The following is a 57,671-nucleotide window of genomic DNA, read 5'->3' as shown; positions in this document are numbered from 1 at the left end:
GGGATTTCATACCCACTAAACGGTTTTCCACAATATCGATACGACCCACACCGTGTTTTGCGCCCAGCGTATTGAGTGTTTCTAAACAACCCAATGGAGACAATGTATTGCCATTCACCGAAACCACTTCGCCGTGTTTCACGCCAACAGTCACCAGCTCAGCTTCATCTGGTGCGTCTTTCGGATCAACGGTCCATACCCAGCAATCTTGGTTAGCCGCATTCCATGTGCTTTCCAATACGCCACCTTCAGTAGAGATATGCCATGCGTTTTCATCACGGCTGTAGATTTTTTCTAAGCTTGCAGTCGTTGGAATATTACGTTCTTTCAGGTAATCCAATAACGCTTCACGAGAACGCAGATCCCATTCACGCCAAGGTGCAATAACTTTCAGTTGTGGTGCTAATGCTGTATAGGTACTTTCGAAACGAACTTGGTCGTTACCTTTACCTGTTGCGCCATGGGCAACTGCATCCGCCCCCACTTTTAGCGCAATTTCAACTTGAGCTTTGGCGATAATCGGACGTGCCATTGATGTCCCCAGCAAATAGCTACCTTCATACAGTGCACCGGTTTTCAATACTGGGTAGATATACTCTTTGATGAATTCTTCACGCAGGTCAACCACGTAGCATTCAGAAGCGCCGGATTGCAGTGCTTTTTTCTCAACGCCCACTAAATCTTCTCTGTCTTGACCCACATCGGCGACGAATGCCACGACTTCACAGTCATCGTAATTCTCTTTTAACCACGGAATGATCGCCGATGTATCTAGTCCACCAGAGTACGCTAATACAATTTTCTTAATGCCCTTTTTCATAACTTACCTATCCCATTAAATGCGTTATTTGTCTGTTTGCTTATTCAGTCCATGACTCAAGAAGCGAGAATTCGTGTACCGATTGCGGTGCCATTAAATAACGATGGCAATTGTTCTGCATGGCGCCAGCTAGCAATATCGACAGGGCGCTGTAAGGTAGAAGCCGCTTCCAGTGCCGCATTCACTTTGACAATCATGCCATCTGTAATAATGCCTTGTTCAATCAGCTTCTGTGCTTTGGTGGTGGTCATTTCATCAATTTTTTGACCTTTACCATCCAAAATGCCGCTGACATCAGAAAGCAGTACTAGATCCGCATTCAATGCCTGAGCAATCGCTGTTGCAGCTTGGTCAGCGTTAACATTCATTAATTGCCCATCATTCGTGATCCCAATAGAGCTAATAATTGGCAAGTAACCCGAAGACAGTAAAAGCTTGAGTAATTTCGCATCACCCGCTTTTGCACTACCAACATGACCCAGTTCATCATTAATTTGCGTTACCACTGCGCTGTGACCATCCCCAAGAGACAATCCTACTGCTTGTAGTTGATGTTTAATCGCCCACGCTAATAATGTTTTATTCGCCGTACCGGCTAAAGCACCTACAATAATGTCGATTTGATCAGCTGGAGTCACACGCAGCCCTTGTTTCTTCACGACAGGTAATTGCAGCTTTTGCATCAATTCATCCACTAAACAACCACCACCGTGCACAATGACCAACTCACGTTGATGAGCCTGACGATAGGTTTGGATTGCCGTAAATAATCTTTCTAGCGCTTCTTCGCTATCGAGTAACACACCGCCCAGTTTAATGACTAAAGGTTGCATGGAGATTTATCCTTAATAAATTGCCATAAGAGCATTAAAGTAATGATTGCGTTTCGTTGAAACCAAACCGAATATTCATGCATTGAACCGCTTGTGCGGCGGCACCTTTTAATAGGTTATCTTCTGTCCCGACTAAAATCAGGTGTTCACCTTTCAATACAAATCCGATATCACAAAATGGCGTGCCAACGACCGATTTCAGTGCAGGTACACCTTTGTCATATAAACGAACTAACGGTTTATCGTGATACGCGCCTTTAAATGTTTGGCTAATTTGCTCCGTTGTTACGCCGGCTTTCACTTTACAAGTGATGGTCGCCAGTATACCCCGTGCAAAGTTGCCTAAATGTGGCGTGAAGATGACCTCTCTACCTAGATGTGTGGCTATTTCAGGTTGATGACGGTGGGTAAAAATACCGTATGGCTGCAAGCTCACTTCGCAGAAGCTATTGGTCATTGATGCTTTACGCCCTGCCCCTGAAACACCGCTCGTCGCATTGATCACTGGCCACATGTTTTCATCGAGTAAATCCGCTTCAATCAACGGCTTTAATGAAAGCTGAGAAACAGTTGGGTAACACCCCGGTACAGCAATCAGCTGAGCTTGGCGGATTTTATCTGCCTGCCATTCCGCTAAACCGTAAACTGCTTGCATTAACCACTCGGTGTTTGTATGTTCGAAACCGTAGTATTGCGGATAAAACGCCGCATCTTGAACACGATAAGCACCAGAAAGGTCAAAGACCACACAACCCGCTTCAAGAAACTGAGGCGCGATGTCATGACTCACTTCATGGGCGGTTGCGAGGAAAACAACATCGATACCTTTTGCCGCCTCAGCCACATCTGTGAGGGGTTGGACCGGAAGATCAATGATGCCTTTATACTGGGGATGTAAATCAGAAAAGCATTTACCCGCATCTGCACTTTGTGCAGAAACCATCAATCCAGAAAGATGAATTTCAGGATGACGTTGTAAGTAAGCGGCTAATTCTGCTCCAGTATAACCACTGGCCCCGACAATGAGTGTGTTCAACATGTGTTTTCTACCTTGTACTCGTGACCCAAACAGTTTAATGTGTATTTTTATTCAAATAAAGTGCATGAATATTGATACTATTATGGATAAAGGCTGTCAACAGTGAATATTAAATTACCTGCATTTATTGAGATTTATCGTCAATTAATCGCCACTCCGTCGATCAGTGCGACCGATTCGCAACTCGATCAGAGTAACCGAGCACTCGTGGAGCTATTAGGTGGATGGTTAGAAACCTTAGGCTTTACGGTGAATATTCAACCGGTCCCTGATACACGAGATAAATATAACCTGTTAGCATCGATTGGTGAGGGCAATGGCGGATTGATGCTCTGCGGTCATACGGATACTGTTCCATTTGATGACGGACGCTGGAGTAAAGATCCTTTCAAGCTCACCGAGCATGACGGCAAGCTATACGGGCTTGGTACCGCCGATATGAAAGGTTTTTTTGCTTTCATTATTGATGCGCTGCGCGATGTTGACCTCAGCACCTTAAAACGCCCATTACATATTCTCGCGACCGCCGATGAAGAAACCTCCATGGCAGGAGCGCGCTTTTTTGCTGCTAGCACGGAATTACGCCCTGATTTCGCCATTATCGGCGAGCCAACATCCTTGCAGCCTATCCGCGCGCATAAAGGTCATCTTTCTAATGCTATCCGCATTACGGGCCAATCAGGGCACTCCAGTGATCCAGATAGAGGCGTGAATGCGATTGAATTAATGCATGAATCCATCTCTCACCTGATGACCCTAAGAAATACATTGAAAGAACGCTATAACAACCCCGCGTTTGTTATTCCTTATCCAACAATGAACTTTGGTTATATCCATGGTGGTGATGCGGCAAACCGAATTTGTGGATGCTGTGAATTGCATATGGATATTCGCCCACTGCCGGGTTTAACCTTGCAAGATCTCGACGAACTTCTCAATGAAACCCTTGAGCCAGTTCGTGCAAAATGGCCGGGTCGTTTAGCGATTGAAGAGATGCATCCCCCAATCCCTGGCTATGAGTGCCCAACGGACCATAAAATGGTCGCTGTGATTGAGCAGCTATTAAATAAAAAAGCAGAGACCGTTAACTACTGTACAGAAGCACCGTTTATCCAAGAACTTTGCCCAACGCTGGTACTCGGTCCTGGCTCTATTGAACAAGCCCACCAGCCTGATGAGTTCATCGATATGAGCTTTATTGAACCAACCCGCCAACTCATCAGCCAAATGGTCGAGCACTTCTGTTTTACTGAATAGTGTTTTACTGAATAATTTTGCACTTCATGCGGAGCCGACCAAGCTCCGCATTTTCTTCATCATGAATTTTTCTCTTGTTGTGCCTGAAAAAACATCAATTCAAGATTTGATTTAAGGGTTGACTCTCGCTCAATATCAAGTAATCTCTATTTAGACGTCTAAACGTATAGAAGTTTACATGGATGTATATAATCGGATAGTGAAACTAATAATTAAATAATAAGTCTGTTAAGGCGAGGTCACGGGTATGAGTTTCTTTCACGCAAATCAGCGCGAAGCGTTGAACCAAAATTTAGCTGAATTAGATGGGCAGATTAATGTCTCATTTGAATTTTTCCCACCTCGCTCAACAGAAATGGAACAAACTCTGTGGAAATCCATCGATAGGCTCAAAGTCTTAAAGCCGAATTTTGTCTCTGTCACCTACGGAGCCAATTCCGGTGAGCGAGACAGAACCCATAGCATCATTAAAGACATTAAAGATAAAACTGGGCTGGTGGCAGCACCTCACTTAACCTGCATTGATGCCAGTCGTGATGAGTTAAGAGCTATCGCACGGGATTATTGGGATAACGGTATTCGCCATATTGTTGCGTTACGCGGCGATCTCCCCGATAACAGCCAAAAGCCTGAGCTGTATGCTGAGCATCTAGTCGAGTTACTGAAAACAGAAGCTGACTTTGATATTTCAGTGGCAGCTTACCCAGAGGTACACCCAGAAGCTAAAAGCGCCCAAGCAGATTTAATTAATTTAAAGAAAAAAATTGAGGCTGGTGCCAACCGCGCAATTACTCAGTTTTTCTTCGATGTGGAAAGCTATCTACGCTTTCGTGATCGCTGCGTTGCAACCGGCATTGATGTGGAAATTGTTCCAGGAATTTTGCCTGTCTCTAACTTCCGCCAGCTCGAACGTTTTGCCAAGCTCACCAACGTGCGTATTCCAAGTTGGATGAACAGAATGTATGAAGGGTTAGATGATGACCCTGAAAGCCGTAATCTTGTTGGTGCATCGATTGCGATGGATATGGTGAAAATTTTAAGTCGTGAAGGGGTAAAGGATTTCCATTTTTATACCTTAAACCGCTCTGAGTTAACGTATGCTATTTGCCATACCTTAGGTGTCAGACCGCAATAACGCTTCTATTCCATATAACTTATCGGGCTATTTCATCAGAAATGAATTAGCTCGATAATATTTCCTATTTATCACGTCACTTGTAAATTACACTCAAAATTAGAGTAAATATAACACATCATTATTAGACTGGTTTAGGAAGAATATTACAGAAATAATTTCAAAAACACACCTAAATAGAATTAAATTCTTTAAGCTTTTAATTTAAAATATGAAGATAGATCAATCCAAAACAAATAGTCTTTTAATGATGAATTATACAATGTCATTAAAACCCTAGAAAAACGCTACGTTATCTTTAATAATGACAATACCTCACATCATAGAAATATTAATTTTCAATAACTTACCCCTCTCACCAAAAATCACATCCTATTGATACAGCTCACTTTTTCACATTAAATGACTTAGTGAAATTTCAAATTAACAGCGTTGTAAAATTGTTACTTTGGATTAACTTCAAATTTAAATTATATTTACTATGAAAACAAACCATCAAAATAACCACGATTAAAATAAGACTTTTCCTTAAATGACTTTATTCTAATTTATTTTTATGCTTATATGAAAATATAAGTTCACTGATCCTTCCTAGTAATACTGTCTCAATTATTGAGGAGATTCGTTGTATGAATAATAAATCAGTATCTTCAAAATATAGTGAATTAGATGATATCTATGCATCACTTGATTTATCCCAATCATTACCAAAATCGAAATTCCCAACCAAAGAAAGCGACCCACGAAATGTCTTTAGTGCGGTGCGTGATGAGTTAATGCTAGATGGTAATTCCCGACAAAACTTAGCGACATTTTGCCAAACATGGGTTGATGATGAAATCCGCAGTTTGATGGATCTCTCTATCGACAAAAACATGATTGATAAAGATGAGTATCCACAAACTGCCGAAATTGAAAATCGTTGTGTGCATATGCTAGCCGATTTATGGCACTCCCCTGATGCACTCAATACATTAGGTTGTTCAACCATTGGCTCTTCTGAAGCGGCAATGTTGGGCGGTTTAGCGTTAAAATGGCAATGGCGTAAAAAACAAGCCGCCAAAGGAAAACCGACCGATAAACCCAATTTAATTTGTGGTCCAGTACAAATCTGCTGGCATAAATTTGCGCGTTATTTTGATGTCGAACTGCGTGAGATCCCACTGGAAGGCGACCGCCTGATTATGAGCCCTGAAGAGGTCATCAAACGTGTCGATGAAAACACTATCGGTGTTGTTCCAACATTAGGTGTGACCTTCACTTGCCAATATGAACCCGTAAAAGCCGTACATGATGCACTGGATAAACTGCAAAAAGAGACGGGCTTAGATATTCCTATTCACGTGGATGGTGCAAGTGGTGGTTTCCTCGCACCTTTCTGCGCGCCGACATTGGAATGGGATTTCCGTTTACCACGCGTCAAATCCATCAACGCTTCTGGGCACAAATTCGGTTTAGCGCCATTAGGTGCTGGATGGGTTGTTTGGCGTGAAGCGAAAGATCTCCCTGAAGAGCTCATTTTCAATGTGAACTACCTTGGCGGTAATATGCCAACTTTCGCCTTGAACTTCTCTCGTCCTGGTGGGCAAATTATTGCTCAATACTACAATTTCCTACGCCTTGGTCGCGAAGGCTACGCAAAAATTCATAATGCGTGTTATGCCACCGCTCAATATCTCGCCCGTGAAATTGAAAAACTGGGTCCATTTGAGATGATTTTTGATGGCGATAGTGCCAAAGGTATCCCTGCACTTGCATGGAAATTAAAAGATGGCGTAAAAAACAGTAACTACTCTTTATACGATATTGCTGACAAATTACGTAGTCGCGGTTGGCAAGTTCCTGCCTACTCAATGCCTGCAAACCGCGAAGATCTGGTTATCCAACGTATTCTCGTCCGTCATGGTGTTAGCCTAGACCTTGCCTCATTACTCATTGAAGACTTCAAGCGTACTCTCGAATATTTCGAGAAACACCCAGTCAGTACACCACTTTCTGAAGAAGAAAGCGGTGGATTCAATCACAGCTAATCCTTAGTCGTTTATCCAGTCGGCGTATCCATTCGTGCGCCGACTGATTTCAGAAACATATGACAGGAGAATGAGCATGGCGACGTCAACAGCAGCTCCGGCCGCAAAACAACTCACCTTGTTAGGTTTTTTTGCGATCACCGCTTCCATGGTGATGGCAGTCTATGAATATCCGACATTCGCCACATCGGGTTTCAGTTTAGTCTTCTTTTTACTCTTGGGGGGATTACTGTGGTTTATTCCTGTTGCCCTCTGCGCTGCCGAAATGGCAACTGTTGAAGGCTGGGAGGAAGGCGGTATTTTCGCGTGGGTATCCAACACATTGGGAGAACGTTGGGGATTTGCAGCTATTTCATTTGGCTATCTACAAATTGCGATAGGGTTCATTCCGATGCTGTACTTTGTGCTCGGGGCACTATCCTATATTTTAAATTGGCCTGAATTAAACACCGACCCCATCACCAAAACTATCGGCGCACTGGTGATTTTATGGGTACTCGCTTTTACCCAATTTGGTGGTACAAAATATACAGCCAGCATCGCAAAAGTCGGTTTCTTTGCTGGGATTTTATTACCCGCTCTAATTCTCGTTGGATTAGCAATCAGCTATCTCGCGAGCGGTGCACCTTTAGCTATCGAGATGAGCACAAAAACGTTTATTCCTGATTTCACACAAATCGGCACCTTAGTCGTCTTTGTGGCGTTTATCCTGAGTTACATGGGAGTCGAAGCTTCTGCAACTCACGTTAATGAGATGAAGAATCCTGGGCGAGATTACCCAGCAGCAATGTTTTTACTGATGATTGCAGCAATTTGCCTCAGTTCAATTGGTGGGTTATCTGTTGCTGCGGTAATCCCAAACAGTGAAATCAACCTGTCTGCTGGCGTGGTACAAACCTTTGAAGTGCTCGTTAGCCACTTTAATTCAACCCTAGATTGGGCAGTACGAATTATTGCCGCTTTACTATTACTGGGTGTATTAGCAGAAATTGCATCTTGGATTGTGGGACCTTCCCGTGGGATGTATGTGGCTGCCCAGAAAGGCATTCTGCCGAAAAGCTTTGCGAAAGTGAATAAAAATGGCGTGCCCGTCACATTAGTTATTTCACAATTGCTGATCACCACGGTTGCCATTATTGTGCTAACCAATACAGGTGGCGGTGGAAACATGTCCTTCCTTATTGCCTTAGCGTTAACTGTGGTTATTTATCTGTGTAGCTACTTTATGCTGTTCTTGGGTTATATGCATTTAGTCTGCAAACAATCTGATAAAAAACGGGCATTCAACATTCCGGGCGGTAATGGTCTTAAATTGTTAATCGCCGTTGTTGGATTGGTCATTTCAATTTTGGCTTTCGTTGTGTCGTTCTTCCCACCAAGCTCATTACCGGGTGGCGCAGATGACACTACTTACGTCACACTGCTAGCCGTGAGTTTTGTGATAATCTTCCTGCTACCTTTTGTGATTTATGCTTTCCATAATAAAGCCGGAAAATCCACTAACGTTTCCATGGTGCACATCAAAACCCACAATGCCCCCGCAAACCATTTCTTTATCCATCCACGGGCGCGTTCTCCTTATCATTTAATTCATAATGATAAGAACAAAAAATAACCCTCGACCATAAACTAAAAAGGCTGCCAATTGGCAGCCTTTTTACTGACAGTAATTAATTGCTAACCTGTATTACGCATACCCGCTGCGACACCAGCAATCGTCACCATCAACGCTTGTTCCACACGAGGGTCTGGATGCTCTTGCTGACGAGAACGCTGAAGTAATTCTGCTTGAAGTACGTTAAGTGGGTCGGTATAGACGTTACGCAGTGCGATGGATTCAGCGATCCACGGTAAATCTGCCATAAGGGCTTCGTCTTTAGACACCGCCAATACGCTCTTAATATCTTCCGATAACTGGTCACGTAGTTTTTGCCCTAACGGCCATAAGCGTTTTTCCACGAGGCAATGGTCATAGTATTCCGCCAGCCATAAATCCGCTTTCGCATACACCATTTCTAACATCGCAATACGCGTTTTGAAGAATGTCCACTCTTGCCACATTTCATCAAGAACGGCTTGCTTGCCTTCTTTTTCAATAACATGTTTCAGTGCTGCCCCAGCACCTAACCATGCAGGTAACATTAGACGGTTTTGCGTCCAAGCAAAAATCCAAGGGATCGCGCGCAGCGTTTCTACCCCACCTGTAGGACGGCGTTTTGCAGGTCGAGAACCTAATGGTAATTTACCTAATTCCAATTCAGGCGTTGCGGCTCGGAAATAAGGAACAAAGTCGGGTTGTTCGCGGACATAATCACGATACATCGCGCAGGAGACATCCGACAGGGAATTCATCACCGATTTCCACGCTTCTTTAGGTTCCGGTGGTGGCAGTAGGTTAGCTTCGAGGATTGCACTTGCATACATCGCCAAGCTGCTAATGGTTACTTGCGGTAAACCAAACTTAAAGCGAATCATCTCGCCCTGTTCCGTCACACGCAATCCACCTTTTAGGCTTCCCGGAGGTTGAGAAAGCAACGCAGAATGTGCAGGTGCACCGCCTCGACCAATGGTGCCGCCGCGACCGTGGAACAGTGTTAGTTTCACACCTTCTTTGTCACACAATTTAATCAACGCATCTTGCGCACGGTATTGCGCCCATGATGCCGCCATCACCCCGGCATCTTTCGCGGAGTCTGAATAACCAATCATCACCATTTGGCGATCGTCAATCAGCTCACGATACCACTCAATGCTGAGCAACTTAGTCATCACGCTTTCGGCATTATTTAAGTCTTCAAGGGTTTCGAACAGGGGAGCAACCGGCAATTTAATCGAAGCACCCGCCTCTTTTAGCAGAAGCTTAACTGCTAAAACGTCGGATGGTACTTTTGCCATTGAGATCACGTAAGCTGCAATGGAATCATTCTTCGCTTTGGCAATGACGCGACACGTTTCGAATACTTCTTGCGTTTCTGGCGTTGGTTGCCAGTTTTGTGGGATCAATGGACGACGCGATTGCAGCTCGGTCAGTAAGAAATCTTGTTTCTCTTGTTCAGACCAATCGCCATAATTACCCAGCCCTAAATATTCAGTCAGCTCAGACAACGCATCGGTATGACGAGTGCTCTCTTGGCGCACATCGATGCGCACTAATTGCAGGCCAAAACTGCGGATACGCCGTAAAGTATCTAACAATGAGCCATTAGCAATAATGCTCATGTTGCAGGCCACCAAAGATTGGTAGCAAGCGTATAGCGGATCCCATAATTGGGCATTATCCGTCAGTAAATCTGCGGGAGGCAGGACTTGCTCGCCCTTCACGCGACGTTCCAAATATTCCAATGTAGAGAATAACTGACTACGCAAATTTTTGGCTATTTGACGATAAGGTTCATCCACCTCATCACCGCCCGCCAGCGCACGCAATTCAGGCGTTGCTTCCGTCATAGAAAGTTCAGACACCAGCACTTGAATATCTTTTAAGAATAAATCTGCGGCTTTCCAACGACTTAATAATAAAACATGGCGGGTCACTTCAGCGGTGACGTTCGGGTTACCATCACGGTCACCGCCCATCCATGAGGTAAAGCGAATTGGGTTTGCTTCAACAGGTAATTGTGCGCCAATCGATTCTTCGAGCTGTTCGTTGAATTCCCGTAAAAATGCAGGAACACCTTCCCATAAGGAATTTTCAACCACGGCAAAACCCCATTTCGCTTCATCAATGGGTGTTGGACGAATTTTACGGATTTCATCAGTATGCCAAGATTGTGCCACCAGCTGACGTAAACGGCGCATGATATTGTTACGCTCGTAGTCGGCTAAATCATCATGATCGAGCTGAGATAAACAGGTGTTCACCTCAACCAATTTATGAATTAAAGTGCGGCGCGCAATTTCTGTTGGGTGAGCGGTGAGAACTAATTCGATAGAAAGCTCTTCAACCGCTTTTTGAATATCTTCGTGGCTAAAATCGTGCTCTTTCAAGCGCCCAAATAGCTTTTGCAGGGCAACAGGATTGCTGGCCGCTTCGCCATGAGGAGAAATACTGTGGTACTGCTCTGCCACGTTGGTTAAGTTTAAGAATTGGTTAAATGCCCTCGCAACGGGTAGTAGCTCATCGTTAGTGAGTGTTTGCAAGGTCATTAATAATTTTTGGCGCTGAACTTCATTACCCGCACGGGAGGATTTGGATAGCTTACGAATGGACTCAACCTTGTCGAGGATATCTTCACCAAGAGCGTCTTTGATGGTATCACCGAGTAGCTTACCCAACATACTGACATTACTGCGCATTGCGGAATATTGCTGATTCATGGGACTCCTGATCTTGTGCTGTTGGCAGGATGCCACCCCGCTTCTGGTGAACGGTTAACAAACTGCGCTGGATTTCCTGTAATAAAATTTCAGTCGGCTAGAATTATGTTTTGTGATGCAGACCGCGAATTTCACCCTGTACCCTATATTCATATCAGAAAAAAAGTGCTTTGGGTGATTTTTATGAAATTTAATTACAGCTCTATTTTTATTAATTTTTCTTATTTAAGTATTGTTTCAGCGCAATCTATCGTCGATTCAGCACTTTTAAGTCATGAATCTTACTTAAGAATAAAATAGGAATGAGAAAATTTGAGAAACAGCGTTAGCGCACGAGTCAATCTACCCCGTGCGCCTTGGATAATAACGGGTAATGCCGTTTATAAAAGCTGAGAAAGTCGATTCAGGTCTGACTGAATTGCACCGGCAGTCACATCTCGTCCAGCCCCCGGACCACGAATGACTAATGGGTTATCACGGTACCAACGGCTTTCTATCGCAAATACGTTGTCGCCCGGCAATAAAGACGCAAGAGGATGCTCAGGTTTAACCGCCTCAACCCCCACTTTCGCTTTGCCTTTTACCGCATCAAAACGCGCCACGTAACGCAGAACCAGTCCCAATTCACGTGCTGCTTCTAAGCGCTGCTGCATCTGCTCGTTAATCACCGCACTATTTTCGAAGAATTCATCCAGTGAACCCGTTTCGGCTTGCGCTGGCACTAAAGATTCCACACGAACCTCATCAGGCTCAATATCATAGCCCGCTTCTCGCGCTAGAATAATCAGCTTGCGCATAACATCTTGCCCAGACAAATCAATGCGAGGATCTGGCTCCGTTAATCCTTGTTGCCACGCTTGCTCCACTAATTCACTGAATGGCACCGAGCCATCAAATTGTAAGAATAACCATGATAATGTCCCAGAGAAGATCCCGCTGATCGCCAAAATGGCATCACCACTTTCTTTGAGATCACGCACGGCGTAGTTGATCGGTAAGCCAGCACCAACAGTTGCATTGTACAGCCAGTGACGCCCTGTTTTGGCGAATGCGTCACGAATGTCACGATACTGCTGAGTGGGTGCCGCACCCGCTATCTTATTTGCACTGATCACATGGAAACCGTAACTGGCAAAATCCACATAACTATTAGCCAATTCACCACTGGCCGTCACATCCAACACAATCAAGTCATCGTATGGGTGTGCTCGCATCCATAAAAACAGATTATCGTCCTGATGCTCCACCGCTTCATCATCAAAGAAGGCTAACGCACGACTTGGATCAATACCTTGGTAATTCAGTAAGCTACGACGGCTATCGACAACTCCCGCCAGCACAAAATCAAAATCACTGCGTGCTGAAATATTTTGCTGCTCGACTGAAAACAGCTCTAGCCAACGAGCTCCGATATTGCCTTTCCCAAACAACACTAAGCCAATACGCTTTTCGGCGCGGAATAAGCTTTGGTGCATTCCTTGAATAATATGTTCAGTTTGATTAGTACGCAGTACCGCAACTAAGCTAATGCCATCTTCTGAGTGCCAGATAAACTCAACCGGCTGTCCTTTGAGTTCTTCATAGAAACGGTGGCTGTGCAGTGGTTTTTTACACACGCCAGCACCGACCAGAGCGACCAGAGAAAAACCTTCACGTAATGAAAGCGACCCCGGTAGCGCAGCTTCTTCCAACACATTCAATGCGCTTTCCACCACTTCTGACGTGTAGCAAAGCTGCAAAATTGCACGATCGTGGTGGATGCCCCGCGCCAGTGGGCGAAGCTGTACGCGCTTTAATAATAAATCCACATCTTTGCAAATCTGATTAAAGTCGCGACCTGCTGCAATACGCAACTCAATTAAGCAAACATCATTGTGACTAGTGACAATTTTTGCGCCTGTACCTGATGCTAATACACGCTCAATTTTAGTCGAGCCTTGTTCTGGCTGGTAGCTACAGCGCAGCTGTAAATCAATATTACTGACCGAAACGGGCTGTAAAGTACGCGTGTGCAATACAGGTGCAGCAAGGCGAGCCAATTCACTCGCTTCATCTAAACGTAAAAGTGGGAGCAAACACGCATCCTTGACCTTACGAGGGTCGGCGCTGTATACCCCTGCGACATCACTCCAAATCGTCACTTTATCCACATCCGCTAATGCCCCAACTTGGGTTGCGGAATAGTCGCTACCATTACGACCTAAAAGGACAGTTTCACCTTTTTGGTTACGGGAAATAAAGCCTGTTACCACAAGACGGCGTTGCGGATATTGCACGAGTAGTTGCTGTAACAGCTGGCGAGACTGAATTTCATCCACTTGAGGCTGAGCCGCTCTTTCTGCACGTAGAAATGCGCGTGCATCCAACCAAGCGCTTGCCATATCAAACTGTTCTAGTACAGCGGACATGAGCCGTGCAGACCAAATTTCACCGTGTCCGACGACTTCAGCATAAGTGGCATCATTGATGGGTTTGTCCAATAAACTGCTGAGTCGCTCTAAATCTGCGATAAAAAGTGAATTTAATTCGTCTGCCTGCGCTTCCGGTAATAAACCGGTGATCAAATCTTGTTGATAACGGCGCAGTGTTTGCTGCACTTGATGAGCCGAAATGCGGTCACTCTGACTCAATTTTAGCCAACTAATCAGCTGGTTTGTGGTACTCCCTGCCGCAGAAACAACCATTAAATCGCCGGGTTGGCTATAGTTCGCCATAATGGTAGCAACACGCTGATAACATTTCACATCAGCTAAACTACTTCCCCCAAACTTATGTAACTGTCGGTGACAAGGGATCACCTCAAATGCTGTTATTGCACTCATCAAAAACTCCGCTAACGTTATGACGCAACCTTAAATGCGTGGCTCAAATCTGCGATAAGATCCTGACTATCTTCTAGACCAACCGAAATGCGCAGTAAACTATCCGTAATACCTGCTGCAGCTCGCGCTTCAGAAGACATGCCGGCATGGGTCATGGTCGCCGTATGGGAAATCAAGGTTTCTACACCACCGAGAGATTCCGCTAATGTAAATAGAGTCAGCGCATGTAAAAATTGACGAATTTGCGCTGCATCTCCTGCAAATTCAAAACTTAACATTGCCCCAAAACCTGCTTGTTGTGCGGCAGCAATGTGATGTCCCGGATGATCACTCAAAGCAGGATAATATATTTTCTTCACCAGTGGCTGAGTTTTAAGATATTTTACGATTTCACCCGCATTGGATTGCTGCTGTTTTATACGAGGTAGTAATGTTCTCATGCCTCGAAGTAATAAATAACTGTCGAATGCGCCCCCAGTGACACCAATATTATTCGCCCACCATGCTAATTCTAGAGCCCATTTCTCTTCCTTGGCAATCACAGCCCCCGCAATAATATCTGAATGACCATTAAGATATTTTGTACAAGAATGTACAACAAAATCAGCGCCTAACGCTAACGGTTGCTGTAATGCGGGACTTAAAAAGGTGTTGTCCACCACCACGAGTGCCCCGACTTGGTGCGCTAATGCTGCAATATGCTGGATATCGTAAATTCTCAGTAGGGGGTTACTGGGTGTTTCGATGAGGACAAGTTTCGGCTTTTTCGCCAGCGCAGCTTGCAATGCTGACTCATCGCTTTGATCTACAAATTCAACCTGATAAGCTCCCTTTTGGCTCAAGCTGTTGAACAATCGATAACTTCCGCCATAACAGTCATGAGGGGCAACGAGCAGATCGCCCGGCTGCAATAATACCGTGCATAATAGATGGAGAGCTGACATTCCACTGTTAGTCATTACGGCACCACTTCCCCCTTCCAGCTGCGCCAGTGTCCGCTGTACGATATCTCGCCCAGGATTACCACGACGAGAATAGTCATGCGCTCTCGGCTCATTAAAATCGGTAAAGTTATAGGTGCTGGATAAATAGATGGGAGGGACAACGCAACCAAATTGCGAGTCTTCATTCAGTCCATTATGTATCGCGATAGTGGATGGCTTGTATGTCATAAACGTCTCTCCAAGTGTGGGATAGCTCAAATCATACTCAAAGCAAATTTAGACGTCAACATGTCCGGACGTCTAAACCTCTTTACGTTTATAACAACTAATGGAATAATCAGCCATAATAATTATGTGCCAATGGATAGTTGAATCCCGTTTCTGGCGCAATAATGGCTTTAATTTGTTGATTATTAAATGTATTTAATAATGATTTATGCCATTTGCTCTTAACCTGTATGCCGAGAATGTCTTGAAAAAAATTCATCTTCAGAATTTTGAAATGGGCACTCGCATATGACTTTTATTATTAATGAACATATCCAAGGTATCTCATGGCTGAATGGAATGGTGAATATGTCAGTCCGTATGCTGAACATGGCAAAAAAAGCGAGCAAGTCAAAAAAATCACAGTATCTATTCCTTTAAAGGTACTAAAAATTTTGACGGATGAACGTACACGTCGTCAGGTCAATAACTTGCGCCACGCGACTAACAGTGAGTTACTGTGCGAAGCCTTTTTGCATGCGTTTACTGGTCAACCTCTGCCGGATGATGATGATCTGCGCAAAGAGCGTAGTGATGAGATTCCTGAAGCAGCAAAAGGAATCATGCGCGAGCTCGGTATTGACCCAGATACTTGGGAATATTAAATCCCTCGGCAATTTTTTAACACTCGACACGCAAATGCGAGTCGAGTGTGGTCCACCCTACGCTTTATCTAGTCATATCCCTCATTAATTCTCATTATCTTCATACTGTTAAGCAAACTCATTTACTGCCGATAACCAATGTGCACTTATCATCACGGGTTAATCTCTTAAACCTTTAATTCGTCAAATAAGGTGTGATTATTTTTTCCTATAAAGGTTATTTTTACAGCCAAGTGCTTAATGATATTAAAAATAATAAAGCATGCTGTGTATAACAATTTTATAGGAATACAGCATAGATAAAAAAATCGTTATCTATACTCATATTGCGCGATCCGATTACACAGCTAAATGGAATTTATAATGAAAAAAATTATTGCGGTATCTTTACTCAGTTTAGTGTCTAGCACAGCCATTGCGGGCGTAGAAAGCCTGTATGTTTCAGGTAAAATGGGCGCTTCCATTGTTCAAGTATCAAACCAAAAATGGTTAACCAGTGATAACGAATTTGAAAAAACCAATCTCGGAAATACTCATGATTCGGTTTTCGGTGGCAATATCGCCGTCGGTTATGACTTTGCTAAAACCACTAAGTTACCTATCCGTACTGAACTTGAATTTGGCATGAGAGAAAAAGCATCAACAAATCATAATCTTGAATCGTTCAATGACCCAGGAGTTCTCAGCAGTTCCGATGACGTCAAAACGGACATCACATTAAATACTGTGATGGTCAATACATACTATGATTTCAAGAATGCCACTAAATTTACCCCATATGTCAGCGTTGGGTTAGGCATGGCGAGTATCAATCATAAAATGCGCTATGACTATAATGAGCATATTGTGAGTTTGAATCAGTTTACTCATGAGCAATATACCCAATCCAAAACCACCAATAACTTTGCATGGAGCGTTGGGTTAGGTTCGCAATATCGAGTGAATAACCATTTTTCGTTAGATATGGGATATCGCTTCTTAGATGCAGGGAAATCTGAAGCGAATTACTACGCAGATGACCAAAAAAACACGTCAAAAGTAAAAGTGAGAAGCCACGATATTATGTTTGGTGTAACTTACCGTTTCTAAGTATTTTTCGTACGCACCTTAATATATATCATTGAGGTGCCCAACTCTATAATTGAACATTAAATTCAAATATTCATATTAAGACTTAAATTAATTCTTAATATTAGGTGATTATCAGAATTTACATCTAATAACTATTCATTTTATTCTCTCTTTTTAGTTCAATACCTCAAAGTTTCTTACGCTGACTATAACCTCTCCTACATCACTTATACTCCAGTTAAGTTTCTATCTGGAATAATTAACTGGTGCTTAATAATGAAAAATTTACTTTTAGCTTTGAGTTGCTTGTTGTTTGCTAATTTAGCAATAGCATCCAGTCATAACGGTGTTTATATATCAAGTAAAATTGGTGTATCGGTATTGAATATGTATGATTCTAAATTCGAATACAGTAATGAAAAAAAATCTGATTTCAGAGCCTTAAAATTTAATGATAAAAGTCACCCTGCTTTTGGTAATTTTATCGGTATTGGCTATGATTTTTATGACCAATTTTCAGTACCTATACGCACTGAGCTAGAAGTGGGTATGCGAGGGAAAGTTAGCGATACGCACAGCCTTAATGCACTTTCCACCGTTCCAAATAGTTCCGCGGATATGAAAAACGAAGCCACACTGACCACACTAATGCTAAATGGTTATTATGATATGAAAAACCAAACCGCATTTATGCCTTATATTTCCTTTGGACTTGGACTAGCCAGTACTCGCTATGAGAATACACAACACTCTGAGTTTGAAATTTTTGGCCTCAAACAAAATTCTAACCAATCAAGATCTGAGAGGATTAATAAATTAGCTTGGAGCTTAGGAATGGGCGGTCGATATGCTTTCAGTGACAACCTCTCATTTGACTTGGGCTATCGATTTACCGAAGCCGGTAAATATAAAATATCCATGCCAAATTCTTTCGACAAAGATGCCACGGACACTTCAACCATAAACCTAGCCAGCCACGATTTTATGTTTGGTGTTGTTTACCGATTCTAACATCAAGATATACGCTAGTTTTAAGCAATAAAAAAACCTGTTCAATGAACAGGTTTTTTTTACTGAATACGTTAAATCAACTTCAACGTGACAGGTTCGATTACTTTTTAGAACCTGGGATGCTGAAACGCTGGTTGAAGCGATCAACACGACCACCAGTAGCAACATCACGTTGTTTACCAGTATAGAACGGGTGGCAGTTACCACAAACGTCCAGGTTCAGAGAGTGACCAGCTGTTGAGTTAATTTTCATTACGTTGCCGCAAGAACAAGTTGCAGTAACTTCTTCGTATTTCGGGTGAATACCTTTTTTCATGGGAGAACCTCTAATAAGGCCGTGTCGCCATTCCAGCCCTAACGCCGGACACCACACGTCGTGTTGATTAAATTTAGTTTATTGGCAAAACAAAATTAATTGATACCAAAGGCGGCGGATCATACAGAAAATCTGTTTATCACGCAATGAAAATAGCGTGCTTTTTATGTTACTCTAACAGAATATCTTCATATTTTTGTACAAAAAACGGACGGAAATCCAGCTATGATCGTCGTTCAGGTGGCGTTACCTGTTCCTTTAAATCGCACATTTGATTATCTCTTGGGCTCAAATATGCCTATCCCCGTCATTGGTGGACGAGTCATGGTCCCTTTTGGTAAGCGCCAAGCCCTTGGTGTGGTGGTCAATCTGAGCGATAAAAGCGAGTTTCCCGAAGACCAATTAAAAACCGTGGAACTGGTTTTGGATTCACAAACTCTGTTTCCGGATGATCTCTGGCAGCTTCTATTGTGGTCGTCTCAATACTACCATTATCCTATTGGCGAAGTGCTATTCCATGCGATGCCAACCTTACTACGCCAAGGGAAACCAGCCGAATTTACGCCAATTTGGCAATGGCAAGTCACTGAAGAAGGCAACGCTGCGGATCTTAATGAACTTAAGCGCTCCCCAAAACAGCAACAAGCTTTAGCATTATTACGTCGCCGCCCTATTTATCGTCATCAAGTTGGGGAATTAGAGATCAGTGAAAGTGCCTTACAGGCACTAAAGAAAAAACAGTACGCTGAATTACATCCCGTTCAACCTGTTGCTGAAAAGTGGCTGTCTCAATTTGCAGTGAGTGGCGAACGTTTACGACTCAATAGCGAACAAGCCACCGCCGTAGGTGCTATCCGTGCAGAAGATAATCATTTTTCACCTTGGCTATTAGCAGGGATCACGGGTTCAGGAAAAACCGAGGTGTACCTGAGCGTCTTGGAAAATATTCTAGCTCAAGGTAAGCAAGCACTGGTTCTAGTACCCGAAATTGGGCTAACGCCACAAACCATTAATCGATTTCGAGAACGTTTTAATGTACCTGTTGATGTGCTGCACTCCGCACTGAATGATAGTGAGCGCCTAGCTGTTTGGTTACGAGCTAAACAAGGGTCTAATGGCATTATTATTGGAACGCGCTCCGCACTGTTCACACCCTTTGCCCATCTGGGCATCATTATTATCGATGAAGAGCATGACAGTTCTTATAAGCAACAAGATGGCTGGCGTTATCATGCCCGTGATTTAGCCGTATTTCGCGCCAAAAAAGAAAATATTCCCATCATCATGGGAACTGCAACGCCGTCGTTAGAAACCTTGAGTAACGTCCAGCAAAATAAGTATCGGCAATTAAATTTGACGATTCGAGCCGGTAACGCGCGTCCGGCAGAGCAGCATTTAATTGACTTAAAAGGTCAACCCCTCAAGTTTGGGTTATCCCATTTACTGATTCAACACATTAAAAATCATCTCTCACAAAATAATCAGGTCATTTTATTTCTAAATCGACGAGGTTATTCGCCCGCCCTTATCTGTCATGAGTGTGGCTGGATAGCAGAATGCCAGCGTTGCGATCACTACTACACCCTTCACCAAAATTTTCATCAGTTACGCTGCCATCACTGCGATAGCCAGCGACCTGTTCCACGTCAATGTCCGCAATGTGGTTCAACCCACTTAGTCCCTGTTGGTATGGGAACGGAACAGTTGGAAGAAGGTATTTCGGAATTATTCCCAGATGTACCCGTGACTCGTATCGACCGTGATACCACAAGCCGTAAAGGGGAATTAGAGCAACATTTAAACGCGGTGCATGAAGGCGGTGCACGCATTCTGATCGGCACACAAATGTTAGCAAAGGGACACCATTTTCCGGATGTCACCCTCGTGGCGCTGCTGGATGTTGACGGTGCACTATTTTCAAGTGATTTCAGAGCCGCAGAACGCTTCGCACAATTGTACGTGCAGGTGTCAGGGCGAGCAGGGCGAGCAGGCAAACAAGGGGAAGTCTTCTTACAGACCCATCATCCCGAACACCCTCTTCTACTGACTTTGCTAGAAAGTGGTTATGACGCCTTCTCCGCAGAAGCGCTCGAAGAGCGTCGAGTCGCCATGTTGCCCCCATTCACCAGCCATATTTTGATCCGTTCTGAAGATCATAATAATCAGGATGCGAGACAGTTTTTACAAAATGTCCGCCACTATATTAGTCAGCACCCGCAAAGCGACTCCCGATTATGGATTTTAGGTCCAGCGCCCTCCATTCAGGCAAAACGCGGCGGACGTTTTCGTTGGCAGCTGCTACTACAGCATCCATCACGCGCTTACCTTCAACAATTTATGGCGCAACTATTGCCTGAGTTACTAAAACAGCCGGAAAGTCGCAAAGTGAAATGGAATATTGATGTGGACCCTACTGACGGTTAATCATGCTATTTACCTGAGTTTTGAGTAATGTAACTCGCTGACAATCATCACTAAACATTCTTTTTCGCTATAATCTCATGCATTCAGAATTTGGATTAAGTGATTATCACTATAACTATTTTTTAAATTTGCGAGGCAGCTCTAAAAAATGATGCAAGTCACACTTTTTATGTAAACTAGGTAACAGATATTATTGTGAAACTCATTAGAATGTCTTTTAATTAGCTAAATGACGTGTTTGCGCCATTCAAAAAAAGCAATCGATTAACTAGACAAAGGAAGGCGTTGTGGAAAGTAAAAAGCACAATAATACGGCGACCATGAAAGATGTCGCTAGCGCAGCAGGAGTATCAACCGCGACAGTTTCTCGGACGTTGATGAATCCTGAAAAAGTCTCCCTACAAACACGTCAAAAAGTTGAGCAAGCTGTCTTAGACGTGGGTTATTATCCCCATAACCTCGCCCGCAGCTATAAACGCAATGAATCCAAAACCATTCTAGCGATCGTCCCAGACATTAGCGATCCTTTCTTCAGTGATGTGATCTGTGGTATTGAAGAAATCGCCGCCCACGAAGGTTACTTCGTGCTCATTGGTGATTGTAAACATCAACAAAAACAAGAAAATGCCTTTATCAACCTTATCATCACTAAGCAAATTGATGGCATGGTATTGCTTGGCTCTAACTTACCGTTTGATGTATCAACAGAAGAGCAAAAAAACCTACCACCAATTGTTATGGCGAACGAATTTGCCCCAGAGTTAAAACTTCCCACCGTGCATATTGATAACCTCACGGCGTCTTTCAATGCTACCCACTACCTATTAAAGCAAGGGCATAAACGCATTGCGTGCATTGCGGGTCCTGAAGAGATGCCCCATAGCCAATATCGGTTAGAAGGGTACAAAAAAGCGATGCTACGTACTGGTGAAGGGCTTAGAGAAAACTATATTGTGCGCGGCGATTTTTCCCATGAAAGCGGCGCCGAAGCATTAAAAACATTGCTTTCACTGCCCGAACCACCAACCGCTGTTTTTTGCCATACTGATATCATGGCATTCGGAGCCATGTGGCAAGCGAAAAAAATGGGTCTAAAAATTCCAGAGGATATCTCGTTTATCGGTTTTGATAACCTTGAGCAAGCAAAATATACGTTACCCGCACTGACGACAATCAATCACCCTCGTAGGGAAATTGGTCGCCATGCGATGCTATTGCTGCTAGAACAGCTACAAGGAAATAGTGTCACCCCAGGTTCTCGTCTCCTAGATTCTGATTTAATCGTTAGAGAGAGTACAAAAGCGCCTAAATGCTAGGCAAAATCGTTAAGGTTAAGTAACATATGCCTAAAATAACGATTTACAACTGACAACTAGTGAATTAATAGCGTGGCACAAAAAGATTATGTAGCTCGAGGACGGTCGTCCGCTCGCAAAAAAAGCAAAGGCAAATCGAAGAAAGCCCAAGGGCTACCATTAACCACGTTACTTGTGGCGGTTGCTATTGTCGTCTTATTCGTAGGAGGGCTATTCTTTATTACTCACAATAAAAAAGACGCTCCTCAAGCGAATCTCCCAACTCAAGCTGCAAAACCGGGTAGCACGCTGCCACCTAAACCTGAAGAACCTTGGCGCTATAAAAGAGAGCTCGAGGAGCCTTGGCAAGATTATACTTCGCCGGCACAACCAAACACGAATAGTGGTAATATTCGTCAGTCTGATCTCACCACCGAACAGCGCCAATTATTAGAGCAAATGGACTCCGATCGTCGCCAGCCAGTGACGAATCTGCAAGAGGTTCCATTTAATGGTAAACCTGTTCCGCGCTCACAAGTGGTCATCAACGAACCGGTAAAATCAATTGAAACACCGACGCAGCGTAAACCTTCTGTGGTTGAACCAAAACCGGAGACACGCCCAGCCGCACCAGTTCAGCAGGCTCAAGCGGCAATAAAACCCGAACCTAAATCCGAGCCTAAGCCCGAAACGACCCCTGTGAATAAAATGCAGAATATGATCGTGCAATGTGGTTCATTCAAAACGGCTGAGCAAGCAGAATCTGTACGTGCAACCCTTGCCTTTGCTGGAATTGAAAGCCGCGTCACCACTGGTGGTGGCTGGCATCGCATCATGTTAGGACCTTATTCTAAGTCCACCGCCGAAAGCATGCGCGACCGCGCGGCAGGTGTTGGCGTGAGTGGTTGCATTCTTCGCGCTTCTGGGGGTTGAAAAATCCCCTCACCTCCCCCATCTACTGTTTTAACGTACTCGTAAGCAGTTATTTTTGAGCTAAATCTCTTTCAAGTGATAGTGAATAACTCACTATCACTTGAAATTTATCTATCAAAAAACGAAATCAACTGCATTCTTTTTGTAACAAAAACCAGGGGCTAACTCATGACAACAATCGTAAGTGTTCGCCGTAATGGCCAAGTTGTAATCGGTGGTGATGGACAGGCGACGATGGGTAACACCGTCATGAAAGGCAATGTCCGCAAAGTGCGCCGTTTATATAACGACAAAGTCATTGCAGGATTTGCCGGTGGCACCGCAGATGCATTCACTCTCTTTGAACTATTCGAACGTAAGCTTGAACTCCATCAAGGACATCTCACTAAAGCGGCGGTGGAATTAGCCAAAGATTGGCGTACCGACCGTATGCTTCGCAAACTTGAAGCGCTGCTTGCCGTCGCAGATGAACACACTTCATTAATTATTACGGGTAATGGTGACGTCGTTCAGCCTGAAAATGACCTAATTGCCATTGGATCCGGTGGTCCATACGCACAATCAGCTGCACGCGCCTTACTCGAAAATACAGATTTAAGCGCCCGCGAAATCGCAGAAAAAGCCCTCGCGATTGCGGGAGATATCTGTATTTACACCAACCATAATGTCAACTTTGAAGAAATTTCTTCAAAATCATAAGGATTGCTAGCATGTCCGAAATGACTCCACGCGAAATTGTCAGCGAACTCGACAACCATATTATTGGTCAACATAAAGCTAAACGCTCTGTTGCTATCGCCCTGCGTAACCGCTGGCGCCGTATGCAATTAAATGAGCATCTACGCCATGAAGTGACCCCAAAAAATATTCTGATGATTGGTCCTACTGGGGTAGGTAAAACCGAAATCGCGCGCCGCTTAGCGAAACTAGCCAATGCGCCATTCATCAAAGTTGAAGCAACTAAATTCACCGAAGTGGGTTATGTTGGTAAAGAAGTTGACTCCATCATCCGCGATCTTACTGATTCCGCAGTAAAAATGGTGCGCTTACAATCTATCGAGAAAAACCGTTACCGCGCAGAAGAAATGGCGGAAGAACGTATTCTTGATGTCTTAATCCCACCAGCAAAAAATAACTGGGGGCAAGCAGAGCCGGTTGATGAACAATCACCAGCACGCCAAGCATTCCGTAAGAAATTACGTGAAGGTCAGCTAGACGATAAAGAAATTGAAATTGAAGTCTCTGCGGCACCTATGGGCGTTGAAATCATGGCTCCTCCGGGCATGGAAGAGATGACCAACCAACTGCAATCTATGTTCCAGAACCTAGCAGGTCAAAAACAGAAGCCTCGTAAGATGAAAATCAAAGAAGCTTTCAAACTGCTGGTGGAAGAAGAAGCTGCAAAACTGGTTAACCCTGAAGAGCTAAAAGAACAAGCGATTGAAGCCGTTGAACAAAATGGTATCGTGTTTATTGATGAATTCGACAAAATCTGTAAACGCGGCGGTCAAAGTTCTGGTCCAGATGTTTCCCGCGAAGGGGTTCAGCGTGACCTGCTACCATTAATCGAAGGCTGCACCATCTCAACCAAACACGGTATGGTTAAAACTGACCACATCCTATTTATCGCGTCTGGTGCATTCCAAGTCTCTAGCCCATCAGACTTGATCCCTGAACTGCAAGGTCGTCTGCCGATTCGCGTTGAACTAGAAGCACTAACGACGGAAGATTTCGAGCGCATCCTAACTGAACCGAATGCATCATTGACTGAACAGTACAAAGCGCTGATGGCAACCGAAGGTGTTAGTATTGAATTTACCGCTGATGGGATTCGCAAAATTGCAGAATCTGCATGGCAAGTGAATGAATCAACTGAAAATATCGGTGCTCGTCGCTTACATACCGTACTAGAACGTCTGATGGAAGATATCTCTTTCGATGCAAGTGAGCGTGATGGACAAAGCATTACAATTGATGCTGAGTATGTCCGTCAACACTTAGACGAACTCGTTGCGGATGAAGATCTGAGTAGATTTATTTTATAATCTTATTAATTATCAGGTTTTCATGTATCCTTACAAAGTGCAGCTAAAATGCTGCACTTTTGACATATTGAATCCAACTTAATAAAAACATTTACTCTCAATAATTCAAATGGTCACTCAGCAACAAGCCACGTTACCCATTGAAATATCCGAGTACGGTGAATAAATTACATGAACTCATCTTCAATCAGCCGCAAACAAGCTTGGCTAGAAAGTTTACGACCAAAAACCCTGCCATTAGGGGTGATTGCCATCGTGACAGGCTCTGCATTGACCTATTTTACTGGCAACTTTAAGTGGCCAGTGGCTCTGCTTTCAATCATTACAGCAGGCTTATTGCAAATTTTATCTAACCTCGCAAATGATTATGGTGACGCCGTCAAAGGCTCAGATACCGCTGAACGTATTGGTCCCTTGCGAGGTATGCAAAAAGGGATTATCACCAAAGAAGATATGAAAAAAGCCCTGAAGCTCAATATCTTCGCGGCTTGCCTTTCTGGCCTATTACTGATTATTGTCGCGTGCGAAAAGCCTGAAGATGCTATCGGATTTCTTGGCTTAGGGTTAGTCGCAATTGTCGCTGCAATTACCTATACCGTCGGTAAAAAACCCTACGGCTATCTTGGTCTGGGTGATATTTCCGTTCTGATTTTCTTTGGTTGGTTAAGTGTGATTGGCACATTTTACCTGCAAGCCAACAGCTTTAATGTCATCACTATTCTGCCAGCCACTGCCTGTGGATTACTGTCGGTTGCAGTATTAAATATCAATAATATGCGTGATATCGAGAACGATGTTAAAGCGGGTAAAAACACGTTAGCCGTGCGTTTAGGTCCACAAGGTGCCCGCATATACCACGCGATTCTTATCATCGTCTCAATCTTATGTTTGGTCTTTTTTAATTTAATCTACTTAACGGGTTGGGCTGGTTGGCTATTTTTACTGGCAGTACCGATGCTAATGAACCATGTTCGTAAAGTCCTTGCTGATCCTACCCCTGAAGGAATGCGCCCAATGTTAGAAAACATGGTAAAAACCGCGTTAGTAACCAACGTTTTATTCTCCCTTGGCGTTATTCTGAGCAAATAGTCTTAATTATTTGCTGTTTTTTTGACTTTTCCCGCCTATTTTTTGGCGGGAATTTTGCCAATCAGTAACGAAAAGGGATATACTGACCATCCTCTTGCAGCAAAAAAGACCTAAATCCTATGAAATATGATACTTCCGAACTCTGCGACATCTACCAAGAAAGCGTTAATGTAGTAGAACCTTTATTCTCCAACTTTGGTGGACGTACTTCATTTGGCGGTCAAATCATTACAGTAAAATGCTTTGAAGATAATGGCATTCTGTATGATTTGCTGGAAGAAGACGGCCATGGTCGCATCTTGCTTGTTGATGGCGGAGGCTCAGTGCGTAAAGCGCTGATTGATGCTGAACTCGCTCGACTCGCGGTAGACAATGGCTGGGAAGGTATTGTTGTTTACGGTGCCGTCCGTCAAGTCGATGCATTAATGGAGTTAGACCTCGGCATTCAAGCCGTTGCAGCAATTCCTGCGGGCTGCCCTGATGAAGGGGTTGGCGAAAGCGATATCCGTGTCAATTTTGGCGGTGTAACGTTCTTCTCTGGCGATTATCTGTATGCCGATAACACGGGCATGATCTTATCCGAAGAACCACTGACCCAAGCAGCCAACGACGATTTCGACGAAGCCATCGACGAATAATCCCCACCAAATTCCAAAAAAAGGCAGATATCACTATCTGCCTTTTTCTTTTCTGTTTTCCGCTTTCTGTTTTTCTACTACTTTTTACATCTTTCAGAAAACACTCCTCTGCATTCCCAAAATAATTCGAGTCACAGGTAGGCGGCGAGTGGAGGATATCCCGATGAGCATACACAAGTATGTGATTCGGGTATCCAAACGAAGCCAACACCCCTGTGGCTTGAAGTATGAAGGGAATTAGACTTCTTCCATCTTGCCAAGAAGAGTACGTAAACGCTCCTGCCAAGTTGCCTGCTCTTGCTTCAGTTGTTCATTCTCACGAACCAAAGACTCAGTACCTGACTTAGTCGCTTGCAACTCTTGGTTTAATGCACCGTTTTGTTCTTTTAGTTCATCAATTTCCATTTGTAATAATGCGATGGTATCAATGGCTTGTTGAACTTTAGATTCTAGTTTCTCAAATACTTCAAATGACATGTTCTGATCTCCCTTATGAGCGCTTTCCCCCGATTGTAAGTAGCATGATCCTCTCTGTCCAGTGACTTACACTTGATTACAAACATTATTCTTTTAATTGTTGAGAGAGTGACCATTCAAATGTTTGAATTCGACCTTAAAAATGATTGTTTGTTTTCGTTTTTTGGTGATTTGACACACAGTTTTTACAAACAGCAATATTCGATTATCTTTTTTCCCGCTAAATTAACAGAATAAATTTTTGTAACGAAAATTATACTCGTGCAAAACACCTATCTTAACAACTATTGCAGGATGAACATTTATGAGCAAAATGACGCCTTCAACACTGACGGGTCAGTGTATATCGGAATTTTTGGGTACTGCTCTGTTGGTTTTTTTTGGTCTAGGATGTGTCGCAGCAGTACGTATTGCAGGTGCTCAATTAGGTCTTTGGGAAATTAGTGTGATTTGGGGCTTCGGTGTTGCACTTGCCGTTTACCTGACTGCGGGAATTTCTGGTGCCCACTTAAACCCAGCCGTCACATTGGCATTATGGCTATTTGCTTGTTTTGATAAGCGAAAAGTTGTTCCTTACATTATCGCTCAAATGCTAGGGGGTTTCTGTGCCGCCGCCTTAGTGTATTCGATGTACTCCCCTGTTTTTTTCGATTACGAGCAAGTTCACCATATTGTCCGTGGTACACAAGAAAGTTTATTTACCGCAGGTGTCTTCTCCACATACCCTGCCCCACAAATCAGCGTGCTCCATGCTTTCTTTATTGAAGTCGTGATTGCAGCCATTTTAGTCTGCTTAATTTTAGGTTTAACCGATGATGGTAACGGTGTACCTAAAGGTCCACTCGCACCATTACTCATTGGTATCTTAATTGCTGTTATCGGTGGCTCTTTTGGTCCACTGACTGGATTCGCCTTAAACCCAGCCCGTGACTTTGGTCCAAAAGTCGTGGCTTATTTAGCGGGATGGGGTGATATTGCACTAACAGGCGGACGTGATATTCCTTATTTCCTTGTCCCATTGACTGCACCGATTGTTGGTGGTCTGCTAGGGGCATTCGGTTACCGTAAATTAATTGGTCGCCATCTACCTTGCATGACATGCGAGTCTGATGAAGAAGAGAAAAAAACCTCTTAATACCGCTTCTTATTCCCAAACAATGTTTAACCATTGCTGAACAGGTTTAAATTATGACAACAGAAACCAATATCGTTAAAAAATATATTGTCGCCCTTGATCAAGGCACAACCAGTTCGCGAGCTGTCGTTCTCGACCATGATGCAAACATCGTTAGCATTTCTCAGCGCGAATTCACGCAAATTTACCCAAAACCAGGCTGGGTAGAACATGACCCAATGGAAATTTGGGCAACACAAAGTTCGACGTTGATTGAAGTCCTTGCCAAAGCAGATATTCGCACGGATGAAGTCGCCAGTATCGGGATTACTAACCAGCGTGAAACGACTATCGTTTGGGAGAAAGCAACTGGTAAGCCAGTCTATAATGCGATTGTTTGGCAGTGTCGCCGTACTGCGGATTTCTGTACCCACTTAAAAACCAACGATAAAGAACTCGAAGAGTATATTCGTCAAAACACAGGCTTAGTCGTTGACCCTTATTTCTCCGGTACAAAAGTGAAGTGGATCCTCGATAATGTCGAAGGTGCTCGTGAACGCGCAGAAAAAGGTGAATTATTGTTCGGTACTGTTGATACTTGGTTAGTATGGAAAATGACCCAAGGTCGAGTACATGTGACTGACTACACCAACGCTTCCCGTACTATGTTATTCAACATTCGTAATTTAGAGTGGGATGATAAAATCCTTAAAGCACTGAATATTCCTCGTAGTATGTTGCCAGAAGTTCGCCCATCTTCCGAAGTGTACGGTCAAACCAACATCGGCGGTAAAGGCGGGACTCGTATTCCAATTTCAGGCATTGCAGGTGACCAGCAAGCCGCGCTGTACGGTCAATTATGTGTGAAATCAGGGATGGCGAAAAATACCTACGGAACGGGCTGTTTCTTATTAATGAACACTGGCAATACGGCGGTTCGCTCCAATCATGGTCTATTAACGACTATTGCTTGCGGTCCTAAAGGAGAAGTTAACTATGCCCTTGAAGGCGCGGTGTTTGTTGGCGGGGCATCCATTCAATGGCTACGTGATGAGCTGAAACTCATTGATGAAGCAACAGATTCAGAGTATTTCTCAACCAAAGTCAAAGACAGTAATGGTGTCTATGTTGTCCCTGCATTTACTGGATTAGGCGCCCCTTACTGGGATCCTTATGCTCGTGGTGCTATCTTTGGCTTAACACGTGGTGCAAATCGCAACCATATTATCCGTGCCACACTGGAGTCTATCGCATACCAAACTCGCGATGTCCTTGATGCAATGCAAGCCGACTCGGGTGAACGCCTAAAAGCGCTGCGTGTAGATGGTGGCGCGGTTGCCAATAACTTCCTGATGCAATTCCAATCTGACATTCTCGGTACATCCGTCGAGCGTCCCGCTGTACGTGAAAGTACTGCGTTGGGTGCAGCTTATTTAGCCGGTATTGCTGTTGGATTCTGGGAAAGTCTGGATGAGCTGCAAAGTAAAGCCACGATTGAGAAAGTCTTTAAACCTGGCATCGAAACCACAGAACGTAATTATAAATACGAAGGCTGGAAAAAAGCCGTTGCTCGCGCCCAAGAGTGGGAAGACCGCGCGTAGTATTATTTTTCTTTATCTATCAAAGCAGTGCTTCAGCACTGCTTTTTTATTTCCCACTACAGAAATAAATTACTAATTTATAATTAGCAAACAAATAGTTAACTAGTAAATACAATCATGGTTACCTAGACTAATAATAAATTAGAAAGAACCGACTCGCTTATTTAAAATCGTTTCCTGCAATAATAGTTTTCATTTTTTATTTCAGGAGATCAGGTTATGGATAACCAAAAAAAAGGCATTTTTAGTCGCTCAAACCAACATGCTGTACAACTCATATATCAAGATATACTGCAAGGTGAGATACAATTAGGCCTCTACAAAAACCGAGGTCGGGTCGCGAAAATTCATGCAGACAGTTTTTATCTTGACGGCTTAAAAAACTCACCACAACAAGATCTCGCCGGACAGAACGCATTTGCACTCACAAATTGGCTACTCGATAAACCCCGTTTACCGGGAGAACAACGCACAAGTTACGTATTAAGTACGGTAGATTCTAGTGAATTCTCAGGCTTTGAATTTCACCCCCAACATAGTTTATGGATTGACAGCTTTAATTCCCCTCACCAATGGCGTGATGGTGAACCTCGCTCCCAAGCTCAATTGGTCGATTTACTCTTACCTAGCGGGCAATGGCATCGTAATTACAATACTGTCATACTCGCCACTGATGCAAACGACTTACAAGTTGAATTAATCAAACATTGGCTGGAGCTGACGGGAGGAAGTGTCATTCTCATTGAAAATGATGAAAACGAAATATCCTTACCCATTCAGCAATTACTTAATGAATTAACCCCCATTAATGTCCATGAAGAAGCACAGGCTATTCAGCCAACACAAAAATCTGCGGGTCTTCTCGTGACCTCTTACCAACCAGAAAAACGAGTCGAAAGCAGCAACTGCACAATTACAAATTTGAGTTTCTATGATAGCGAATTAGCCGATAACACAGACACTACGGTATGGATTTATGAAGGTGTCATAACACCGACGCAATTTGACGATGTTCGTATTTATGTTGATACCCAGTACCATTCAGAAGAACTCATTCTCGAAGTTGGATCAAATACTCAGATAATTGCCGAGCATAATGAATTCGGTGAAGTTTACCTAAGTAGAGTGAATAAAAACCAACATATCCCCATTAAAATCACAACAAAAACGCAGGGGACAGCCCCCAAAATCCGTTTAGGATGGGGATTTTCTGACAGTGAATCCATCCATGCAATCCCAGATACGGCATTTCATTATGTACCCGCTAACCATATTCCGAATAACCAACCTGAATCGCCGCCAATAACCCAAAAAACTCCCCAGCAAACCACTTTCAACCCGTATGGTTTTCAACAAACGTTGGTTTTACCTGCTACATCGATAAATTCGCTAGCATTAACAGATGACATTCTAAAAAATAGCCACTATTTCACTTTGGTTATCAATAGTTCACGCCAAAATATAGCCCTTAGGCTCGATGATATTACGCTATCCGAATCTGACTCTTGGCATGAGCTAGCCATCAAAATAGAAACTGAAGTTAACCAGCAACTGGTTGCCAATGAATTACCGCCTATCACCCTCCAGTATTCTCAAGGGCGATTATTGCTAGAATGTGAAGGAATGATAGTTTCTCAGTTTCAGCTCAAAGACAGCCAAAGGCGCCCAATTCTCATCGTTGAAAATCCAAATGGAAACGCTAATCAACTCATCATTGGCGCTATTTCAGGTAGGCTTCCAACACACAAAGATATTGCCTACTTTCAACTCATTGAATCTCCGCTGTTTGGCAAAGTAGAACTCAATAGCCAAACAGGCGAGTGGGTATATCGTCCTGATGAACAGCGCCACTTCCAAGGACATGACCAATTTGATGTTTCTGCGGTTATGGAGGACGGTTCGGTATCAGCCCCAATGTCGATTCAATTACAGTCTGAAAGCGCGCCAGATGTCTCCATCCCCGGTCAAAGAACTTTTACCCTTCCTGACCCAATCTATCATCAACCTGAATTACGGGACGACAAAACTCCAGCCGACATGCAAGTATTAAATGTTCAAATGGCACAAACACACTTACTTGCACCTAATTCTCCCCATTTCACATTGACAGCCAACCGCTGGGCATTATTAAAAGTTGACCTCATTAGCCCATCTGCCGCAAATGCACCTGATATTGTCGCTATTATTCGTAATAAATCAGGAATAGAACTCGAACGAGTTATTTTGACTGGTCCCCAAAAACTGCCGACAAACATTGATGAAAGACCCAAAAGTCCCAGCATAGAAGCTCAAGATCTACATCGTAATAGCTACACTGCACCGATTAGAGGGAAATGGATACAACCAGAGATCCAAATACAAATCATGGCGGGTGATACACCAATAATTCAACCTTATACTGATGCTGAAGGTTGGTTTTCTCCCCCCGTTAAACATGTCACACCCATCATTGCTCATGTAACTAATAAAAGCTTATATCAACCAGGTCATGGCAGTTATGCCTATTCACCTTTAAGCTGGGGGCTAGAAGCTGCGGCAAAGCTTCCTACTCATCAATTTTCACTGTTTAGTTACCCATCACTGGCGAAACAACCGAGCTTATTCCCTTACCTTATTAAAGAGGGAAACGCTTATACTGATGATAACAACTTGATTCATCTGCTATACGATGCCCCAAAAACCATTGAAGAACCCTCTAGATCTCAAATTGGGTGGGCCTATCAAGATAGCCAAAAAGCAGCTCGTCGAACCAAGCTATATTCAGAATTTTTTTATTCCTCTATCAATCGGTTACCAATGAGTGGAGGGTCCTCGGGGGTGATTGGACTAGCAACTCATCATTTTGGTGGCGGGATCACTAAATCCAGTATTCTCTGGCATGAAACATTCGGGCATGGACTAAGTTTGGGTCACACCACAGGCTCACGTTATCCTTATGCAGCCGAAAGTCATGGAGAAACTATCGCCTTCGACCAATATCGCCAACAATACACGACCTATTTCGATAAAGATCAAAATAGTGAAATCATGCCTGCTATGTACCCTCGAGACTATGCACATTTCACTGAACAATATGATGCCTTCTTATCTCATGCCGACTATTTAGCATATCGAGCTCAACAGTTTTTAGCTCGAATAGATGAGCAAGAAATACCCCGTGAATATCTGCCCGTTTATCAACTGAATGGTTCTTTTTTATCTCTCGCTGATGGCTCACTCCATCCTTATAGCCAGCTCACCGTCACACAAACACTAGGGCATTTAATATCCAAAGAATATCTTGATGCCAATCATCATTTAAAAATCACCTATGCAACTCAAAATGGATTACTCACGGAAACAATGCCTATTTCCCTAGGTGGAAATGAACTCAATGTGAATATTGCAAATAAAGGCGAGTTAGTCAGTTTAGAAATTATAAAAGATCAAGATGATACAACGCTCTATCACTACAAAAATCCGGAATCATTAGCGAATCGCCTATTTATTCACGGTAATGGTAAAGCAGTACCAAATGAATTGCAGATGGATAATTACTGGCGAGGCAGTAAATTATTTTGGGCATACGATGGAGATAACCAAGCTTTGTGCGCGACGTGGGTTGAAAATGGGCGGCTTAATCAGCAATATTTTTCATTAAAAATGCCCTGCAATCAGCATCAAGTAAATACTGAGGCAAAGTTTACACCCCTCAACCATCTGAATTTATATTCCGATAGACAATCTGCATCAGAAACCCATGTTGTATCCGACGTTCGACTGCTTTCTGATGTTCAACTCAATCAGCGGATCGATATGAAACAATTAGGTATACAGACTAACAGCGACACCAACTATTGGGTCACACTACTGGTTTATGATGAGCGAGATGAGCTTCAAGAATATGCACCTCTGGAAACGTGGTACCTTTCAGTGCAAGACGATACGTTGATCGTCAAAGGCACCATAGATAGTACCCCTAACTTAAATATTGCGGGTATCAAAGTCCATATTGACTCACATTTACAAGATGACGCCACCGCCAGCACTATACTTATCCAACAAAATGAATATGCGCTTGCTGAAAATCGCGAATGGTTACACTATGACCGCCCTGTGGAATTTAACTCGCTCATTTCACACATGGCGGGAATGAAAGAGGACGCAATCAGTGCACAACAACAAGCTTCTCAATGGGTTGAAGCCATGCATTTCGTACCATTAGCCGCATAAAGATAAAAATAAGGGGGCTTAATTGCCCCCTTATTTTAGATTCTTAAACGAAAGTCTTAGGTTAAACCATTCGCTCAGTGTGGTTCATACGGCGAGCTAACGGCAGCCAGCACAATACCACCAGCATTGACATCAAAAACATCAGTAGACCAAGACTGAATTGTCCATTTTGTGGCATCAACGCTGACACCCATGTCGCCACACCAGAGCCCACATTTTGTAGTCCGCCCACCAATGCCCCTGCCGCACCAGCTAAATAGGGGAATGGCTCCATTGCGCCCGTTGTCGCCAATGGGAATAACATGCCTGCACCGAAAAAGAAAATAGAAGCGGGAACAAGTAGTGTCCATGTATTCATGATCCCGAACCAACCAGGAACCCACATCATGACCCCTGCAACTAAGCAAATCAGCACAGACTGCCACATAAGTGCCGAGAAACTCTTACCTTCACGCCCTGCATACCAAGCGCCAAAGAATGCCGCGGGAATAGGCAGAATAAACAGAATACTGACCGTGATACTGCTCAGCCCTAACACTCCGCCCATCAATACACCGCTACATGCTTCAAAAACGGCGATCCCAGCTAATGCACCAATCAACATCGTTAAGTAAGAAAGGAACGAACCGTTAGACAATAATTCACGGTATGATGCCACTAAATTATGCTTTTCTGGCGAGATTGGACGGGTTTCTGGCATCCAGCGATACATGCTTAGCAATACCCCACCGCCCAGTAAGAATAAGAAAATATAGCAGGCATGCCAGCCAAAGAAATAGGCCAATACCCCACCAAACATCGGCGCTAACAGCGGGCTAACTAATACCCCCATATTTAGCAAACTGTTGGCATAACGTAACGCTGTGCCTTTATACAAGTCACGAGGCATGGTTCTTACCATCACACCAGCAACACCGGTTCCTAATCCCTGCAAACCGCTCGCGACCGTTAATACGGTTAACGTTGGCGCGAAAATGGCGACAACCGTTGACACTAAGAAGATGGATAAACCCGCTAAAATCACAGGACGGCGACCAATTTGGTCAGACAAAGGACCGTATAATAATTGCGAAAAACCGTAAGAAAACAGATACGCCGCCATAACGCGTTGCACAGAACCGGAAGGCTCACCGAAATAAACAGCAATTTCAGCAATAACCGGAACATAGACTGTTTGAGTCATTTGCCCAACCGCAGCGAGGGCAATCAACATCAATAATAAATTAAAATTTTCAAGCTTTCTCATTTTGCTCTCAGACACTCACAATTCCCGAGCACAATATAGCGCCACATTATTAAGGTTTAATAACGCAAACACCTGCATTCAGGATTAAATAATAGATTTTTGTTTGTTGTTTTGCCCATTACATTGGAATTATATAACTAGCAAACAATTGAAATTGTTCTTATGTGATTAAGATAACAAAATTTATGAATTTTTCGAGCTAGAACACCATTTTAATTTTCAATGCATTGGCAGTAATATTCGCCACCCCTGTCAACTTAACTGTACATTAAAATTACCAAACCCTCCATTTTCAGAATAATCCACTAAAACACTTTATCGATAAGCATAAACAATGAACTGATCTAGTATGAAATCCTATTAAGTTCAGCAATGTATATCTTAAATAATTCACTGTGCTGAACACTTTCTCTGTGTTTTTTCGATAACAGGATACAGTTATGGCAAATTGGGTAACAGGTCGGGTAGTAGAAACCAAATATTGGACGGACACTTTATTTAGTTTAGTGGTTGATGCCCCAATTCAGCCGTTTATTGCAGGACAATTTGCCAAGCTTGCCCTTGAAGTTAATGGAGAACGCGTTGCTCGCGCCTACTCCTATGTTAATGCCCCTAGTGATAACCGACTCGAATTCTATTTTGTTATCGTCCCGAATGGTAAATTGAGTCCAAAACTTGCTGAGCTACAGGTTGGCGATACACTGCAAATCACCGATGAAGCGTCGGGTTTCTTTGTGTTAGATGAAATTCCTGAATGTCGGCATCTTTGGATGCTTTCTACAGGAACAGCAATTGGTCCATTTCTCTCCATTTTACAAGAGAACAAAGGGTTAGAACGCTTCGATAAAATCGTCCTGTTACATGCCGTCCGCTACCAAAAAGACCTCAGTTACCTGCCACTAATGCAGAAATTAGAGCAACAATTCGCAGGAAAATTACGCATTGTAACCGTAGTCAGTCGTGAACAAGTCGCCGGCTCACTGTATGGACGCGTTCCCGCATTAATTGAAGATCATCAGTTAGAGACGTTTGTGGGACTACCAATTGACGCAGAAAATTGCCACATTATGCTGTGTGGCAACCCTGAAATGGTGAGAGATACCCGCGATAAACTCAAAGACACTCATGGGCTAATAAAACATTTACGCCGTAAACCGGGGCATATTACCAGCGAGCAATATTGGTAATCGTTTTACTGCTAAGACAGGTAATCCACATTATCTGTCTTTTCTCCATAGGGATTTTCAGTTTCCATTCCCACAAAAACGCCGCAATCAATCAACATAATCATCGTAATCAACAGTGGAAGGAAGCGCCCAATTCCCCATTGCCAAATATCGGCTAATTGGCTCACATCGATGGAATAAAGTGCAAAAGCCAATACGATCAAAGCAAACCAACCTCCCGGTTTGCCTCTATCATGTAAGCGTTTGGTAAAAATCGCCGCAAGGGGATACAGTAGTAAAATAAAGAACACCACAATGACAGCATCAGGGATGGAAAACGCATTTTGCAGCAACGAAATTAGAGTTACGAGAATAAAGCAGCTGGCTATGCCTGCCCAAAAAGGTCGACGCCCAATTCTGCCTTTAAAGGAAAAAGCCCATTGTAGTAATGTCATTGTGTGTAATCCTGATACAATATTAATCTCTGAAGAATAAGTGGCAGAAAAAATGGCTCAACCAATATTCCGTTCCATGTCCATCATCATAACCGCTTTTGTATGCTATTTTCCACAAATGGCGCTGTCTCAAAAGGTACCCACTTTACCCGATACTGACTTAAGCGTGGCTTATTTGGCGCCCGATGCGCCAACCTTTAATCTCACTATTCCAGAGCTACGCAATCAGTTCAATCAAACGTATAAAGACTTGTATCTTCATGAATACAAAGTTATTGCTAGCCAAGATATCTCCGCACCCTATATCCGTGCCGCATCACGCATTAATCAGCAAATATACTCTTCCGCTGTTCTTGAGCGAGGCAGCGAGAAAATTAAAAGCTTGCAGATCACTTTGCTCCCTACTGACAATGAAGCGGATGCACAAGAGAATCGACAATTAATTGAACGTTATATTATCGCCATCATCCACCAATTTGATCCTAACGTTTCAATGGATAAAGCCCCTGAGCTAACAGCCGCACTCAACAAATTTATGGCAAATAAAAATCCAACGCGTGCTGAAGAGGCAAGATTGGGTGCGTTACGGTATATTTTGGTAAAAAGTGATAATAATATGCTTACTTTTGCTGTTGAACCGATTAAGCTAGAGCAATAAGCACTCGAAGACGATAAGTTTTCAAAGTCAATAAATAGACTAAATGGATGATGATCACGCTCTGACAATAAGCATGATGAAAAGCAAAGCTATTATTATCCATTGTTCCTATAATGCAGGAACAGTGACAGAAACGTCTCGTTGCGCGTAATTCGTTGATCGCGTGATGAAAAACTAATTGATTAATCATTCAAACTTCTTGGTTGGAGGAAATAACATGCGACATCCATTGGTAATGGGTAACTGGAAACTGAACGGCAGCACCCAGATGGTCAATGAGCTGATTGCTGGTCTGCGTAATGAACTGAGCAGCGTTGATGGCTGTGACGTGGCGATTGCACCACCCGCTATCTACTTAACTCAAGCTAAACACGCTATTGCAGGCAGCCGCATCGCATTAGGCGCACAAAACGTTGACGTCAACCTGTCTGGCGCATTCACTGGTGAAACTTCAGCTGAAATGCTGAAAGACATCGGTGCAAAATACATCATCATCGGTCACTCAGAGCGTCGTACTTATCACAAAGAAAGCGATGAGTTCGTTGCGAAAAAATTTGCAGTGCTGAAAGAGCAAGGATTAATCCCAGTTCTGTGTATCGGTGAAAGCGAAGCTGAAAATGAAGCTGGCAAAACTGAAGAAGTGTGTGCTCGCCAAATCGATGCTGTTCTGAACACATTAGGTGCCGAAGCATTCCAAGGTGCGGTTATTGCTTATGAACCAATTTGGGCTATCGGAACAGGCAAATCAGCAACGCCAGCACAAGCACAAGCTATCCATAAATTCATTCGTAGCCACATTGCGAAGAAAGATGCTGCTATCGCTGAACAAGTTATTATTCAATACGGCGGTTCAGTTAACGCAAGCAACGCTGCTGAGTTATTCACTCAACCGGATATTGATGGTGCTTTAGTGGGTGGAGCGTCCTTAAAAGCAGATGCTTTCGCCGTCATTGTTAAAGCTGCAGCAGAAGCTAAAAAATCAAAATAATTACGTTTTATTTTTAATTAAACGCCTATTTTATTTAAATAGGCGTTTTTATTTTTAATACCCTAAGATTAAATAATAAAAACCAATATTTATAAATAATTTTAAAATTATGACATGAAAATCAAATCACAATGTTTAACTCCACATTAAAATAGTGACAATATAAATATCAGACTATCTTCACTCTCATTGGAAATAACGATAAAAAACCGAATAAACACAGACTGATAGATGCGACCATATTAGCTAACCCACTAATTTAAATAGCTATCACATCAAAAAATAACAATAGACAATATCACGGAAGTTCATTTAGATTGCTTGCATCGGCTTGCCGATTATTTAAGAAAATAATATTTTAGTCATCACACTAATAATATATCAAAGATATCAATGAACCTTATTAATTGTAATTAAACCCTTGGACTTTCAATACAAAAGCCCATATTCAATCTTTTATAATTAATTTGTGCGCCCATTGAAAATAAAATCATTAGATAATTAAAGCATTCTATAAAGGATGAATATGAAGTCTATAACAGGTTTAATTCTTAGCACAGCAATCATTTTTCCAACCATCAGTTATTCTCAATCCACTGAAGACCATTGGCGAGTCAAAACCAATGTGTATCTTGAGCTTGAAGAGTATCAAGGTCAACGAGACTCACAGAATAACAAAGTGTATGACAAAGCCAGCATGATTGGTAAGTTATCACTAACTAATCCAACATCAACGTGGTCTTTTGATCTAGAACACCGAGAATCATTAAGAAATCACGGAAAGAACTTTTCCAACTCTCGCGATTCCTACATTCGTAACCGAACCCAAATCGGAGCAACCAAACAATTTATCAAGGATAAAATCTCTAATCTCGATATCAATTTTACCTATCGCAAAGAATCAAATGATGGAACTCCAGGTACACAATCCCGTTCATCTAATAGTTTGTATTGGCTAATGCCTTCAGGTTCAATCTACCTTGATAGCAGATGGACATTTGATTTTTGGGGGGCTTTTTACTATTACAGCAATTTCTATGAAGCCAACAGCTACGAATTTGAATCTGAAGTGGGCGTGAGCTACAAACTCACCGATGATATTAAGGCCAGACTCAGTTATTACAGCGATAAAGCGTGGGATAATGAATTCACTACGCAATCTTTACAACGTCAGATTCGCCTTGGCTTACCAGTCACCATTAACCAAAACTGGAGTATTTCCCCTTATTTCCGTTATCTCATTGCTGACATTGAATACAACAATAAAGGATATACAACCCAGCAATTACGCAGCGGCTACCGCATCGGAACTCAAGTGGAATACAAAGTGACGCCTAAGTTAGCCTTATGGGCGGGCGCGGCTTACGAACCGACTAACTGGAAATACCCGAAAGGCAATGAAAAAACATCAGGGAATAGCAATAAGCAGACGATGTATCTTGGTCAATTGGGTGTGAAATATAGCTGGTAAGCTATATACCTAGCCGCCCTCCAGCTATCAAGGGCGGCTAGATACTGAATTTTTTCTCTCTCTAATGGCTAACGGCGAATGATTTCATCGAAAACTCCGCCGTTAGCAAAATGTGTTTTCTGTGCTTTTTGCCAGCCACCAAAATTGTCATCAACGGTGAGTAATTTCAATTGAGGAAATTGCCCTTGATACGCTTTCGCGACTTGAGCATCACGAGGACGATAATAATTTTTCGCGGCAATTTCTTGTCCCTTTGGCGAGTACAAGAATTCTAAATAGGCTTGTGCCACTTCACGGTGATCTCGCTTGTCCACGGTCTTATCAACAACCGCAACTGTTGGCTCCGCCAAAATAGAAATACTTGGCGTGACGATTTCAAAATCCCCTTTAGCCCCTAATTCATTAATCGCTAATAGTGCTTCATTCTCCCACGCGATCAAGACATCACCAATACCGCGCTCGACAAAACTGTTCGTTGCCCCTCTCGCTCCGGAATCCAGCACTTCCACATTTTGATATAGCTGTTTTACAAACTGTTTGGCTTTTTCAGGATCATGATGATTTTTTTCTAATCCATATCCCCATGCCGCCAAATAATTCCATCGTGCTCCCCCTGATGTTTTAGGGTTTGGCGTCACGACTGAAACGTCTTTACGGATCAAATCATCCCAATCACGAATATTTTTTGGGTTATCTTTACGCACTAAAAAGACAATAGTCGATGTGTAAGGAGCTGAATTATCTGGTAGTTTTTTCAACCAACCTGAATTAATTTTGCCACTCTGGGCAATCGCATCGACATCATATGCTAATGCAAGCGTGACAACATCCGCCTCTAAGCCGTTAATAACGGAGGTTGCTTGTTTACCAGAGCCACCATGTGATTGTCGTACTGTGACGGTATCCCCTGTTTTCGCTTTCCAATAATCACCAAATTCCTGATTATATTGGCGATAAAACTCACGAGTTGGGTCATAAGAGACATTTAATATTTGAATGTCTTTCGCCCATGCCCCCGCAGTTAATAACAATAAAGAGAATGCCGCTATGGGATAGCGAGAACTTTGCCAGAAACGTACCATCATCCTTTTCTCCATTAATTGAAAACAGAATCAGGCTGACAGATACCCGCAACAACGGGAAATACCGAAAAGGTAAATCTTATACATAAGAGGAATATCGGAGGGAATATGCGTAATCTTCGCCGATATGATCAGCCTATCGCCAACCATACCGGTGAGATTTGCAATGACAGAGGAGAAAAATTAGTACAGTTTTTTCGCTGTTTCCAGCCAATCTTTCTTAAAGACGCGTTTCATGTTCATTACCGCATCAATAATATCATGGTGAACTAATTTTTCATTTTGGATCCCAACACAGCGCCCGCCATAGCCTTCAAGCAATAGCTGAATAGAATATGCGCCCATACGAGAAGCCAGAATACGGTCATAAGCCACTGGCGAGCCACCACGCTGAATATGCCCTAATACCGTCGCACGGGTTTCATGGTGAGTTTCTGCTTCAATATATTTCGCTAACTCGTCAACATCACAAACGTGCTCAGTGATCGCCACAATCGCATGACGCTTACCTTTTTCAATGCCACGCTTAATTTCAGCTAATAATTCTTCACGGTTAAATGGCATTTCTTGTTCTGGCAGCACTAAGAATTCACAGCCGCCCGCAATCGCCGCAGATAGCGTTAAATCACCACAATAGCGCCCCATCACTTCCACGATAGAGATGCGTTTATGGGAAGTGGATGTATCGCGTAAGCGGTCAATCGCTTCAACAACGGTTTCTAGCGCAGTGAAATAACCTATTGTGTAGTCTGTTCCAGCAACGTCATTATCAATCGTGCCAGGTAAACCAATACATGGGAAACCTAATTCAGTTAAGCATTTTGCACCTAAGTAAGAACCATCACCACCAATGACAACAAGTGCATCGATATGATTTTTCTTCAGGTTTTCAACTGCTATCGCACGGACTTTTTCATCACGGAATTGAGGGAAACGCGCAGAACCTAAGAATGTGCCGCCACGGTTGATCATATCTGAAACGCTATAACGGTCTAATTGCTTCATACGGTTTTCATAAAGACCGAGGTATCCATCAAAAATACCCATAACTTCCAAGCCTTCCGCTAACGCCGCACGAACCACGCCGCGAATTGCTGCGTTCATACCCGGTGCGTCTCCACCGCTTGTTAAAACCCCAATTCTTTTAATCTGCTTGACCATGATGACCTCTGATTAATGAACATAAATTGCAAATCTATGAAAAAACTACCGCACTATTTCCGCTTCCGCCTGGCAAACTGTTCCGCCTAACAGGCAGTTAATACTCACCACGCCATAGTGCTGAATTGATTCACCTAGCGAAATAATACGACAGCGCAGGGATTATGCATGCGTTTTACCGCCAATTTTTATGTTTTCTTGTGATCTCGATTACATAATTTTAGCTCAAATGACGAAAATCAACCTATCGCGCACAATCATCTTACTTCGAAGTACAAATTAAGTCTCGATGATAGCATGTTAATCTATATGCGACGCCATCATTACAAGCTGAACGCGACTTTCCTATAAAAAAAGCACCCGACGGTGCTTTTTGCTATTTAGCGATTTGCCCGTAATATAAAAATTAAGTATAAAAATAACGGGTTAAATGGAAGAAAATAGGTGCGGCAAAACATAAAGAGTCAATTCTATCTAGCATTCCGCCATGCCCTTCAATAATCGCGCCAAAATCCTTAATCCCGCTATCACGCTTAATTGCAGACATACACAAACCGCCCACAAAGCCCATTAACGTAATCGCCAATGACATTAACCCTGCCGCCCACCAACTAAATGGGGTGACCCAGTACAAGCAAATACCAATGAGCACAGAGCTTAATATGCCGCCGATAAACCCTTCCACCGTTTTATTTGGGCTCAACTTAGGCACGATAGGGTGTTTACCGAGTAGCTTACCGAAGACATATTGCAGCACATCAGAAATTTGCGTCACCACAATTAGGAACAGCAACAGCTTCACGTTTTCCCCTTGATACCCTTCAATATTCAGCATCAATAACGCGGGTACATGACTTAAACAAAAAACCGTGACCAACATGCCCCACTGAATTTTGGCGGTACGTTCTAGGAAATGATAGGTATCCCCAGCCAAAGCGATGCGTGTCGGTAAAAATAAGAACACAAATACAGGGACAAAAATCGAAAACATCCCGTACCATTCAATACCAACCAATACATATTGCAGCGGCAGGAAGACAAAGAAACACCAGAAAAGCGCCTCGTGATCACTACGACGCGTTGGCGCTAACGTCACAAACTCCCTTAATGCAAAGAAAGAGATCAGCGCAAATAAAATCACCACGCCAATATGACCAATCACTACCGCCAAAACGCAGATAATACACATCACCCACCAAGCACGGATGCGCGCATTCAGGTTATCAATCGTCGGATTGCTTTTCTCGCCAGAATAACGGTACGCCAAGATGCCGCCAATGACGCTGGCGACCATCAAGACACCGAAAACACCGGATAATAATAGGGCTAATTCGCCATCCCAAAGACTCATGGCATCATCTCCTCAAGTGCAGCTTTTGCTCTTTGCAAAAAATCTGCTTTATTTTCGTTTTCCGTTAACGGTGATAACGGCTTACCGACAGTTGCTGAGCAAATGATAGGAACCACGAGCTTTGTTCCTTTCGGTAGTACTCGATTTAAATTTTCCAAATACACTGGCACCACTTCAACATTGGGGTATTTTTTCGCTAAATGATAAATCCCGCTTTTGAAGCTACCGAGCTCTTCGCCATCTCCACGGGTTCCTTCAGGAAATAAAATCAGCGAATGGTTAGCGGTGAGTACCGCTTCTAGCGGTTCAAGGACAGACTCTTTAGCGGGCTTGTCCCCTTTTCTATCCACCAGCACAGCTCGAAATACGTTATTAACGAGATAACGACGAAATGACGAACCGTCCCAATAATCTTTGGCAGCAACAGGGTGAACAAAATGGCGCATTAATGGCGGTAATCCCGACCAAATCACTAAACCGTCGAGGTGACTTGAATGATTGGCATAGTAAATACGGGGAGTAATTGCAGGCTGACATCCTACCCAACGTGTACGGACTCCTGTTAATAAACGACAAGTACCGGACAACAGCATTCCCATTCCTTTCGCCAATAGAGAAACTCGCTGTGTTTTTTCCATCTTTTTTCCTTGCTCTTTCATCGAGCACAAATAAGGCAATGATAAAAAAAATTCTTAATCGTATTTTCTTAATAAGATAGGCAGCGCCGAGCAAGAGTACAACAGGATAAGTTCTGATTTGTGACTTTCTTTTTACCACCAGAATTGAGATAAAATGCAAAATATCTATAAAACCGAAACGCCAGATAAAAAATGGGGAAGCCTTAGCTTCCCCATTAATACCATTAGAGATAAAAATTATTTTTTATCTGCCTCAATGCGGTCACGAATATGTTGTGCTCGCGCATCTGATGGTGGGTGAGAATCAAACATGCTGGTTTCTTTGCTGCCCAATTTTGCTAATTTGTCAAAACCAGTCACTAAACCTTTGGTATCTACACCACGTTTTTTCAGCAGATCATAAGAGAAATCATCCGCTTGGCTTTCTTGGTGTTGAGAAAACTGAGAGTTAACCAGTTTTTGACCCAGCTCACCTAATTGTGAAGAACTTAATTGAGTCGCTACATCGTTACCTGATGCCGCTACCGCGGTACGAGCGGCTACCGCTGCATAAGCAACTTGCATCGCTTTACGGGTATGACCTAAAGCAACGTGACCCATTTCATGCCCCAGAACGCCTTCAACTTCGTTGTCGTTCATGATATCCATCAGACCGCTGTATACACGTACACAACCATTTGCCATCGCCCATGCATTGACATCTTTAGTCATGTAAACTTTATAGTTAACTGGCGTTCCTTCAACTTCACTACCCAACGCTTTAGCAATTTTGTTTAAGCGTTGTGTGTATTTGCTTGAAGCTGGTGCAATTTTGTTTTCTGCATCCATTTCTTTACAAGCATCATCGCTGAATTTTTTAACATCTGCATCAGATAATGTTGCAGCTTGGAATAATTGCATTCCAGAGTTGGTCATCAGCCCAGTGTCCATACTCTTACAACCCGTCATAATGACTGCAGAAACTGCGACTGCAACAAGCGCCTTCATTTTCATCTTATTTTTTTCCTTGCTAGAAAACTCTATTACTATTTTTAATAAACCATTCGAGGCTACAGCCTAAAGATTCTTTTTAAAATCACAATAAGAATAAAGCCATTAAATAAGTAATCTATGAATTCGATAACAATTTTATTCGAAGAGTGAAATTATCAGAATTATCCGCTAACTAAATAGTCGTGAATTGACGGAGTTGCATCACTCTAAAATAACTTGAATGGCTTTGTAGTGTTATCTTTCAAATAGTTCGATAACACAAAAATCGCCAAATAGTTCAGCCGAGGCAATGTATTGTGCAGGTACACTCTCTTTTTGCACCAATAAGGTTTCAAAATCATTTAGCACCCAGTGTTTCCCATCAACTTGCACATCTAACTTACCCTGTAAATTAAAAATCAGTACACAGTGACCATGGCTAATCCAGGATGTTACCGACTCGCTGGATACCCACTGTAGGCGCGCTAGATACTTTTCAGGGTTATAAATCACATTAAAATCGCGGATGGCTTCATTGATTAATTCGGCATACACATCACTTTCACCATGAAAGGCATGAAACTGTTTTTGTAATAAAGAAACGGGCGGGTTGTTATCTATCTGCAATACCATCCCAGAGCCTTCAAGCACCCCAATTATCCGTTGCTTGTTCGGAAAATACGAGAATGGACCTGCTGATTTCACATCCGCAATCGATACCCGCCAATCAAAGTTTTCTAACCCTTCACCGTGGCTTCGCGCCAGCTCTAAAGTGAATCCCTGACCATTTTTCCATGGCATTTTTTTATAATCTTGAGATGTTAGTATTTGGATCATGGCGCAGTATGACCTCTGTTGATGAACGAAAATGTAATTTGCAAGTGCACAGATAGTACGCGGAAAGTGAATGTATAGACAACCTAAAATGAGGCTGATAAAAAAAAAGCCCCTAAAAGGGGCTATAAAGACAGGGATGGTGTCTATGGCAAGGAAAAACTTCAGTTATTGCTACTTCACTACTTACTTCAAAAATCAACGATCAACTCAAAACTCAACTACAGGCTTTAAAAACTCAACTACAATCACTACTAGGATCTCTACTGCTTCACTTGATACTCAACGAACTTATGCTGATTAATCTGCTCAAGTTGCGCCTTCTGTTCTGGCGTCAGTAACTGGTAAAGTTCATGATGGATGCGAGCCATCTCAACGCGTTCATCCAGTTCTTTTTGCAATTGTTTCTCAAGTTGCGCTCGGACAGCTTTATCGTCAAAGCGATCCGCTATAATAAGTTTGTGTAATGACTCACGTTCTTGTATTGAGTCAACATTTTCAACATGGCGATGGCGTTGTGTTGCCATTAAGTCGCGAAGCTGTTGACGCTGTTTTTCACTCAACGTGATACCATTAAACATAAATTCACTGGCACGTTCGTCGCTATTTAATGATTCAGGAAGCTGAAATTGAATAGCGATATGTGTTGTTTGTAGTGGCTGGTCAGGCTGCATTTGTAGCACTAATGAGGGTTCATCATTACTACTACTTTCTGATGCTTCACCAAACGCAGCGACTGGACCGAAAACAAATGCAGAAGCTAAAACGTATGCGGCTGTTTTATGTACTGAACTGTGTTTTGTTCTGTGTACTATTCTTTGCATTTAGATACCTTGTCTCCGAACGATGCTCGTGATTCAATGGAGATAAATATACGCGGTCGGCTGCAAACTAGCGTCAGAGCATGTAAAAGAACGTAAAGTCATGGAATCGTGAAGATTGTTATCGTATTTTGGCAGTTGGAGGACTTAATTAATGCATAAAATCCTATTAGTTGATGACGACCGTGAACTCACGTCGCTCTTAAAAGAACTGCTGGAAATGGAAGGTTTCAATGTTGTCATCGCCTATGATGGTGAACAGGCATTACAGCAAATCGACTCATCCATTGACCTATTATTACTCGATGTCATGATGCCGAAGAAAAACGGTATTGAGACCTTAAAAGAGTTACGCCAAATTCACCAAACGCCTGTCATTATGTTAACGGCGCGCGGTAGTGAATTAGATAAAGTATTGGGCTTGGAGCTCGGTGCGGATGACTATTTACCTAAACCATTTAACGATAGAGAGTTAGTGGCGCGTATTCGTGCGTTACTACGCCGCTCGAACTGGAGTGAGCAAACTCAAGGGGATAATAGCAACACCCCAACGTTACAAGTGGACAAATTGCAGCTGAATCCAGGTCGTCAAGAAGCTAGCTTCGATAACGAAATCCTTGATTTAACAGGCACTGAATTTACGTTGCTTTATCTATTAGCGCAGCATTTAGGACAAGTGGTTTCGAGAGAACATTTAAGCCAAGAAGTGTTGGGCAAACGCCTCACACCATTTGACCGTGCTATTGATATGCATATTTCCAATTTGCGCCGCAAACTCCCAGAACGCACCGACGGTCAACCTTGGTTTAAAACCTTGCGTGGTCGCGGCTACTTGATGGTTTCTGCCACATGATCAACAGCTTAACCGCTCGAATATTTGCGATTTTCTGGTTTACCCTCGCACTCGTCTTAATGCTCGTGCTGATGGTGCCCAAGCTCGACTCTCGGCAGCTCACCGTCCTGATGGAAAGTGAGCAACGCCAAGGGGATATGCTTGAACAGCATATCGAAGCTGAACTCGCCCAAGCGCCCATGAACGACCTACTTTGGTGGCGACGAATCTCTAACGCCATCAAAAAATGGGCGCCCCCAGGCCAACGCTTGATCATTGTGACTAGCGAAGGTCGGGTAATTGGCGCGATGCCGAGTGAAATGCAAGTGATCCGTAATTTTATTGGTCAATCCGATAATGCAGACCACCCGAAGAAGAAAAAGTACGGGCGCGCAGAAATTTTGGGCCCATTTTCGATTCGAGACGGTGAAGATCACTACCAACTGTATTTAGTTCGACCGGCAAGCAGCCCACAGTCAGACTTTATTAACTTATTGTTTGACCGACCATTTTTACTCTTAATTGCCACCATGTTAATCAGTGCACCACTATTATTATGGTTATCATGGAGCTTGGCTCGTCCTGCCCGTAAATTAAAAATGGCGGCAGATGATGTGGCAAAAGGTAATTTACGTCCGCATCCCGAGCTAGAATCTGGTCCGCAGGAGTTTTTATCTACGGGCAACAGTTTCAACCAAATGATCAGTGCGTTAGATGGCATGGTCACTGCCCAGCAGCGACTTATTTCTGATATTTCTCACGAGCTGCGTACTCCGCTCACTCGGCTACAGTTGGCGACTGCATTATTACGTCGCCGCCATGGTGAGAGTAAAGAGCTGGAGCGCATCGAAACGGAAACTCACCGTTTAGACAGTATGATCAACGACCTACTCGTTCTATCTCGCAGTCAGCACAAAAATGAAATTCTCCGCGAACACATCAAAGCTGATGAGTTATGGGGAGATATTCTGGATGATGCGAGTTTCGAAGCAGAGCAGATGAATAAGACACTGGATGTGACATCGCACCCAGGTCCATGGCCGTTATATTGCAATCCATCCGCCATTGGCAGTGCGTTTGAAAACATCGTGCGTAACGCACTTCGCTATTCAAACACTCATATTGCGGTTGATTTCAAAGAAGAAAATAACGGCATTCTGATTACTGTCGATGATGATGGACCTGGTGTCAGCCCAGCTGACCGTGAGCACATCTTCCGTCCGTTCTATCGTACAGATGAAGCGCGAGACAGAGAAACTGGTGGCACAGGGCTTGGCTTAGCGATTGTCGAAACCGCAATTTCCCAGCATAAAGGCTGGGTGAAAGCGGACGACAGCCCATTGGGCGGGCTACGCCTACAAATTTGGCTGCCAGAGCACGGTCGTTAATCGCCTCTCCTTATTGAGGTCTTTGGTGCTGATGTGCCAAAGACCTTTTTATATATCCGCCATATATTCCTATCATATTCCGACAAATATTCCTTTCATCGTACAAAGCTGTAGATAATTAATCTTCCAACATAAACCAAATGATTATATTAATTCCTCAATCGTTTGATGATATTTGCATATTCGGGTTTGCTGCATAAACTAATAAGTAACAAAAATGCTCAGACAATTCTTATAAATATTATATTTCAACAACTTCATCATTGTTCGAGTATTTATCTTTATCTACACCATACGAGCGTGTTCTTCTGAAATATTAATAACATACATCAAGTCACTCGTGTCATTATCATTATTTTTATACTATTCAACCGTGTACAGATTTTTCTTTGACTAATGCTTCAACCGCTATCCACCATTAAGGTTTTTATCGATATATCGACCAATCTCAAACTTTACACTTAAAATGGAATGATATGCTATAGAATGACGAGTTAACTCCAGATAATGACGCTGAAATTCTATGCACAGTAGTGATTTCTAGGCGCCTCACATCGATAGTCACCCCGAGACTTTAGTGCTATTATTAAGGGCTTTTGATTGATCGTGCTTACGGCACGAGCCAACTGATAAGAGAAGGCGGTCATAAGCAGTGTTTATTAATTGAGCGATTTTGTAAAAAATGCAGTATTTTCAATTAATAAGTACTAAAATTGAAAATCTAATGGCGCTCTGGGACCCGATAACCCAGTGCGGTAGCTATGGGTGTTTTGTTGATATATTCGCTCGTTATAATTCGTTTAAAATATACATCTCCATGAAGAATTTTTAATCAGATATTCATAGCTAAAGAGTGTTATTGATTCATATTAGTATTAATTGAATAGCCCTAATTATTTAATAATTGGAGCTCAATTATTAAAATATAAAAAAACAATTAGGAATTGAACAGTGAAGGGCATTATTTTAGCGGGTGGTTCAGGAACAAGATTATATCCAATCACCATGGGTGTATCGAAACAATTACTCCCTATTTATGATAAACCAATGATTTATTATCCACTTTCAGTTTTGATGTTAGCGGGTATTCGTGAAACACTCATTATTACAACTCCTGAAGATCTAGAAAGCTTTCAACGTTTATTAGGCGATGGCTCTCAATTCGGTATCTCTCTCCAATACGCTGTGCAACCTAAACCTGAAGGCTTAGCTCAAGCCTTCATTATTGGTGAAGAGTTTATTGGCAATGATAGTGTTTGCTTAGTACTTGGCGATAACATCTTCTGGGGTCAAGGTTTTTCTCCTAAATTACTCCATGCAGCAAATACTAAAGACGGTGCAACCGTATTTGGCTATGAAGTGCCTGATCCTGAACGTTTTGGTGTAGTTGAATTTGATGAACACTACAATGCGATTTCAATTGAAGAAAAACCATTAAAACCAAAATCTAAATATGCTGTCACTGGTTTATATTTTTATGATAATGATGTCATTGATATAGCTAAAAATATCCAACCATCAGACCGTGGTGAATTAGAAATTACAACCGTCAACCAAATTTATCTTAAAAATAAAAAACTTAAAGTTGAATTACTTGGTCGTGGATTCGCTTGGTTAGATACAGGTACCCACGATAGCCTTTTAGATGCATCTAGCTTTGTTGAGACGATTGAAAAACGCCAAGGCTTTAAAATTGCTTGCTTAGAAGAAATAGCCTTTAGACAAAAATGGTTAACTACAGAACAAGTATTAAAAACAGCAAATAAGTTCCGTAAAAATAATTATGGGCAATATTTAATTAACCTCATTGAGAAAAGAAATGAAATTAATTAATACTATTGAATTCAAGAAACTCGGGGATGACCGAGGTTCATTAATTTCGATGGAACAAAATAAAAACATTCCATTTGAAGTAAAACGTATTTATTACATTTTTGGCACTAAAGAAGGCGTTTCTCGCGGATTTCATGCACATAAGGAACTAAGGCAACTCGCCGTTTGTGTTAGAGGAAGCTGCCGCTTTATTATGGATGATGGTAAAAATAAGGAAGAATTAGTTCTTGATTGTCCTCATAAAGGCTTACTAATTGAACCAATGCAATGGCATGAAATGCATGATTTTTCAGAGGATTGTATCATAATAGTTCTCGCTAGCGATTACTACGATGAAACTGACTATATCCGTGATTACAACCTCTTTTTAGAAGGATATAAAAATGTATATTCATCCATTAAGTGATGTCCAAACTTGCCATATTGGTAAAAATACACGGATATGGCAATTCAGTGTTATTCTTGAGTATGCCCAAATAGGTACTGATTGTAATATTTGCGCTCATACTCTAATCGAAAATGATGTTATCATTGGTAATAATGTAACGATAAAATCAGGCGTCTATTTATGGGATGGTTTACGGATAGAAGATAATGTTTTTATTGGTCCCTGCGTAACATTTGCTAATGATAAATATCCTCGCTCAAAGCAGTACCCTGAACAATTTCCAAATACCATAATTCAAAAAGGTGCATCTATTGGTGCAAATGCAACCATCCTGCCCGGTATAGTCATTGGTGAAAACGCCATGATAGGAGCAGGAAGTGTGGTGACAAAAAATGTTCCTGCTAATGCCCTTGTAGTTGGAAACCCAGCTAAAATTACACGTTACATAGAATAATTGTAGGATTAAATATGATAAATTTTCTCGACCTTAAAAGCATTAATCAACAATATCAACAAGAATTACATGATGCTTGCAAGAGAGTAATTGATTCTGGTTGGTATATTATGGGTAACGAACTTGAAAGTTTTGAAAAAAACTTTTCTAGCTACTGTGGAACAAAATACACCTTAGGCGTTGCTAACGGGCTAGATGCTTTAACTCTCGTACTGAGAGCATGGAAAGAACTCGGCAAAATCAAAACAGGTGATGAAGTCATTGTCCAAGCAAATACCTATATTGCTTCTGTTTTAGCCATCACCGAAAATGATCTTATCCCTGTATTTGTTGAACCAGATGCGGATAGCTATAATCTTTCAATTAGCAACGTAGAGGCTGCAATCACAAATAAAACTAAAGTTATCCTACCAGTTCATTTATATGGGCAAATTTCACCAATGCCAGAAATTATGGCATTAGCGAAACAGCACAACCTGCTAGTTTTAGAAGATTGCGCTCAATCTCATGGCGCTATGATTGATGGAATCAAATGTGGTAATTGGGGTGATGCAGCGGGCTTTAGTTTTTACCCTGGAAAAAACCTCGGAGCTTTGGGGGATGCAGGGGCAATAACAACAAATAGTGAAGAATTAGCCAATACACTAAAAGCTTTGCGTAACTATGGGTCACATCAGAAATATTTAAACCTTTTTCAAGGTGTAAATAGCCGATTAGATGAGATTCAAGCTGCAATGCTAAATGTTAAATTAAAATATTTAGATCAAGAAACTGAAATTCGTCAAAACATAGCTCTTACCTACCTTGATAAAATCGATAATCCACTAATTAAATTACCTTTAGCTGTAGATGAATACAAGAAAAATATCCCTAGCCATGTTTGGCATTTATTTGTTATTACAACAAAATATAGAGATGCACTACAATCGCATTTAAATAATTTAGGTATACAGACTTTAATTCATTACCCTACTCCCCCCCATAAACAAAAAGCTTATAAAAACTTTAACTACCTATCATTACCAATTACTGAAGCAATCCATCGGGAGATTATAAGCATCCCCATTAGCACCACACTAAAAACTGATCAATTAGATTTAATAATTAACAACATTAATAATTTTTCATCTCTATAATATGAATTTATTAAAAACAAGCATTCTAAGCTTTATATCTGTACTTGTGAAAATGCTAGCATTATTAGGTATTAATAAAATAATTGCAATTTATGCAGGACCTACAGGATATGCTAGCTTTGGTCAATTTCAAAACTTAATGCAAATGTTCAATTTAATTGGTTCAGGAGGGATTAATAATGGTGTTATAAAACTTACAGCAGAGCACAATGGAAAAAGTGAAATACAATATCAAGTATGGAAAACTGCCTTCATTTTATCTTTAGTTTGTACATTATTTACCTCCATAGTAATAATCAGTCTTAGAGATTTTTTATCCCTATATTTTTTTTCCACTAATTCATTCGAAATAATATTTGTCATATTATCTTTTAGTTTATTTTTTTTAATTTTAAATAATTTTTTATTATCCATTTTAAATGGAAATGGAGAAATAAAAAAATATACTCTAGCCAATATTTTAGGTAGTATTTTATCAGTTTTATTTACGTTATTTCTCACTTTTCAATATAAACTGACTGGTGCATTAATTGCACTATGCACATATCAATCAGTATCATTTATTGTTACCTTCATTCTATTTATTAAAACAAAATATTTTTCAAGGAAGATATTTTCGGCTCAATTCAATCCTTCACATGCTAAAATTTTATTAAAATTCTCATTAATGACTTTAGTTTCTGCGATATGTACTCCACTGACATTAATATTAATAAGAAATATAATAAATCACGAGCTTAGCTGGGCTGACGCTGGCTATTGGGAGGCTGCATATAGACTAAGCTCAGTATATACAATGATATTTTCTAGTATTCTAGTAGTTTATTTTTTACCTAAGTTTTCATTTCTTCAGAGCAAGAAAGAAATCATTAAAGAGGTTAAATCAGGGTATATTTTATTAACCCCATTTTTAATTTTTTCTGCCGTGATTTTATATAGCACAAAAGAAATTATAATATCAATCCTCTTTTCCAATGAATTCTCAAGTGTGAGTGAAATACTGAAATATCAAATTATTGGTGATTTCATAAAAATATATGGTGTACTTCTATCATATTTATTAATTTCTAAATCTATGACTTTTGAGTACATTACATCAGAAATTTTATTTTCTTTTTCTTTTTTGATTTTTAGTTTTATTTTAATTAAATATATGCAACTGGAAGGCGTAACTCTTGCGTACTTAATATCATACTCCATATATTTAGCAATCAATTTATTTTTTATAAAAAAGAGAATTTCTTATAAATTATGAAAAAAGTCACTCTGATATTCCCTTTTATTGGAAATATAAGTAAAGCTCATATTTACGCACTTAACCAGCTAGGTCGATTAAAAAATGCAAATATTATTTTTATTACTGATGAAAGAACAAATTCTCTACTAAAGAAAAATAAATTAAATATAGAAATCAAACTGATTGACTCTATTTTCAATTACAACAATACCTTGAACATATCTATAAATGACATTATCGATTCACCATATAAACTATGTGATTATAAACCCTTCTATGATTTACTATTCAATATCCCACTAAATGATTATTGGGGATTTGGTGATTTAGACTGTATATATAACACTAAAGTTATTGATGATAAATTACAAAAAATAAATAATCCACATGCAATTTATGGTGATAGAGGGCATTTTACAGTACTTGGTTTCAAAGCCTCGATGATTATGCAAAAATTTTTAATTCAAAAAATAAACGAGTTTAAATCTAAGAAAATAGATTTATTGTCAAATAAAAAGAATTATGCATTGGATGAATTTCATTTTCTACATGTCGCATGTCACTATCTTGAGGCAAAAAAAGAAATAAAATGGGAGCGAGATTTTTTCAAACCATTACTTGATGTTGACTATAAAAATATAATACCTAAAAATATCCTCAAGGATCAGGAGTATAGTTTTAGCACTCAAAAAGTATATATAAATGAAAAGGAGTCTAACATATCCTATATTCACTTGCAGAAAAGAGAAGTAATCATTGATAATAAAATAACTTCTAGCATTAACTATTTATCATTCTCACCTGTAAATGGAAATGCCATTTATTCTTCAAGTAAGTTACTTTACCCAAAAGCAAAACATCTGCATAGATTGATTTACTTTTTACGCATTTTACTTAAAAGAATAAAATACAGAATTAAAAATCATTCCTTTAAAAAACGCCCATCCCTAAAAGGTTTGAAATATAAAAATGAAAGTTAAGATCATTAATCAAATCATTTTTTTATCGTCAATCATTTCATTTTCCATTTTAATATTTAATTTTTCATTTTTTTATGAATCAATAATATTGAGAGGATTAAATGAAACATTGATGTGGATAAATAACGTAAAACATGGTGACTATGCTAGACCATACTATTTCATTATAGAATACATATCAACTGAAACAAATCTAGATATTTTCCTCACCACCATTCTAACATCTTTAATTTGCTTTCTATATTGTTTATATAGATTCAAAGTTACTTCATCAATTGAAAATCTAGTCTTTTTTTTGATTGTTTTTAATATTCTCTCATTATTATTATTTTTTTCTCCCGGTAGAACATCTTTAACAATTGCAGGTTTAATATTTTGTTACTCATGCCTGTACCCTAAAATAAAATTTTTCCGACTAGCTATTGGTTTGCTTTTTCTATTTTATTTGCATTCCGCATCTTTGGTTACACTTGCTATATTTTTAGTATATGACATGGTCATTTTAACAATCAATAAACTATCCGTGAAAGTTATAGTAAAATACATCTTGAAATTATTATTCTACCTCTTAACTTTTGTTTTTTTCTATATTGTCCTCTATTTCGATAATGACTATATTCATGTAAATAATAATAGTGGAAATATAGCAGTCATATCCATGATGGTTATCATTTCCTTTTTGGTACTTCATTATACCAATTTTGATTATTTTATTCTTTTATTAATAATAATATCTCTATATTTACTTGCTTTTGAAATAAATGCTACATATACATATAGAGTTATATTCCTCCCTTTATCCCTTGCTATTTTCATAAAGAAAATATGCTATCGTAATTAGTGAGACTAACATTGAAACATATATTTTTATCTAACAGTGATCATGCCGGTGGGATAGCATATAATGTTAAGAAAATTTATTTGGAGTTGAATAAAAAGAATATTAAGTGCTCCACTTTATATCTTAACAATTATAAGAAAAGTGATATAAAAAAAATAGTCTTTGAAAAAGATGTATTAGTATTATATTGCACTAGTACAATGACTTTATTAATATCATGCATGATATTTTTAATTAGGGCTTCTTTATTAAAAAAAACCATTATTTCCCAAATAATTTATCATCCGCGATTTATAGACCCTCGAGTATCTCACTTTAGAAAAATATTGAATTTTTCAATTCGAAATATCCCTCAACGAAATATCTTTTATTACTCTGATGAATGTGTTTATTCTAGTAAAATTATAAGTTATGACTTAGTCGATAAAAATAATATTATTGGATTATGTTCTATTTACAATGATATAAAAGCAAAGGAGTTTTCTATCCATGGAGTTTTAAATAACTATAGAGAAAAAAATAAAAAAATTATTTCTACTATTGGTAGGCTAGTCGATTTCAAAATCGGATATATTATTGAACTAATAAGACTAGCAAAAATGAGAAATGATTTCATTCTCGTAATCATTGGTTTTGGTCCTGAAGAAAAAAAAATAATCGAGCTTATATCTAACAGTGAAAGTATATTTTTCATTGGTAAGAGAAGTATAGCTGAATCGAAATATCTCGTAGAAAACTCCGATTTATATGTAGGTATGGGTACAACTTTAGTTGATGCAAACTCATTATCCATCCCCGCGATTGTAGCTATAGAATCAAATAACCAAGGATTAACATCAGGTTTTTTTTCCAGTGGTTCTTCTATGTGTTTCGGCGAGTATAGTTGTACCTCACAGTACTATAAATTAGCAGATTTTCTTTCCAACATACTCGATGATAATGAGGACATTCCAAAGGCAACTAAAAACAAAAGTCACCCATGGAATAAAATAGAAAATAATATTCCTTATTTAGAGAATATATCATTTTTAAAAGTTTTAATAATCATTACATCCATATTTACCAGCTATATATTTAGGTTTTTTTCAAAGAATGATTATCATTAATAGGTGATTTATGAAATATTTGGTCACGGGAAGTGCTGGATTTATTGGTTTTAGATTGTGCCAAAGACTGTTAGAAAATGGGCATGAAGTTGTTGGTATCGACAATATGAACGCTTATTACGATAAAGGATTGAAACAGTCTCGCCTGCATATTCTTGAACAATATCCGCAGTTCCGCTTTATTCCTCTTGATATCACAGACCGTGAAAAAGTGTTGGTGCTGTGTACGCAAGAGAATTTTGACCGCGTTATCCATCTTGCAGCACAGGCAGGGGTACGTTACTCGTTACAAAACCCCTTTGCCTATGCAGACAGTAATCTGAATGGGCACTTGGCGA

The 57,671-nt window shown here is 41.3% G+C and carries 48 protein-coding genes (1 of these 48 running past the window's edge); 31 read left to right on the top strand and 17 right to left on the bottom strand.

The window, feature by feature from the left end:
* The 3 genes in view from PR795_RS17080 to argC are tightly spaced (at most 56 nt apart) and all read right to left on the bottom strand, a layout consistent with a single transcriptional unit that may run on beyond the window.
* Positions 1-820, bottom strand: the 5' portion of a protein-coding gene (locus PR795_RS17080) for an argininosuccinate synthase (RefSeq protein ID WP_006660495.1). Its footprint begins 401 nt before the window's first position; 820 of the gene's 1,221 nt are visible here — the first part of the coding sequence; its start codon is at positions 818-820; its stop codon lies beyond the left edge, outside the window.
* A gap of 56 nt (positions 821-876) precedes the next feature.
* Complete coding sequence (argB, locus tag PR795_RS17075; protein WP_006660496.1) at positions 877-1,653, bottom strand: acetylglutamate kinase; 777 nt, start codon at positions 1,651-1,653, stop codon at positions 877-879.
* Positions 1,654-1,687: 34 nt separating this feature from the next.
* Positions 1,688-2,692, bottom strand: a complete 1,005-nt coding sequence (gene argC / locus PR795_RS17070; protein WP_036967104.1) for an N-acetyl-gamma-glutamyl-phosphate reductase — start codon at positions 2,690-2,692, stop codon at positions 1,688-1,690.
* Positions 2,693-2,794: 102 nt separating this feature from the next.
* Between argC and argE the strand changes: the two genes are divergently transcribed.
* From argE to gadC, 4 genes are all read left to right on the top strand, one after another.
* Complete coding sequence (argE, locus tag PR795_RS17065; protein ID WP_036974333.1) at positions 2,795-3,949, top strand: acetylornithine deacetylase; 1,155 nt, start codon at positions 2,795-2,797, stop codon at positions 3,947-3,949.
* A 247-nt stretch (positions 3,950-4,196) separates the two neighbouring features.
* Positions 4,197-5,084 (top strand): methylenetetrahydrofolate reductase, encoded by an 888-nt coding sequence (gene metF / locus PR795_RS17060; RefSeq protein ID WP_006660499.1) that lies wholly within the window; start codon positions 4,197-4,199, stop codon positions 5,082-5,084.
* 629 nt (positions 5,085-5,713) lie between these two features.
* Positions 5,714-7,114, top strand: coding sequence for a glutamate decarboxylase (locus tag PR795_RS17055; RefSeq protein ID WP_006660500.1), 1,401 nt, complete (start codon positions 5,714-5,716; stop codon positions 7,112-7,114).
* 76 nt (positions 7,115-7,190) lie between these two features.
* Positions 7,191-8,729, top strand: a complete 1,539-nt coding sequence (gadC, locus tag PR795_RS17050; RefSeq protein WP_006663179.1) for a glutamate:gamma-aminobutyrate antiporter — start codon at positions 7,191-7,193, stop codon at positions 8,727-8,729.
* A 62-nt stretch (positions 8,730-8,791) separates the two neighbouring features.
* Here the strand turns inward: gadC and ppc are convergent, their stop codons facing one another.
* The 3 genes from ppc to metB form a co-directional block, all read right to left on the bottom strand.
* Positions 8,792-11,431 carry a phosphoenolpyruvate carboxylase gene (gene ppc / locus PR795_RS17045; protein ID WP_036962582.1) on the bottom strand — a complete coding sequence of 880 codons (2,640 nt, stop codon included), beginning with the start codon at positions 11,429-11,431 and terminating at the stop codon, positions 8,792-8,794.
* A gap of 380 nt (positions 11,432-11,811) precedes the next feature.
* Entirely contained in the window at positions 11,812-14,253 is a 2,442-nt protein-coding gene (locus PR795_RS17040) for a bifunctional aspartate kinase/homoserine dehydrogenase II (protein ID WP_006660505.1), read from the bottom strand.
* A 17-nt stretch (positions 14,254-14,270) separates the two neighbouring features.
* A complete protein-coding gene (metB, locus tag PR795_RS17035; protein WP_006660506.1) occupies positions 14,271-15,425 on the bottom strand; it encodes a cystathionine gamma-synthase in 1,155 nt (384 codons plus the stop codon).
* A 326-nt stretch (positions 15,426-15,751) separates the two neighbouring features.
* Between metB and metJ the strand changes: the two genes are divergently transcribed.
* From metJ to PR795_RS17020, 3 genes are all read left to right on the top strand, one after another.
* On the top strand, positions 15,752-16,069 hold the full coding sequence (gene metJ / locus PR795_RS17030; protein WP_006660508.1) for a met regulon transcriptional regulator MetJ: 318 nt from the start codon (positions 15,752-15,754) through the stop codon (positions 16,067-16,069).
* Between the two features lie 363 nt (positions 16,070-16,432).
* Positions 16,433-17,158, top strand: coding sequence for an outer membrane protein (locus tag PR795_RS17025; protein WP_006663181.1), 726 nt, complete (start codon positions 16,433-16,435; stop codon positions 17,156-17,158).
* A gap of 258 nt (positions 17,159-17,416) precedes the next feature.
* Positions 17,417-18,151, top strand: a complete 735-nt coding sequence (locus tag PR795_RS17020) for an outer membrane protein (RefSeq protein ID WP_006660510.1) — start codon at positions 17,417-17,419, stop codon at positions 18,149-18,151.
* Positions 18,152-18,251: 100 nt separating this feature from the next.
* Here the strand turns inward: PR795_RS17020 and rpmE are convergent, their stop codons facing one another.
* On the bottom strand, positions 18,252-18,467 hold the full coding sequence (gene rpmE / locus PR795_RS17015) for a 50S ribosomal protein L31 (protein WP_004265313.1): 216 nt from the start codon (positions 18,465-18,467) through the stop codon (positions 18,252-18,254).
* 225 nt (positions 18,468-18,692) lie between these two features.
* Here rpmE and priA point away from each other — a divergent pair, with 225 nt between their 5' ends.
* The 7 genes from priA to rraA all read left to right on the top strand — a co-directional run bounded on the left by priA (position 18,693) and on the right by rraA (position 26,891).
* Positions 18,693-20,891, top strand: coding sequence for a primosomal protein N' (gene priA, locus PR795_RS17010; RefSeq protein WP_181480375.1), 2,199 nt, complete (start codon positions 18,693-18,695; stop codon positions 20,889-20,891).
* 287 nt (positions 20,892-21,178) lie between these two features.
* Positions 21,179-22,207 carry a DNA-binding transcriptional regulator CytR gene (cytR, locus tag PR795_RS17005; protein ID WP_006663185.1) on the top strand — a complete coding sequence of 343 codons (1,029 nt, stop codon included), beginning with the start codon at positions 21,179-21,181 and terminating at the stop codon, positions 22,205-22,207.
* A 72-nt stretch (positions 22,208-22,279) separates the two neighbouring features.
* Positions 22,280-23,119, top strand: a complete 840-nt coding sequence (gene ftsN, locus PR795_RS17000) for a cell division protein FtsN (protein WP_006663186.1) — start codon at positions 22,280-22,282, stop codon at positions 23,117-23,119.
* A gap of 168 nt (positions 23,120-23,287) precedes the next feature.
* Positions 23,288-23,818 carry an ATP-dependent protease subunit HslV gene (gene hslV, locus PR795_RS16995; RefSeq protein ID WP_006660514.1) on the top strand — a complete coding sequence of 177 codons (531 nt, stop codon included), beginning with the start codon at positions 23,288-23,290 and terminating at the stop codon, positions 23,816-23,818.
* A gap of 11 nt (positions 23,819-23,829) precedes the next feature.
* The gene (gene hslU, locus PR795_RS16990; protein WP_006660515.1) at positions 23,830-25,164 is read left to right on the top strand and encodes an HslU--HslV peptidase ATPase subunit; all 1,335 of its coding nucleotides are present in this window, start codon (positions 23,830-23,832) and stop codon (positions 25,162-25,164) included.
* A gap of 171 nt (positions 25,165-25,335) precedes the next feature.
* Positions 25,336-26,253 (top strand): 1,4-dihydroxy-2-naphthoate polyprenyltransferase, encoded by a 918-nt coding sequence (locus PR795_RS16985; RefSeq protein WP_006660516.1) that lies wholly within the window; start codon positions 25,336-25,338, stop codon positions 26,251-26,253.
* Between the two features lie 119 nt (positions 26,254-26,372).
* A complete protein-coding gene (gene rraA / locus PR795_RS16980; protein ID WP_006660517.1) occupies positions 26,373-26,891 on the top strand; it encodes a ribonuclease E activity regulator RraA in 519 nt (172 codons plus the stop codon).
* Between the two features lie 237 nt (positions 26,892-27,128).
* Here the strand turns inward: rraA and zapB are convergent, their stop codons facing one another.
* Complete coding sequence (gene zapB / locus PR795_RS16975; protein WP_006660518.1) at positions 27,129-27,368, bottom strand: cell division protein ZapB; 240 nt, start codon at positions 27,366-27,368, stop codon at positions 27,129-27,131.
* A gap of 304 nt (positions 27,369-27,672) precedes the next feature.
* Between zapB and PR795_RS16970 the strand changes: the two genes are divergently transcribed.
* The 3 genes from PR795_RS16970 (at position 27,673) to PR795_RS16960 (ending at position 34,295) form a co-directional block, all read left to right on the top strand.
* Entirely contained in the window at positions 27,673-28,503 is an 831-nt protein-coding gene (locus tag PR795_RS16970) for an MIP/aquaporin family protein (RefSeq protein ID WP_036962573.1), read from the top strand.
* Positions 28,504-28,556: 53 nt separating this feature from the next.
* Positions 28,557-30,083 carry a glycerol kinase GlpK gene (gene glpK, locus PR795_RS16965; protein ID WP_181480376.1) on the top strand — a complete coding sequence of 509 codons (1,527 nt, stop codon included), beginning with the start codon at positions 28,557-28,559 and terminating at the stop codon, positions 30,081-30,083.
* Between the two features lie 219 nt (positions 30,084-30,302).
* The gene (locus PR795_RS16960) at positions 30,303-34,295 is read left to right on the top strand and encodes a hypothetical protein (protein WP_272516964.1); all 3,993 of its coding nucleotides are present in this window, start codon (positions 30,303-30,305) and stop codon (positions 34,293-34,295) included.
* A gap of 61 nt (positions 34,296-34,356) precedes the next feature.
* Here PR795_RS16960 and emrD read toward each other — a convergent pair whose 3' ends face one another.
* On the bottom strand, positions 34,357-35,541 hold the full coding sequence (gene emrD, locus PR795_RS16955) for a multidrug efflux MFS transporter EmrD (RefSeq protein ID WP_272516966.1): 1,185 nt from the start codon (positions 35,539-35,541) through the stop codon (positions 34,357-34,359).
* 440 nt (positions 35,542-35,981) lie between these two features.
* On the opposite strand from emrD, the gene fpr reads away from it, so the two are divergent.
* Positions 35,982-36,728: a ferredoxin--NADP(+) reductase gene (fpr, locus tag PR795_RS16950; protein ID WP_006660523.1), complete on the top strand. Its 747-nt coding sequence runs from the start codon at positions 35,982-35,984 to the stop codon at positions 36,726-36,728.
* A gap of 11 nt (positions 36,729-36,739) precedes the next feature.
* On the opposite strand, the gene PR795_RS16945 is transcribed toward fpr, so the two are convergent.
* Positions 36,740-37,162: a DUF805 domain-containing protein gene (locus tag PR795_RS16945; protein ID WP_006663190.1), complete on the bottom strand. Its 423-nt coding sequence runs from the start codon at positions 37,160-37,162 to the stop codon at positions 36,740-36,742.
* Positions 37,163-37,214: 52 nt separating this feature from the next.
* Here PR795_RS16945 and PR795_RS16940 point away from each other — a divergent pair, with 52 nt between their 5' ends.
* The 3 genes from PR795_RS16940 (at position 37,215) to PR795_RS16930 (ending at position 40,279) form a co-directional block, all read left to right on the top strand.
* Positions 37,215-37,820, top strand: coding sequence for a DUF1454 family protein (locus PR795_RS16940; RefSeq protein ID WP_272516963.1), 606 nt, complete (start codon positions 37,215-37,217; stop codon positions 37,818-37,820).
* A 217-nt stretch (positions 37,821-38,037) separates the two neighbouring features.
* Positions 38,038-38,808 (top strand): triose-phosphate isomerase, encoded by a 771-nt coding sequence (gene tpiA / locus PR795_RS16935; protein WP_006663192.1) that lies wholly within the window; start codon positions 38,038-38,040, stop codon positions 38,806-38,808.
* 520 nt (positions 38,809-39,328) lie between these two features.
* On the top strand, positions 39,329-40,279 hold the full coding sequence (locus tag PR795_RS16930) for an OmpG family monomeric porin (protein ID WP_006660527.1): 951 nt from the start codon (positions 39,329-39,331) through the stop codon (positions 40,277-40,279).
* Between the two features lie 68 nt (positions 40,280-40,347).
* On the opposite strand, the gene PR795_RS16925 is transcribed toward PR795_RS16930, so the two are convergent.
* The 7 genes from PR795_RS16925 to PR795_RS16895 all read right to left on the bottom strand — a co-directional run bounded on the left by PR795_RS16925 (position 40,348) and on the right by PR795_RS16895 (position 47,141).
* The gene (locus tag PR795_RS16925) at positions 40,348-41,364 is read right to left on the bottom strand and encodes a sulfate ABC transporter substrate-binding protein (RefSeq protein WP_154601267.1); all 1,017 of its coding nucleotides are present in this window, start codon (positions 41,362-41,364) and stop codon (positions 40,348-40,350) included.
* Positions 41,365-41,544: 180 nt separating this feature from the next.
* Positions 41,545-42,522 (bottom strand): 6-phosphofructokinase, encoded by a 978-nt coding sequence (pfkA, locus tag PR795_RS16920; RefSeq protein WP_006660529.1) that lies wholly within the window; start codon positions 42,520-42,522, stop codon positions 41,545-41,547.
* Positions 42,523-42,928: 406 nt separating this feature from the next.
* Entirely contained in the window at positions 42,929-43,873 is a 945-nt protein-coding gene (locus PR795_RS16915) for a phosphatidate cytidylyltransferase (protein WP_006660530.1), read from the bottom strand.
* The gene (locus PR795_RS16910) at positions 43,870-44,511 is read right to left on the bottom strand and encodes a lysophospholipid acyltransferase family protein (RefSeq protein ID WP_006663196.1); all 642 of its coding nucleotides are present in this window, start codon (positions 44,509-44,511) and stop codon (positions 43,870-43,872) included. Before PR795_RS16910 ends, PR795_RS16915 begins: the two co-directional genes overlap by 4 nt.
* A gap of 237 nt (positions 44,512-44,748) precedes the next feature.
* Positions 44,749-45,504, bottom strand: a complete 756-nt coding sequence (locus PR795_RS16905; RefSeq protein WP_006660532.1) for a M48 family metallopeptidase — start codon at positions 45,502-45,504, stop codon at positions 44,749-44,751.
* Between the two features lie 234 nt (positions 45,505-45,738).
* Positions 45,739-46,320, bottom strand: coding sequence for a HutD/Ves family protein (locus tag PR795_RS16900; protein WP_006660533.1), 582 nt, complete (start codon positions 46,318-46,320; stop codon positions 45,739-45,741).
* Positions 46,321-46,580: 260 nt separating this feature from the next.
* Positions 46,581-47,141 carry a Spy/CpxP family protein refolding chaperone gene (locus PR795_RS16895; protein ID WP_006660534.1) on the bottom strand — a complete coding sequence of 187 codons (561 nt, stop codon included), beginning with the start codon at positions 47,139-47,141 and terminating at the stop codon, positions 46,581-46,583.
* A gap of 151 nt (positions 47,142-47,292) precedes the next feature.
* Between PR795_RS16895 and cpxR the strand changes: the two genes are divergently transcribed.
* The 10 genes from cpxR to PR795_RS16845 all read left to right on the top strand — a co-directional run.
* Positions 47,293-47,991 carry an envelope stress response regulator transcription factor CpxR gene (cpxR, locus tag PR795_RS16890; protein WP_006660535.1) on the top strand — a complete coding sequence of 233 codons (699 nt, stop codon included), beginning with the start codon at positions 47,293-47,295 and terminating at the stop codon, positions 47,989-47,991.
* A complete protein-coding gene (cpxA, locus tag PR795_RS16885) occupies positions 47,988-49,358 on the top strand; it encodes an envelope stress sensor histidine kinase CpxA (RefSeq protein ID WP_006660536.1) in 1,371 nt (456 codons plus the stop codon). Before cpxR ends, cpxA begins: the two co-directional genes overlap by 4 nt.
* Positions 49,359-50,309: 951 nt before the next feature.
* Complete coding sequence (gene rfbA / locus PR795_RS16880; RefSeq protein WP_181480379.1) at positions 50,310-51,191, top strand: glucose-1-phosphate thymidylyltransferase RfbA; 882 nt, start codon at positions 50,310-50,312, stop codon at positions 51,189-51,191.
* Positions 51,178-51,597 carry a sugar 3,4-ketoisomerase gene (locus PR795_RS16875; protein WP_181480380.1) on the top strand — a complete coding sequence of 140 codons (420 nt, stop codon included), beginning with the start codon at positions 51,178-51,180 and terminating at the stop codon, positions 51,595-51,597. Before rfbA ends, PR795_RS16875 begins: the two co-directional genes overlap by 14 nt.
* Positions 51,575-52,033, top strand: a complete 459-nt coding sequence (locus tag PR795_RS16870; RefSeq protein WP_181480381.1) for an acyltransferase — start codon at positions 51,575-51,577, stop codon at positions 52,031-52,033. The genes PR795_RS16875 and PR795_RS16870 overlap by 23 nt, the downstream gene beginning before the upstream one ends.
* A 14-nt stretch (positions 52,034-52,047) precedes the next feature.
* Entirely contained in the window at positions 52,048-53,169 is a 1,122-nt protein-coding gene (locus PR795_RS16865; RefSeq protein WP_181480382.1) for a DegT/DnrJ/EryC1/StrS family aminotransferase, read from the top strand.
* 1 nt (position 53,170) lies between these two features.
* Positions 53,171-54,424 carry an O-antigen translocase gene (locus tag PR795_RS16860; RefSeq protein WP_181480383.1) on the top strand — a complete coding sequence of 418 codons (1,254 nt, stop codon included), beginning with the start codon at positions 53,171-53,173 and terminating at the stop codon, positions 54,422-54,424.
* Positions 54,421-55,386, top strand: a complete 966-nt coding sequence (locus PR795_RS16855; RefSeq protein WP_181480384.1) for a DUF6625 family protein — start codon at positions 54,421-54,423, stop codon at positions 55,384-55,386. Before PR795_RS16860 ends, PR795_RS16855 begins: the two co-directional genes overlap by 4 nt.
* Before the next feature lie 852 nt (positions 55,387-56,238).
* Positions 56,239-57,333, top strand: a complete 1,095-nt coding sequence (locus PR795_RS16850) for a glycosyltransferase (RefSeq protein WP_181480385.1) — start codon at positions 56,239-56,241, stop codon at positions 57,331-57,333.
* Positions 57,334-57,343: 10 nt separating this feature from the next.
* Positions 57,344-57,671: SDR family NAD(P)-dependent oxidoreductase (locus PR795_RS16845; RefSeq protein ID WP_272516962.1), on the top strand; the 328-nt coding region annotated here is incomplete at its 3' end.

It is taken from the genome of Providencia sp. PROV209, assembly GCF_028479485.1.
Taxonomy (GTDB): domain Bacteria; phylum Pseudomonadota; class Gammaproteobacteria; order Enterobacterales; family Enterobacteriaceae; genus Providencia; species Providencia alcalifaciens.
This window is presented reverse-complemented; position numbering and strand designations above follow the sequence as displayed.

Excerpts from the sequence above, each read along its gene's own strand:
- argB (WP_006660496.1), bottom strand. The coding sequence starts at position 1,653 with ATGCAACCTTTAGTCATTAAACTGGGCGGTGTGTTACTCGATAGCGAA.
- argC (WP_036967104.1), bottom strand. The coding sequence starts at position 2,692 with ATGTTGAACACACTCATTGTCGGGGCCAGTGGTTATACTGGAGCAGAA.
- metF (WP_006660499.1), top strand. The coding sequence starts at position 4,197 with ATGAGTTTCTTTCACGCAAATCAGCGCGAAGCGTTGAACCAAAATTTA.
- PR795_RS17055 (WP_006660500.1), top strand. The coding sequence starts at position 5,714 with ATGAATAATAAATCAGTATCTTCAAAATATAGTGAATTAGATGATATC.
- gadC (WP_006663179.1), top strand. The coding sequence starts at position 7,191 with ATGGCGACGTCAACAGCAGCTCCGGCCGCAAAACAACTCACCTTGTTA.
- ppc (WP_036962582.1), bottom strand. The coding sequence starts at position 11,431 with ATGAATCAGCAATATTCCGCAATGCGCAGTAATGTCAGTATGTTGGGT.
- PR795_RS17040 (WP_006660505.1), bottom strand. The coding sequence starts at position 14,253 with ATGAGTGCAATAACAGCATTTGAGGTGATCCCTTGTCACCGACAGTTA.
- metB (WP_006660506.1), bottom strand. The coding sequence starts at position 15,425 with ATGACATACAAGCCATCCACTATCGCGATACATAATGGACTGAATGAA.
- metJ (WP_006660508.1), top strand. The coding sequence starts at position 15,752 with ATGGCTGAATGGAATGGTGAATATGTCAGTCCGTATGCTGAACATGGC.
- PR795_RS17025 (WP_006663181.1), top strand. The coding sequence starts at position 16,433 with ATGAAAAAAATTATTGCGGTATCTTTACTCAGTTTAGTGTCTAGCACA.
- PR795_RS17020 (WP_006660510.1), top strand. The coding sequence starts at position 17,417 with ATGAAAAATTTACTTTTAGCTTTGAGTTGCTTGTTGTTTGCTAATTTA.
- rpmE (WP_004265313.1), bottom strand. The coding sequence starts at position 18,467 with ATGAAAAAAGGTATTCACCCGAAATACGAAGAAGTTACTGCAACTTGT.
- priA (WP_181480375.1), top strand. The coding sequence starts at position 18,693 with ATGATCGTCGTTCAGGTGGCGTTACCTGTTCCTTTAAATCGCACATTT.
- hslV (WP_006660514.1), top strand. The coding sequence starts at position 23,288 with ATGACAACAATCGTAAGTGTTCGCCGTAATGGCCAAGTTGTAATCGGT.
- hslU (WP_006660515.1), top strand. The coding sequence starts at position 23,830 with ATGTCCGAAATGACTCCACGCGAAATTGTCAGCGAACTCGACAACCAT.
- PR795_RS16985 (WP_006660516.1), top strand. The coding sequence starts at position 25,336 with ATGAACTCATCTTCAATCAGCCGCAAACAAGCTTGGCTAGAAAGTTTA.
- rraA (WP_006660517.1), top strand. The coding sequence starts at position 26,373 with ATGAAATATGATACTTCCGAACTCTGCGACATCTACCAAGAAAGCGTT.
- zapB (WP_006660518.1), bottom strand. The coding sequence starts at position 27,368 with ATGTCATTTGAAGTATTTGAGAAACTAGAATCTAAAGTTCAACAAGCC.
- PR795_RS16970 (WP_036962573.1), top strand. The coding sequence starts at position 27,673 with ATGAGCAAAATGACGCCTTCAACACTGACGGGTCAGTGTATATCGGAA.
- glpK (WP_181480376.1), top strand. The coding sequence starts at position 28,557 with ATGACAACAGAAACCAATATCGTTAAAAAATATATTGTCGCCCTTGAT.
- PR795_RS16960 (WP_272516964.1), top strand. The coding sequence starts at position 30,303 with ATGGATAACCAAAAAAAAGGCATTTTTAGTCGCTCAAACCAACATGCT.
- emrD (WP_272516966.1), bottom strand. The coding sequence starts at position 35,541 with ATGAGAAAGCTTGAAAATTTTAATTTATTATTGATGTTGATTGCCCTC.
- fpr (WP_006660523.1), top strand. The coding sequence starts at position 35,982 with ATGGCAAATTGGGTAACAGGTCGGGTAGTAGAAACCAAATATTGGACG.
- PR795_RS16945 (WP_006663190.1), bottom strand. The coding sequence starts at position 37,162 with ATGACATTACTACAATGGGCTTTTTCCTTTAAAGGCAGAATTGGGCGT.
- PR795_RS16940 (WP_272516963.1), top strand. The coding sequence starts at position 37,215 with ATGGCTCAACCAATATTCCGTTCCATGTCCATCATCATAACCGCTTTT.
- tpiA (WP_006663192.1), top strand. The coding sequence starts at position 38,038 with ATGCGACATCCATTGGTAATGGGTAACTGGAAACTGAACGGCAGCACC.
- PR795_RS16930 (WP_006660527.1), top strand. The coding sequence starts at position 39,329 with ATGAATATGAAGTCTATAACAGGTTTAATTCTTAGCACAGCAATCATT.
- PR795_RS16925 (WP_154601267.1), bottom strand. The coding sequence starts at position 41,364 with ATGATGGTACGTTTCTGGCAAAGTTCTCGCTATCCCATAGCGGCATTC.
- pfkA (WP_006660529.1), bottom strand. The coding sequence starts at position 42,522 with ATGGTCAAGCAGATTAAAAGAATTGGGGTTTTAACAAGCGGTGGAGAC.
- PR795_RS16915 (WP_006660530.1), bottom strand. The coding sequence starts at position 43,873 with ATGAGTCTTTGGGATGGCGAATTAGCCCTATTATTATCCGGTGTTTTC.
- PR795_RS16910 (WP_006663196.1), bottom strand. The coding sequence starts at position 44,511 with ATGGAAAAAACACAGCGAGTTTCTCTATTGGCGAAAGGAATGGGAATG.
- PR795_RS16905 (WP_006660532.1), bottom strand. The coding sequence starts at position 45,504 with ATGAAAATGAAGGCGCTTGTTGCAGTCGCAGTTTCTGCAGTCATTATG.
- PR795_RS16900 (WP_006660533.1), bottom strand. The coding sequence starts at position 46,320 with ATGATCCAAATACTAACATCTCAAGATTATAAAAAAATGCCATGGAAA.
- PR795_RS16895 (WP_006660534.1), bottom strand. The coding sequence starts at position 47,141 with ATGCAAAGAATAGTACACAGAACAAAACACAGTTCAGTACATAAAACA.
- cpxR (WP_006660535.1), top strand. The coding sequence starts at position 47,293 with ATGCATAAAATCCTATTAGTTGATGACGACCGTGAACTCACGTCGCTC.
- cpxA (WP_006660536.1), top strand. The coding sequence starts at position 47,988 with ATGATCAACAGCTTAACCGCTCGAATATTTGCGATTTTCTGGTTTACC.
- PR795_RS16875 (WP_181480380.1), top strand. The coding sequence starts at position 51,178 with ATGAAATTAATTAATACTATTGAATTCAAGAAACTCGGGGATGACCGA.
- PR795_RS16870 (WP_181480381.1), top strand. The coding sequence starts at position 51,575 with ATGTATATTCATCCATTAAGTGATGTCCAAACTTGCCATATTGGTAAA.
- PR795_RS16865 (WP_181480382.1), top strand. The coding sequence starts at position 52,048 with ATGATAAATTTTCTCGACCTTAAAAGCATTAATCAACAATATCAACAA.
- PR795_RS16860 (WP_181480383.1), top strand. The coding sequence starts at position 53,171 with ATGAATTTATTAAAAACAAGCATTCTAAGCTTTATATCTGTACTTGTG.
- PR795_RS16855 (WP_181480384.1), top strand. The coding sequence starts at position 54,421 with ATGAAAAAAGTCACTCTGATATTCCCTTTTATTGGAAATATAAGTAAA.